Source organism: Dyella acidiphila (assembly GCF_014863405.1).
GTDB lineage: Bacteria > Pseudomonadota > Gammaproteobacteria > Xanthomonadales > Rhodanobacteraceae > Dyella_B > Dyella_B acidiphila.
Window position 1 is genome coordinate 115,132 of sequence record NZ_JACZZA010000007.1, and the last position, 56,611, is coordinate 171,742.

General features: G+C 63.9%; 55 protein-coding genes and 1 tRNA gene (2 of these 56 running past the window's edge). 18 read left to right on the forward strand and 38 right to left on the reverse strand.

Going from position 1 to position 56,611, the window contains the following annotated elements:
• The 3 genes from smc to IGX34_RS12510 all read right to left on the reverse strand — a co-directional run.
• A protein-coding gene (smc, locus tag IGX34_RS12500) for a chromosome segregation protein SMC (RefSeq protein WP_192556055.1) crosses the window boundary here: on the reverse strand, window positions 1-154 show its start. 3,356 nt of this gene lie to the left of the window's left edge; 154 of the gene's 3,510 nt are visible here — the first part of the coding sequence; its start codon is at window positions 152-154; its stop codon lies off the left edge, out of view.
• Window positions 155-287: 133 nt separating this feature from the next.
• Window positions 288-548: a BolA family protein gene (locus tag IGX34_RS12505; protein WP_192556056.1), complete on the reverse strand. Its 261-nt coding sequence runs from the start codon at window positions 546-548 to the stop codon at window positions 288-290.
• A complete protein-coding gene (locus IGX34_RS12510) occupies window positions 545-847 on the reverse strand; it encodes a YciI family protein (protein WP_192556176.1) in 303 nt (100 codons plus the stop codon). Before IGX34_RS12510 ends, IGX34_RS12505 begins: the two co-directional genes overlap by 4 nt.
• 131 nt (window positions 848-978) lie before the next feature.
• Between IGX34_RS12510 and yidC the strand changes: the two genes are divergently transcribed.
• The 7 genes from yidC (at window position 979) to IGX34_RS12545 (ending at window position 5,563) form a co-directional block, all read left to right on the forward strand.
• Window positions 979-1,635: a membrane protein insertase YidC gene (yidC, locus tag IGX34_RS12515; protein WP_192556057.1), complete on the forward strand. Its 657-nt coding sequence runs from the start codon at window positions 979-981 to the stop codon at window positions 1,633-1,635.
• Between the two features lie 234 nt (window positions 1,636-1,869).
• Window positions 1,870-2,190 carry a hypothetical protein gene (locus tag IGX34_RS12520; RefSeq protein WP_192556058.1) on the forward strand — a complete coding sequence of 107 codons (321 nt, stop codon included), beginning with the start codon at window positions 1,870-1,872 and terminating at the stop codon, window positions 2,188-2,190.
• 4 nt (window positions 2,191-2,194) lie between these two features.
• Window positions 2,195-2,569: a GntR family transcriptional regulator gene (locus IGX34_RS12525; RefSeq protein ID WP_192556059.1), complete on the forward strand. Its 375-nt coding sequence runs from the start codon at window positions 2,195-2,197 to the stop codon at window positions 2,567-2,569.
• Window positions 2,566-3,423 carry an ABC transporter ATP-binding protein gene (locus IGX34_RS12530; RefSeq protein WP_192556060.1) on the forward strand — a complete coding sequence of 286 codons (858 nt, stop codon included), beginning with the start codon at window positions 2,566-2,568 and terminating at the stop codon, window positions 3,421-3,423. The genes IGX34_RS12525 and IGX34_RS12530 overlap by 4 nt, the downstream gene beginning before the upstream one ends.
• Window positions 3,420-4,391, forward strand: a complete 972-nt coding sequence (locus IGX34_RS12535) for an ABC-2 transporter permease (RefSeq protein WP_192556061.1) — start codon at window positions 3,420-3,422, stop codon at window positions 4,389-4,391. Before IGX34_RS12530 ends, IGX34_RS12535 begins: the two co-directional genes overlap by 4 nt.
• 49 nt (window positions 4,392-4,440) lie before the next feature.
• A complete protein-coding gene (locus IGX34_RS12540) occupies window positions 4,441-4,965 on the forward strand; it encodes a hypothetical protein (protein ID WP_192556062.1) in 525 nt (174 codons plus the stop codon).
• 34 nt (window positions 4,966-4,999) lie between these two features.
• Window positions 5,000-5,563, forward strand: a complete 564-nt coding sequence (locus IGX34_RS12545; protein WP_192556063.1) for a YggN family protein — start codon at window positions 5,000-5,002, stop codon at window positions 5,561-5,563.
• Between the two features lie 200 nt (window positions 5,564-5,763).
• On the opposite strand, the gene IGX34_RS12550 is transcribed toward IGX34_RS12545, so the two are convergent.
• Window positions 5,764-7,161, reverse strand: a complete 1,398-nt coding sequence (locus tag IGX34_RS12550; protein WP_192556064.1) for a class II fumarate hydratase — start codon at window positions 7,159-7,161, stop codon at window positions 5,764-5,766.
• A 159-nt stretch (window positions 7,162-7,320) separates the two neighbouring features.
• Between IGX34_RS12550 and purB the strand changes: the two genes are divergently transcribed.
• Together purB and IGX34_RS12560 are read left to right on the forward strand one after the other, a co-directional pair.
• The gene (gene purB / locus IGX34_RS12555) at window positions 7,321-8,688 is read left to right on the forward strand and encodes an adenylosuccinate lyase (RefSeq protein ID WP_192556065.1); all 1,368 of its coding nucleotides are present in this window, start codon (window positions 7,321-7,323) and stop codon (window positions 8,686-8,688) included.
• A gap of 67 nt (window positions 8,689-8,755) precedes the next feature.
• Window positions 8,756-9,505, forward strand: a complete 750-nt coding sequence (locus IGX34_RS12560) for a sulfite exporter TauE/SafE family protein (RefSeq protein WP_192556066.1) — start codon at window positions 8,756-8,758, stop codon at window positions 9,503-9,505.
• A 17-nt stretch (window positions 9,506-9,522) separates the two neighbouring features.
• Here the strand turns inward: IGX34_RS12560 and IGX34_RS12565 are convergent, their stop codons facing one another.
• Window positions 9,523-10,122: a hypothetical protein gene (locus tag IGX34_RS12565; RefSeq protein WP_192556067.1), complete on the reverse strand. Its 600-nt coding sequence runs from the start codon at window positions 10,120-10,122 to the stop codon at window positions 9,523-9,525.
• Between the two features lie 136 nt (window positions 10,123-10,258).
• Between IGX34_RS12565 and IGX34_RS12570 the strand changes: the two genes are divergently transcribed.
• From IGX34_RS12570 to pilH, 8 genes are all read left to right on the forward strand, one after another.
• The gene (locus IGX34_RS12570) at window positions 10,259-11,470 is read left to right on the forward strand and encodes a cupin domain-containing protein (RefSeq protein WP_192556068.1); all 1,212 of its coding nucleotides are present in this window, start codon (window positions 10,259-10,261) and stop codon (window positions 11,468-11,470) included.
• On the forward strand, window positions 11,467-11,976 hold the full coding sequence (locus IGX34_RS12575; RefSeq protein WP_192556069.1) for a DUF7931 domain-containing protein: 510 nt from the start codon (window positions 11,467-11,469) through the stop codon (window positions 11,974-11,976). Before IGX34_RS12570 ends, IGX34_RS12575 begins: the two co-directional genes overlap by 4 nt.
• A gap of 226 nt (window positions 11,977-12,202) precedes the next feature.
• Complete coding sequence (locus tag IGX34_RS12580) at window positions 12,203-15,052, forward strand: 2-oxoglutarate dehydrogenase E1 component (RefSeq protein ID WP_192556070.1); 2,850 nt, start codon at window positions 12,203-12,205, stop codon at window positions 15,050-15,052.
• Between the two features lie 19 nt (window positions 15,053-15,071).
• Window positions 15,072-16,265: a 2-oxoglutarate dehydrogenase complex dihydrolipoyllysine-residue succinyltransferase gene (gene odhB / locus IGX34_RS12585; RefSeq protein WP_192556071.1), complete on the forward strand. Its 1,194-nt coding sequence runs from the start codon at window positions 15,072-15,074 to the stop codon at window positions 16,263-16,265.
• A 110-nt stretch (window positions 16,266-16,375) separates the two neighbouring features.
• Window positions 16,376-17,800 (forward strand): dihydrolipoyl dehydrogenase, encoded by a 1,425-nt coding sequence (gene lpdA, locus IGX34_RS12590; protein ID WP_192556072.1) that lies wholly within the window; start codon window positions 16,376-16,378, stop codon window positions 17,798-17,800.
• Window positions 17,801-17,933: 133 nt separating this feature from the next.
• Window positions 17,934-18,530, forward strand: a complete 597-nt coding sequence (locus IGX34_RS12595; RefSeq protein ID WP_192556073.1) for an LOG family protein — start codon at window positions 17,934-17,936, stop codon at window positions 18,528-18,530.
• Window positions 18,531-18,544: 14 nt separating this feature from the next.
• Entirely contained in the window at window positions 18,545-19,546 is a 1,002-nt protein-coding gene (locus IGX34_RS12600; protein ID WP_192556074.1) for a YhdH/YhfP family quinone oxidoreductase, read from the forward strand.
• A 163-nt stretch (window positions 19,547-19,709) separates the two neighbouring features.
• Window positions 19,710-20,075: a twitching motility response regulator PilH gene (pilH, locus tag IGX34_RS12605; protein ID WP_192556075.1), complete on the forward strand. Its 366-nt coding sequence runs from the start codon at window positions 19,710-19,712 to the stop codon at window positions 20,073-20,075.
• A gap of 70 nt (window positions 20,076-20,145) precedes the next feature.
• Here the strand turns inward: pilH and IGX34_RS12610 are convergent, their stop codons facing one another.
• The gene (locus IGX34_RS12610; RefSeq protein ID WP_192556076.1) at window positions 20,146-21,048 is read right to left on the reverse strand and encodes a DnaJ C-terminal domain-containing protein; all 903 of its coding nucleotides are present in this window, start codon (window positions 21,046-21,048) and stop codon (window positions 20,146-20,148) included.
• A gap of 96 nt (window positions 21,049-21,144) precedes the next feature.
• A complete protein-coding gene (locus IGX34_RS12615) occupies window positions 21,145-21,597 on the reverse strand; it encodes an Hsp20/alpha crystallin family protein (RefSeq protein ID WP_192556077.1) in 453 nt (150 codons plus the stop codon).
• 136 nt (window positions 21,598-21,733) lie between these two features.
• Here IGX34_RS12615 and IGX34_RS12620 point away from each other — a divergent pair, with 136 nt between their 5' ends.
• On the forward strand, window positions 21,734-22,222 hold the full coding sequence (locus IGX34_RS12620) for a peroxiredoxin (RefSeq protein WP_192556078.1): 489 nt from the start codon (window positions 21,734-21,736) through the stop codon (window positions 22,220-22,222).
• Between the two features lie 65 nt (window positions 22,223-22,287).
• Here the strand turns inward: IGX34_RS12620 and gyrA are convergent, their stop codons facing one another.
• From gyrA to mltG, 31 genes are all read right to left on the reverse strand, one after another.
• A complete protein-coding gene (gene gyrA, locus IGX34_RS12625) occupies window positions 22,288-24,903 on the reverse strand; it encodes a DNA gyrase subunit A (RefSeq protein ID WP_192556079.1) in 2,616 nt (871 codons plus the stop codon).
• A gap of 138 nt (window positions 24,904-25,041) precedes the next feature.
• Entirely contained in the window at window positions 25,042-25,452 is a 411-nt protein-coding gene (locus IGX34_RS12630) for a GtrA family protein (RefSeq protein ID WP_192556080.1), read from the reverse strand.
• On the reverse strand, window positions 25,449-26,468 hold the full coding sequence (gene mtnA / locus IGX34_RS12635; RefSeq protein ID WP_192556081.1) for an S-methyl-5-thioribose-1-phosphate isomerase: 1,020 nt from the start codon (window positions 26,466-26,468) through the stop codon (window positions 25,449-25,451). Before mtnA ends, IGX34_RS12630 begins: the two co-directional genes overlap by 4 nt.
• Before the next feature lie 115 nt (window positions 26,469-26,583).
• Window positions 26,584-27,651, reverse strand: coding sequence for a class III poly(R)-hydroxyalkanoic acid synthase subunit PhaC (locus tag IGX34_RS12640; RefSeq protein ID WP_192556082.1), 1,068 nt, complete (start codon window positions 27,649-27,651; stop codon window positions 26,584-26,586).
• Window positions 27,652-27,660: 9 nt separating this feature from the next.
• The gene (locus IGX34_RS12645; RefSeq protein ID WP_192556083.1) at window positions 27,661-28,692 is read right to left on the reverse strand and encodes a poly(R)-hydroxyalkanoic acid synthase subunit PhaE; all 1,032 of its coding nucleotides are present in this window, start codon (window positions 28,690-28,692) and stop codon (window positions 27,661-27,663) included.
• A 110-nt stretch (window positions 28,693-28,802) separates the two neighbouring features.
• On the reverse strand, window positions 28,803-30,908 hold the full coding sequence (gene pnp, locus IGX34_RS12650) for a polyribonucleotide nucleotidyltransferase (protein ID WP_192556084.1): 2,106 nt from the start codon (window positions 30,906-30,908) through the stop codon (window positions 28,803-28,805).
• A 19-nt stretch (window positions 30,909-30,927) separates the two neighbouring features.
• Window positions 30,928-31,197: a 30S ribosomal protein S15 gene (gene rpsO, locus IGX34_RS12655; RefSeq protein WP_192556085.1), complete on the reverse strand. Its 270-nt coding sequence runs from the start codon at window positions 31,195-31,197 to the stop codon at window positions 30,928-30,930.
• 154 nt (window positions 31,198-31,351) lie between these two features.
• Window positions 31,352-32,293 carry a tRNA pseudouridine(55) synthase TruB gene (truB, locus tag IGX34_RS12660; RefSeq protein WP_192556086.1) on the reverse strand — a complete coding sequence of 314 codons (942 nt, stop codon included), beginning with the start codon at window positions 32,291-32,293 and terminating at the stop codon, window positions 31,352-31,354.
• Between the two features lie 100 nt (window positions 32,294-32,393).
• Complete coding sequence (gene rbfA, locus IGX34_RS12665) at window positions 32,394-32,765, reverse strand: 30S ribosome-binding factor RbfA (protein ID WP_192556087.1); 372 nt, start codon at window positions 32,763-32,765, stop codon at window positions 32,394-32,396.
• 157 nt (window positions 32,766-32,922) lie between these two features.
• The gene (gene infB, locus IGX34_RS12670; RefSeq protein ID WP_192556088.1) at window positions 32,923-35,724 is read right to left on the reverse strand and encodes a translation initiation factor IF-2; all 2,802 of its coding nucleotides are present in this window, start codon (window positions 35,722-35,724) and stop codon (window positions 32,923-32,925) included.
• A gap of 127 nt (window positions 35,725-35,851) precedes the next feature.
• Window positions 35,852-37,357, reverse strand: a complete 1,506-nt coding sequence (gene nusA, locus IGX34_RS12675) for a transcription termination factor NusA (protein ID WP_192556089.1) — start codon at window positions 37,355-37,357, stop codon at window positions 35,852-35,854.
• Window positions 37,358-37,415: 58 nt separating this feature from the next.
• Window positions 37,416-37,928 (reverse strand): ribosome maturation factor RimP, encoded by a 513-nt coding sequence (locus IGX34_RS12680; RefSeq protein ID WP_192556090.1) that lies wholly within the window; start codon window positions 37,926-37,928, stop codon window positions 37,416-37,418.
• A 188-nt stretch (window positions 37,929-38,116) separates the two neighbouring features.
• Window positions 38,117-38,193 (reverse strand) — tRNA-Met (locus IGX34_RS12685).
• An 87-nt stretch (window positions 38,194-38,280) separates the two neighbouring features.
• A complete protein-coding gene (gene nuoN, locus IGX34_RS12690) occupies window positions 38,281-39,723 on the reverse strand; it encodes an NADH-quinone oxidoreductase subunit NuoN (RefSeq protein WP_192556091.1) in 1,443 nt (480 codons plus the stop codon).
• Window positions 39,724-39,735: 12 nt separating this feature from the next.
• A complete protein-coding gene (locus IGX34_RS12695; protein ID WP_192556092.1) occupies window positions 39,736-41,244 on the reverse strand; it encodes an NADH-quinone oxidoreductase subunit M in 1,509 nt (502 codons plus the stop codon).
• A 14-nt stretch (window positions 41,245-41,258) separates the two neighbouring features.
• The gene (nuoL, locus tag IGX34_RS12700) at window positions 41,259-43,301 is read right to left on the reverse strand and encodes an NADH-quinone oxidoreductase subunit L (protein WP_192556093.1); all 2,043 of its coding nucleotides are present in this window, start codon (window positions 43,299-43,301) and stop codon (window positions 41,259-41,261) included.
• A gap of 5 nt (window positions 43,302-43,306) precedes the next feature.
• Entirely contained in the window at window positions 43,307-43,612 is a 306-nt protein-coding gene (nuoK, locus tag IGX34_RS12705; RefSeq protein WP_115476769.1) for an NADH-quinone oxidoreductase subunit NuoK, read from the reverse strand.
• The gene (locus tag IGX34_RS12710) at window positions 43,609-44,262 is read right to left on the reverse strand and encodes an NADH-quinone oxidoreductase subunit J (protein WP_192556094.1); all 654 of its coding nucleotides are present in this window, start codon (window positions 44,260-44,262) and stop codon (window positions 43,609-43,611) included. The genes nuoK and IGX34_RS12710 overlap by 4 nt, the downstream gene beginning before the upstream one ends.
• A 12-nt stretch (window positions 44,263-44,274) precedes the next feature.
• The gene (nuoI, locus tag IGX34_RS12715) at window positions 44,275-44,766 is read right to left on the reverse strand and encodes an NADH-quinone oxidoreductase subunit NuoI (RefSeq protein WP_192556095.1); all 492 of its coding nucleotides are present in this window, start codon (window positions 44,764-44,766) and stop codon (window positions 44,275-44,277) included.
• A gap of 8 nt (window positions 44,767-44,774) precedes the next feature.
• A complete protein-coding gene (gene nuoH, locus IGX34_RS12720; RefSeq protein WP_192556096.1) occupies window positions 44,775-45,803 on the reverse strand; it encodes an NADH-quinone oxidoreductase subunit NuoH in 1,029 nt (342 codons plus the stop codon).
• A gap of 3 nt (window positions 45,804-45,806) precedes the next feature.
• Window positions 45,807-48,131 (reverse strand): NADH-quinone oxidoreductase subunit NuoG, encoded by a 2,325-nt coding sequence (gene nuoG / locus IGX34_RS12725; RefSeq protein ID WP_192556097.1) that lies wholly within the window; start codon window positions 48,129-48,131, stop codon window positions 45,807-45,809.
• Complete coding sequence (gene nuoF / locus IGX34_RS12730; RefSeq protein WP_192556098.1) at window positions 48,128-49,453, reverse strand: NADH-quinone oxidoreductase subunit NuoF; 1,326 nt, start codon at window positions 49,451-49,453, stop codon at window positions 48,128-48,130. Before nuoF ends, nuoG begins: the two co-directional genes overlap by 4 nt.
• A 10-nt stretch (window positions 49,454-49,463) precedes the next feature.
• Window positions 49,464-49,991: an NADH-quinone oxidoreductase subunit NuoE gene (gene nuoE, locus IGX34_RS12735; protein WP_192556099.1), complete on the reverse strand. Its 528-nt coding sequence runs from the start codon at window positions 49,989-49,991 to the stop codon at window positions 49,464-49,466.
• Between the two features lie 18 nt (window positions 49,992-50,009).
• Window positions 50,010-51,269, reverse strand: coding sequence for an NADH-quinone oxidoreductase subunit D (locus IGX34_RS12740; RefSeq protein WP_192556100.1), 1,260 nt, complete (start codon window positions 51,267-51,269; stop codon window positions 50,010-50,012).
• Between the two features lie 2 nt (window positions 51,270-51,271).
• Window positions 51,272-52,000 carry an NADH-quinone oxidoreductase subunit C gene (locus IGX34_RS12745; protein ID WP_192556101.1) on the reverse strand — a complete coding sequence of 243 codons (729 nt, stop codon included), beginning with the start codon at window positions 51,998-52,000 and terminating at the stop codon, window positions 51,272-51,274.
• A gap of 11 nt (window positions 52,001-52,011) precedes the next feature.
• The gene (locus IGX34_RS12750) at window positions 52,012-52,569 is read right to left on the reverse strand and encodes a NuoB/complex I 20 kDa subunit family protein (protein WP_192556102.1); all 558 of its coding nucleotides are present in this window, start codon (window positions 52,567-52,569) and stop codon (window positions 52,012-52,014) included.
• Window positions 52,560-52,916 carry an NADH-quinone oxidoreductase subunit A gene (locus tag IGX34_RS12755; RefSeq protein ID WP_192556103.1) on the reverse strand — a complete coding sequence of 119 codons (357 nt, stop codon included), beginning with the start codon at window positions 52,914-52,916 and terminating at the stop codon, window positions 52,560-52,562. The genes IGX34_RS12750 and IGX34_RS12755 overlap by 10 nt, the downstream gene beginning before the upstream one ends.
• Window positions 52,917-53,245: 329 nt before the next feature.
• Window positions 53,246-53,599 (reverse strand): PilZ domain-containing protein, encoded by a 354-nt coding sequence (locus tag IGX34_RS12760; protein ID WP_192556104.1) that lies wholly within the window; start codon window positions 53,597-53,599, stop codon window positions 53,246-53,248.
• A gap of 101 nt (window positions 53,600-53,700) precedes the next feature.
• Window positions 53,701-54,621: a PIG-L deacetylase family protein gene (locus IGX34_RS12765; RefSeq protein ID WP_192556105.1), complete on the reverse strand. Its 921-nt coding sequence runs from the start codon at window positions 54,619-54,621 to the stop codon at window positions 53,701-53,703.
• Window positions 54,621-55,556: a DNA polymerase III subunit delta' gene (gene holB, locus IGX34_RS12770; protein WP_192556106.1), complete on the reverse strand. Its 936-nt coding sequence runs from the start codon at window positions 55,554-55,556 to the stop codon at window positions 54,621-54,623. The genes IGX34_RS12765 and holB overlap by 1 nt, the downstream gene beginning before the upstream one ends.
• Before the next feature lie 58 nt (window positions 55,557-55,614).
• Window positions 55,615-56,611 carry the 3' portion of an endolytic transglycosylase MltG gene (gene mltG / locus IGX34_RS12775; protein ID WP_192556107.1) on the reverse strand. It continues 44 nt past the right edge of the window, so the window shows 997 of its 1,041 coding nt (coding positions 45-1,041); its start codon lies beyond the right edge, outside the window — the gene reads right to left on this strand; the stop codon is at window positions 55,615-55,617.

Here is a 56,611-nt window from a genome sequence, read left to right on the forward strand (position 1 = left end):
CGCTCTCGCCCATCACCCAGCGAATGGCATCGATGATGTTGGATTTGCCGCAGCCGTTCGGCCCCACCACACCGGTCATATTGGTGGGCAGATGCAGGGTGGTCGGATCGACGAAGGATTTGAACCCGGCGAGTTTGATCGTGGTTAGGCGCATGCAGATCAGCAGCTCAGAAAGGGATGGCCCGCGATGGCAGGCGACGGGTCACTGTGCCAAACGTAGGACAGCGCCGCAATGCATGGACGGCATTGACCGGCGTGGCGAACGTGGCTCAAGTGATTGATTTGGCTCAACCCGGCGCCTTGGCGTCGATGGAAAGGGCGTGGATGCCGTTATCCATCAGCTCGCCCAGGGCGGCGTAGACCAGCCGGTGCCGCTTGATCGGCAGGGCGCCGGCAAATTCGGCGCTGACGATGCGCACGTGGAAATGGCCCTTGCCCTCGTTGGCGTGGCCGGCGTGCTTGTAGCCTTCGTCGAGCACCTCGAGTTCGACCGGATGCAGGGCCTCGGCGAGGCGCTTGCGGATCTCCTCGACCATCGCTGCCGTCATGCCGGCAGCACCTTGCGGAACGGCTTCACGCTGACGTTGGCGTAGACATCGGCCTCCACGTAGGGATCGGCCTTGGCCCACTGCTCGGCCTCGGCCAGCGACGCGAACTGGGCCACGATCAGGCTGCCGGTGAAGCCGGCCGGGCCGGGCTGCTCGGCATCGATGGCCGGGAAAGGGCCGGCCAGCAACAACCGGCCCTGCCCTTGCAGGGCTTCCAGCCGGGCCAGGTGCGCGCCACGCGCCGCCATGCGGCGATCGAGCGAATCGGGTTGATCGGTGCCAATGATGGCGTACCACATCGTCATGTCGTGCTCCCGGATGGCAATCGGCGATTTTAGCCGACTGCGCCGCTACGCAGGCGATGATCTTGAATCGCCATCGCACAGGCCCATGTCGCCGGAACACAACATGATGCAAGGGGAACGCTGCCATGTGGTCGATGTTCGTGAACGGATTGTCGGGGCTGCTGACGCAACTGGCGCAGTGGCTGGACGGTAGTTACGGCCTGGCTATCCTGATCATGGCGATGGTGGTGCGGCTGCTGTTGCTGCCCATCACCTTGCATGCCGCGGAGCAGGCCTGGCATCGCCAGAACGCCTTGCAGAAGCTCAAACCCGAGCTTGAACGCCTGCGCGAGCGCCACGCCAAGGATCCCGCGGCTTATGCCAGCGCGCTGCAGGGCGTCTACAAGCAGCATGGCATTGGCGGCGGTCTGGGCAGCGGCATGCTTGCGGCGATCGTGCAGGCACCGCTTGGAGCCGGCATCTATGCGGCGGTCCGCCAGGGCGTAAGCGGCGCCGGCAGCTTTCTGTGGATCGGCAAGCTGGCCCGTCCCGATCTGTGGCTGGCCCTGCTCGCCACCCTGCTGACCTGTGTGGCGATGTGGCTGCAGCCGTCGATGTCGGAGCAGGCGCGGACCCTGCTGCACTGGCTGCCGGTGGCACTGGTGTTCCTGGTGACCTGGCATCTGAGTGCCGGCCTCGGTCTTTACTGGGCCGGCGCCGGAACCGTCGGCGTACTGCAATCGGCCCTGCTGCGCCGGCGCATTGCCCGCAGCCGCCGCCATCCCGCCCCGCCCCGGCGATAAGCCCTCCTCTCCCGCCTGATACCTGTCAGAAGCGATGCCTGACAGCCGCCGCTGCCGGCCCATGACACCGGCGGCGCAGGCTATTGCAGGGCCGGAAACCGCGTCCGAATGCGGTTCCTGGCTTCCGGCCGGCATCTAGGCCATCAGTCATAGCCACTTCATTGTTGACAGTTTCCGGCATGGTGTTATAGTTCACTACAACACCGGTCCACGACATCACTAAGGAGAGCCGTCATGAAAGCACCGAACCCGATCGCCATCACCGCCGCGGTTCTGTTTACCGCAGTCAGCCTGGTCGCCCTGAGCCCGAACACCCCCCGGGCACCCGCCGCCGAGATCAATGGCCTGAAGGTCATCGAGCTGGCGCCGGTCCAGGTGCGCCCCACCGCGGAAGACGAACGCGCCGCCGCCCTGCTCACCACCGCCAGCCTGACCCTGGTCAACGCGCCGGTCGCACAGACCACCGAAAGCGCCGCCAGCCTGCTCAGTGCACAACTGGCCATGCCCTACTATTCGTTTGGCTCCACCAAGATCGCCGGCATCAGCAAGGAATAAATCCATGTCCATCACCTGGAACGACAGCGTCCCGATCTATCGCCAGCTCCGCGAACGCGTAGTGGCGATGATCCTGGACGGCGCCTTGAACGAGGGCGACCCGCTGCCGTCAGTGCGCCAGGTAGCGGCGGATTTCCAAATCAATCCGCTCACCGTGTCCAAGGCGTACCAGGAACTGGTCGACGATCAACTTGTGGAAAAAAGGAGGGGGCTGGGCATGTTTGTCACCGATGGAGCACGCGAGGCGCTGCTCAAGTCAGAACGCGAGCGGTTCCTGCGCGAGGAATGGCCGGCGCTGTATGCCCGCCTGCAGCGCCTGGGCCTGGATCTGAAAACACTGCTGCGCGAAGCGCCGCAGGATTCGGAGAACCACTCATGAATGCCGTCGTCACCGCCAGCGGCCTGAGCAAGCACTACAACAATACGCTTGCGCTGGATAACGTCAGCTTCACCATCCAGCCCGGCCGCATCGTCGGACTGATCGGCCCGAACGGTGCCGGCAAGACCACGGTGCTGAAGGCCATCCTGGGGCTGACCGATTTCCAGGGCCAGTTGAACGTACTTGGCCTGGATCCGCGCACCCAGCGCGACAAGCTGATGGAACAGATGTGCTTTATCGCCGACGTCGCCGTGCTGCCGCGCTGGCTGCGGGTACGCGAAGCGGTCGACTTCGTCGCCAACGTGCATCCGCGCTTCAACCGCGCCAAGTGCGAGGCGTTCCTGGCCCGCACCAAGCTCACGCCCGACCAGCGCGTGCGGCAGATGTCCAAGGGCATGATCGTGCAGTTGCACCTGGCGCTGGTGATGGCCATCGACGCCCGCGTGCTGGTGCTGGACGAACCCACGCTGGGCCTGGACATCCTCTACCGCAAGCAGTTCTACCAGAGCCTGCTGGAAGAGTATTTCGACGACAACAAGACGATCATCGTCACCACGCACCAGGTGGAAGAGATCGAGCACATCCTCACTGACCTGATGTTCATCCGCGATGGCAAGATCGTGCTGGATACCGACATGGAAGCGGTCGGCGAACGCTTCGCCGAAGTGATGGTGAGCGCCGACATGGCCGCCACGGCGCGCCAACTCAATCCATTGGACGAACGCCAGGTGTTCGGCAAGAGCATCTTTCTGTTCGACGGCGTCGATCACGCTCGGCTGCAGGCGCTCGGCGAAATACGCCGCCCGTCGGTCAGCGATCTGTTCGTCGCCACCATGAAGGGGACCTACGCATGAAAACCGTGTACTGGTTGATCAAGCGCGAATTCTGGGAGCACCGCGGCGGCTTTTTCTGGGCACCGGTGATTACCAGCGGCGTATTTTTGCTGCTTAACCTGATGGGCATCGTGGTGGCGGAAGTCACCGGGGCGCGCAACAACTTTTTCGGCGCCTTCGGCTCCAGCGACAGCATGAAGCTGAGCGATATGGTCCACTCGCTCGATGCGCACCAGATGGATTTGGTTGGCCAGGGACTGGATGTCGCCATGATGTCGGCCAGTTTCCTGATCAGCGTGGTGTTCTGCTTCGTAGTGTTTTTCTACTGCCTGGGCGCGCTGTATGACGACCGCCGCGACCGCAGCATTCTGTTCTGGAAGTCGCTGCCGATTTCGAACACGCAGACGGTGCTGTCCAAAGTCATCGCCGCGTCGGTAGCCGCACCGTTCATCGCCATCGTATGCGGCGTGCTCACGGGTTTTGCGATGCTGCTGCTGTTCGCCATCACGCTGTCCTTGCATGGTGTTGGCGTGTGGTCGCTGCTGACCCTGGCGCATCCGTTCCACGTGATCGGCTTCATGCTCGGCTCGCTGCCGGTGTATATGTTGTGGTCGCTGCCCACGGTTGGCTGGCTGATGCTGTGCTCGTCCTGGGCCAGGAGCAAGCCGTTCCTGTGGGCGGTGGTGATCCCGGTGGCGGTAGGTGTGGTGCTGGGCTGGTTCCATCTGCTGGGCGTGCTCGAGCTGAGGGCCGACTGGTATTGGCGCGAAGTACTGGTCCGCGTGCTGTTCAGTGTCTTCCCCGGCGGCTGGCTGCAGAACGCAGAGCTGGTGCATATCGACCACGATCCGCACGCAGTCATCGATTTCCTCAGCCTGTCCAACTCCTACAGCGTGCTGGCCAAGCCCAATATCTGGATCGGCGCCGCCGTCGGCGTGGCCATGCTGGCCGGGGCGACCTGGTTCCGCCGCTGGCGCGACGACAGCTGACGCGACACACTCGCCGCCTGGCACACATGATCGGATAGGGGAATACATCATGAAGTACTGCCGCACTGCCCTGCTGTTTGCACTTTGCGTTGCCGCCAGCGGCTGCAACGTTCCGCAGACCACCATGGCCAATGGCGCTGTTACATACGGCAACGACCTGGTCAGCCTGCATATAAAGGACGCGCCCGACGCGGTGATCAATGCCTCGGGCGACCTGCAGGTCGGCGACAAGGTGGTCAGCGTCGACGCTGCGCAACGGGGCCTGCTGATGCTGTATTACCAGAACGTGCACGACGTCAATCACACCGGCCGCGAGATGGGCAAGATCGGCGCCAAGATGGGTGGCAGGGCGTTGAAGGACAAGATGCAGGGCAAGTCGGAAGCCGAGCAGGACAAAGACGCCCAGGCCGGCAGCGATCAGATCAAGACGCTGGCGCAGAAAATGTGCCAGGACGAAGCGAACATCAAGGCGGTGCAGGATCAGCTCGGTGCGCAGCTGGCCGACTTCAAGCCTTACGCCGGCATCTTCGACCAGCATGAAGTAAAGAGCTGCGCCGACGACGACAAGGATTAACCCGCTCTTTCAGGGATAAGCAGAGAGTCTCGCCATGAATCATGCACGCCTGTTCGGAACTTTAGCCTTATGCGGCCTGCTTGCGGCCTGCAATCACGACAGCGGCCATTCGATCGATTTCGGTGCTGGCATCCACCTTTTCCACGGCAGCATCCGCACCGGTGATGGCCAGATCACGCTGCGCGCATCCCACGCGCCAGATGCCATCATCGATGCCGATGGCGATCTGCGGATCGACCAGCAGGCGGTAACGGTCGACCCGGCGGTGCGTGAATTGCTGAAGTCGTATTACCAGCACGCGATGACGGTAGAAACCGACGGCATCGACACCGGCAAGGCCGGCGCCGCCGTCGGCAAGCAAGCGCTGCAAAGCGTGGTCAGCAGCTTGTCCGGCGGCAATTCAGGGCAAATCAAACAGCAGGTCGAAGCCAAGGCCCAGCAGGTGAAACTGGCCGCGCTGAAACTCTGCAACGATCTGGGCGGCATCCAGAGCGCCCAGGATCAGCTGGTCACGCAACTTCCGGCCTTCCAGCCCTATGGACATATCGTCAGCAACGACGACGTCAACGACTGCAAGAACGGCATCCACGTTAACTAAGTGGGGCGTTTGAACGCTTCGACATGGTCGCTGCTGCTGCGTTATCCGTCACCCCCAAAACCGTCATCCCGGCGAAGGCCGGGACCCAGCTCACCACATAAAGCCACTAGGTCCCGGCCTTCGCCGGGATGACGGTTTTAGGCTTGCAGCGGGATGATGGCGAGGTTAGCTGCGGTTGGTGTCGGTAGTGCAGCAACGCCTCAACCGCCGCCACCGCCGCCATGAATCCCACCCTTGGTCAGCGCGCGCGGATCAAGCAGCTTCTTCAGCGCGTCCTTCGATAAACCCGACTGCTCCAGGGCCACATCCATGATCGGGCGCTGTTCCTTGTAAGCCTGCTTGGCGATCTTCGCGCCCTTCTCGTAGCCGATCACCGGATTCAGGGCGGTAACCAAGATCGGATTCATCGCCAGCGCCTGGTCCACCCGCGCGGTGTTGACGCGGAAGCCGGCAATTGCCTTGTCGGCCAGCAGGCGCGACACATTGGCCAAAATATGGATCGACTGCAGCAGGTTGTAGGCAATCAGCGGCAGCATCACATTGAGTTGGAAATTGCCCGACTGTCCCGCCACGGTAATCGCCGCATCGTTGCCGATCACCTGCGCCGCCACCATCGCCGTGGCTTCGGGAATCACCGGATTGACCTTGCCGGGCATGATCGACGAGCCCGGCTGCAGTGCCGGCAATTCGATTTCGCCGATGCCGGCCAGCGGACCGGAGTTCATCCAGCGCAGGTCGTTGGCGATCTTCATCAAGCCCACCGCCAGCGCCTTGAGCTGGCCGGAAAGTTCGACCGCCGCATCCTGCGCGGCCATGCCTTCGAAATAATTGGCGGCCGAGTCGAAGCGCACACCGGTAAGCTTTTTCAACTCGCGCGCCACGCTGGCGCCGAACTTCGGATCGGCGTTGATACCGGTGCCTACTGCTGTGCCGCCCAGGGGCAACTGGCGCATGCGCCGCAGGCTGTCCTGGATGCGCTCGATCGCCGATTCGATCTGCGCCGACCAGCCGGACAGCTCCTGCCCGAACGTCACCGGCATCGCATCCATCAAGTGCGTGCGCCCGGTCTTGGGCACATTGCGCAGCTCGCGCGCCCGGCGATCGATGCTGCGCTTGAGATGCTTGAGCGCCGGCAGCAGCTGTTCGTGCGCCGTCAAAGTCGCGCTGACGTGGATGGTGGTGGGAATCACGTCATTGGAGCTCTGCCCGTAATTGACGTGATCGTTCGGATGGATCTTGGCGCCCGCCTTGGCGGCGAGGTGCGCAATCACCTCATTGGCATTCATATTGGTGCTGGTCCCCGAGCCGGTCTGGAATACGTCGATCGGGAACTGGGCGTCGAACTCTCCCTCGGCCACCGCGAGCGCGGCCTTGCGGATCGCGCTCGCCTGGGTCTTTTTCAAATGCCCAAGGGCAAGGTTGGCGTCGGCGGCGGCAGCCTTGATCAGGCCCAGCGCACGGATGAAGGCGCGCGGCAAATGCAGGCCAGAGATGGGAAAATTATCGATCGCGCGCTGGGTCTGCGCGCCATAGAGGGCATCGGCGGGCACCTTCAATTCGCCCATGCTGTCGTGCTCGATCCGGAAACCGCTGCTCATGGCTGTGCCTCGTGCTGGGGAAAACGCGTGGGAATGTCAGCTCAGATGCGGAGCCGGCGCGTACATCACAAGGCCGCTCTGCCGGCCGACTATAGGCCCGCCGACGCAAACCGCGCAGCAATGTAAAATGCCGGGTTCTGATCCCCCGGAAGCTGCCCGATGTCCACCCACGCCCTTACCGCCCTGTCCCCGCTGGACGGCCGATACGCCAGCAAGACCGAGGCGCTGCGCCCCATCTTCAGCGAGTTCGGCCTGATGCACCGGCGCGTGCACGTGGAAATCGAATGGCTGCTGGCCCTGGCCGCCGAGGCCGGCATCGCCGAGCTGCCGCCCTTCACACCGGCGCAGATCGCCACGCTGAAGGCGATCGCCTCCGATTTCAGCGTCGAGGACGGCACCCGCATCAAGGCCATCGAGGCCACCACCAATCACGATGTGAAAGCGGTGGAATATTTCATCAAGGAACGCATCGGCAACGATGAAACGCTGGCCCAGGCCAAGGAGTTCGTGCATTTCGCCTGCACCAGCGAAGACATCAACAACCTCTCCTATGCGCTGATGCTGCGCGATGCGCGCGCCGATGTGCTGCTGCCGTGGCTGGACAAGATCGGCGGCACGCTGCGGCAGCTGGCGCATGCCAATGCCGAACTGCCGATGCTGTCGCGCACGCACGGCCAGACCGCCTCGCCCAGCACGCTGGGCAAGGAACTGGCCAATGTGATCGCGCGCCTGGAACGCCAGCGCAAGCAGCTGGCCGCGCTGGAAGTGCCGGGCAAGATCAATGGCGCGGTCGGCAATTACAACGCGCATGCGATCGCCTATCCGGAAGTGGACTGGCGCGCGTTTTCGCAGCGCTTCGTCACCAGCCTGGGCCTGGACTACAACCCGTACACCACCCAGATCGAGCCGCATGACGGGGGCGCGGAATATTGCGATGCCATCCGCCGCGCCAACACCATCCTGATCGATCTGGCGCGCGACGTGTGGGGTTACATCTCGCTGGGCTACTTCAAGCAGGCCTTGAAGGCGGGCGAAGTGGGTTCCTCCACCATGCCGCACAAGGTGAATCCGATCGACTTCGAAAACGCCGAAGGCAATTTCGGCCTTGCCAATGCCCTGCTCGGCCATTTCGCCGAGAAGCTGCCGATCAGTCGCTGGCAGCGCGATCTCACCGATTCCACCGTGCTGCGTGCGCTGGGCACCGCCTTCGGTCACACGCTGGTGGCGCTGGAATCGCTACAGAAGGGTTTGGGCAAGCTCAATGTGAATGCCGATCGCCTCGCCGCCGACCTCGACGCCAGCTGGGAAGTGCTGGCCGAAGCGGTGCAGACGGTGATGCGCCGCTATGGCCTGCCCGAGCCTTACGAGCAGTTGAAGGCGCTGACGCGCGGCCAGGGCATCACACGCGATTCGATGCGGCAGTTCATCGACGGCCTGGCGTTGCCGGCGCAAGCCAAGCAGCGTTTGCTCGAACTCACGCCAGGTACGTATACGGGCCTTGCGGCCGACCTGGCCAAGGCGATCTGATCGGCTGAACCGGACAAAGCAGTGCGGCATTTGTCATGATGCCCACTGCCTCGTTCGAACGAGCCTCATGTCGCCGCTTTCCGAATTTTTCATTTTCACCGGCATCGGTGCGCTGGCCCAGTTGGTGGACGGCGCGCTGGGCATGGCATACGGCGTAACCTCGGCCGGCATGTTGCTGGGCATGGGCATGCCGCCGGCACTGGCCAGCGCCAGCGTGCATTACGCAGAGACCTTCACCTGCGGCGCATCCGGCCTCAGCCATTGGTGGGCCGGCAATGTGCAGAAGCGCCTGTTCTGGGTGCTGGCGATTCCCGGCGTGATCGGCGCGGTGATCGGCGCCACCTTGCTGGCACATCTGCCGCCGGCATGGATCCGCTATTTCCTTACGCCGTACCTGCTGTTCATGGGCCTGTTCCTGCTGTTTCGCAGCACTCGCCGCAAAGAGCGGCGGGAGGATGTGCCGCGCGGCACCGGCGTGCTCGGCTTTATCGCGGGGCTGCTCGACGCGGCCGGCGGCGGCGGCTGGAGCGCGCTCACCGTCACCACCATGGTGGCGCGCGGGCAGGAACCGCGCATGGTGATCGGCAGCGTGCACCTGGCCAAATGCATTGTGAGCCTTGCCGCCAGCATCACCTTTCTGCTCAGCATCGGCGAAAGCAAATTGCATGTGGTACTGGGCCTGATCCTGGGCGGCGTGATCGCGGCGCCGTTCGGCGCATGGCTGGTACGCCGGCTGCCGGCGCGCGTCACCACGCTGATGGCCGGCCTCACCGTGCTGGCGCTGGGCCTGTACAACTTCTACCGGCTGCTACGCTGAGCCGGTGCGGGCAGGTCTCAGCGCGTCAGATCGCAGATCCAGTTCACTTCCCAGTTGCGGCCACCATCGGCGGAAAACGACTGCTCCATATGCGCCGCATGTGGCGAAACGTTCTGCCACATCCAGCGCACCAGCACCACGCGCCCGTTCCAGCTGATGCGGTTGTAGAACTCGCCGCGGTTGCCGTGAAACTCGCCCACCACCGGCGCGGCCGGATCGAGCTCGCCGTTGTCGGCATCGAAACCGTAGATGATCCACTGGTGCGTGTGCGGGTTGTACATGCGCAGGGTCTGTGCGCGCAGATGCTGGGTCTTGTCGGTGCTGGTCACCTCGAACTGCTCGACATTGGCGTTGGTATCGAACAGTTTGTGGTGATTGGAAATACCGTCGTATTCCACCCAGTCGTGCGCGCCGACCAGGCGATCCGGCAGGCGTCGCACATGCGCCTTCCAGTCGCCGATCAGGAAATCGAAATCGTGGGCGCCGTCGCGTTGCGGGCCGGTCATCACGGCATTGGGATCGGCCGTGCTGTCACTGGCCGCCGCGATGCCGGTCAGGCACAGCAGTCCGACGATCAGTGCTACGAGGAACTTCGGTGCAGCGTTTCGCGCAGCCATGCTCTCCTCCCGTGGTCGCCCGGCACAGGGCGTGGCACAGAATCGGTCGCCACCTTCGGCGAGACATGTGCCGGATGGGCTGCATCGATCGGTCCCCGGCGCTTATCGGCGGACGGATTGCCTACAATGCCACCCCATGACTCTCGCCTCCTCCTCCCGCAAGCCGCTGCCGATCGAAGTGCGCGGTACCTCCAGGCTGCCGCTGGGCATGACCGCCGCCCAGTTTCTGCGCGACTACTGGCAGAAGCGCCCGCTGCTGATCCGCAATGCCTTCGCCGATTTTCAATCGCCGGTTGCGCCGGAAGACCTCGCCGGCCTGGCCTGCGAGGAAAACGCGCTGTCGCGCCTGATCCAGCACGATGAAGCGCGCGAACGCTGGCGCGTGAAATCCGGGCCCCTGAGCGAAGGCGATTTCGCCAAGACCGGCGATGCGAACTGGACCCTGCTGGTGCAGGACGTCGACAAGTGGGACATGGATGTCGCCGCCCTGCTCGATCATTTCAGCTTCCTGCCGAGCTGGCGCGTGGACGACGTGATGATCTCCTACGCCGAGCCGGGCGGCGGCGTGGGTGCGCACGTCGATCAATACGATGTGTTCCTGCTGCAAGGCCTCGGCCAGCGCCATTGGGCGATCAGCACCGATCCGCAGGCGCCGAGGGATTTCCGCGACGATGTGGAGCTCAAGCAGCTCAAGCAATTCGAACCCACCCACGAATGGCTGCTGGAACCGGGCGACATGCTGTACCTGCCGCCTGGCGTTCCGCACGATGGCGTGGCGTTCGGCGGTCCCTGCATGACGTACTCGGTCGGCATGCGCGCGCCCTCGCAGGGCGAACTGGTGGGCGATCTGGCCGACTATCTGGCCGAACACTTGTCCGAAGACCAGCGCTACACCGATCCCGACCTGGCGCCTGCCCGGCGCCCGGGCGAAATCGACAAGGCCGCCCTGCAGCGAGCCCGCCAGGCAGTGCCGCTCGCCGCCGGCCTGGACGACGCCAGCCTGGCCGACTGGTTCGGCCGCTTCATCACTCGCTACCGCAGTGCGCAGACGCCGCTGGCTCCGGCCAAGCCGGTCACCGAGGCTGCCCTGCTGAAACAACTGGCCGGCGGCGCCTCCTTGTTGCGCCATCCGTGGTCGCGCCTGGCCTGGACGCAACAGCGCGCGCATTGCACGCTGTTCGCCAATGGCCAGGCCTATCCGGCCACCGCCGAACTGGCCGCCCGGCTATGCGGGCAACGCATTCTCGAGCTGCCCCGGCCGCCAGCCGGCGTCGAACGCGACCTGCTGCTCGCGCTGGTCAACGACGGCCACCTGATTGCGCGCAAATTGCGCGGGCGGCGCGCATGAATGCGGCGGCGCTGCCGGAGACTGGCGCCGTCGCCGTGGACGGCGGCGAGCAAGTGGCATCCGCACGGCTGCAGGTGCTTGCCGCTGTTCGCTACAAACTGGCCATCCACCTACCGGTTCTGACCGCCGATGTGCTGGGCGAGGCCGCCGAGCTCGGCGAGCTGCGCCGCATCGCCACCACCGGGCGCGGGGCGGAAATCCGCCTGCTGCTCGGCGATCCGCTGGCGGCCCTGCGCATGGGCCATCGCCTGATCGACCTGGCGCAGCGCCTGCCCAGCGTGTTCCAGATCCGTGCCCCGGCCGAGGAAGACACCGCCGAATCCATCGACACCAGCGCCTGGCTGCTCAACGACACCCAGGGCTATCTGTTCCTGCCCGACGCCGCACGTCCGCTGGGACGTGCCGCCCTGCACGACGGTCCCGGGCAGGCGCCGCTGTTGCTGCAATTCGAGCAGATTTGGCAGCGTGCCGTGCCGGCGACCCAACTGCAGCCACTGGGCTTGTAAACCCGCCGCTGAACAGCAGCGCCTGCGGGATGCTCCGGCGATCGGCGGCAAACCCTTGCTGCAACAGCATTCGTACTTGTCCACCAGCGGCAGGCAGCTTGACAAAAGTTGCCGGTCAACTTGCCGCGTCGCAGCAGCCCCAGGCTATAATTAACAGGATTTTTCGCCAGCGAAACCGCCACCCACGGGCGGGTCGCTGAGGACTCCCTTCCCTGCCGGTGGTGACGTGAGCACAAACTTGATCCGCGAGTTTTCCGAATCCTCGCAACTCGCAGGCGGCAACGCCGATTATGTTGAATCCTTGTATGAAACCTGGCTGGCCGATCCCGAATCGGTGCCTGCCGAGTGGAATACGTACTTCAAGTCTTTCAAGGGCCGCGAGTCTGGGGATGTGCCCCATTCCGCGGCCATTGCGCGTATAGAGGCTGCGCAGAAGCAGCGTCCGGGCAACGGCGCCACGGTAATGCCGGGGAGCGACGAGCACGCGCGCAAGCAGGCCGGCGTGCTGCGCCTGCTCACCGCCTACCGTTCGCGCGGCCACCTCGCCGCAGACCTCGATCCGCTCGGCCTGGCGCTGAAGATGGAAGCGCCGGACCTGGGCCTGGCCTTCCACGGCCTGACCGACGCCGACCTCGACACCGAATTCGACTGCGGCAACTTTGCCGGCGGCGGCCAGCGCATGAAGCTGCGCGAGCTGTTCTCGCGCCTCAAGCGCGTGTACACCAATACGGTCGGCACGGAGTTCATGCACATCTCCGACCACACGCAGCGCAACTGGATCTACTCGCGCCTGGAGCAGGCCAACGGCTCCGCCGCCCTGGACAAGGCCGGCAAGCAGCGCGTGCTCGACGGCCTCACCGCGGCCGAAGGTCTGGAGCGCTACCTGCATACCAAGTATGTCGGCCAGAAGCGCTTCTCGCTGGAAGGCGGCGACAGCCTGATCCCGATGATGGACGACGTAGTCCGCGCCGCGGGCGACAACGGCATCAAGGACCTGGTCATCGGCATGGCCCATCGCGGCCGCCTCAACGTGCTGGTGAACATCCTCGGCAAGCCGCCGAAGACCCTGTTCAACGAATTCGAAGGCAAGTTCGAGCACGCCGCCGAGGACGACCCGGCCCACTCCGGCGACGTGAAGTACCACATGGGCTTCTCCGCCGACGTGCGCACGCCCAAGGGCGGCGTGCACGTGGCGCTGGCGTTCAACCCCTCGCATCTGGAAATCGTCAATCCGGTGGTGGCCGGTTCGGTGCATGCGCGCCAGATCCGCCGCCGCGACCATGAGCGCACCCAGTCGCTGGCCGTGCTGATCCATGGCGACGCCGCGCTGGCCGGCCAGGGCGTGAACATGGAACTGTTCAACATGTCGCAGGCCCGCGGTTTCCGCATCGGCGGCACCCTGCACATCGTGGTGAACAACCAGGTGGGCTTCACCACCTCCAACCCGCAGGACGCCCGCTCCACCCTGTACTGCACCGACCTGGCCAAGATGGTCAACGCGCCGGTGTTCCATGTGAACGGCGACGACCCGGAAGCGGTGATCCAGGTCACCCGCCTGGCTTACGAATTCCGCAAGCAGTTCCGCAAAGATGTCGTGATCGACCTGGTCTGCTACCGCCGCCACGGTCACAACGAAGCCGACGAGCCGGCCGCCACCCAGCCGGTGATGTACCAGATCATCCGCAAGCGTCCCACCGCGCGCGACCTCTACGCGCAGCAGCTGGTGAAGGAAGGCATGCTCGCCGACGGCGATGCGCAGAAGCAGTTCGACGCTTACCGCGACCGCCTGGAAACCGGCGCGTCGATGACCGACCTGCACCCGTCGCTGACCAAGGACGTGGAAGTGGACTGGAGCCAGTTCATCGGCAAGAAATTGTCCACCCCGGCCAACACCGGCGTGGCCAAGGCCAAGCTGGTCGAACTGGCCAACCGCATCCTGGATCTGCCCAGCGATCTCACCCTGCAGTCGCGCGTTTCCAAGATCTACGACGACCGCCGCAAGATGGCCAGCGGCGAACAGTCGGGCGACTGGGGCTTTGCCGAAAACCTGGCCTACGCCACCTTGATCGACGAAGGCTACAACCTGCGCATGGTCGGCCAGGACTCGGGCCGCGGCACCTTCTTCCATCGCCATGCCGTGCTGCATGACCAGAAGGACGGCCACACCTTCATGCCACTGGCCACGCTGCGCGGCGACGCCACGGTCGAAGTGATCGACTCGCTGCTCAGCGAAGAAGCGGTGATGGCCTTCGAATACGGCCACGCCACTACCGATCCGCATACGCTCAACATCTGGGAAGGCCAGTTCGGCGACTTCGCCAACGGCGCGCAGGTGGTGATCGACCAGTTCATCAGCTCCGGCGAAGCCAAGTGGGATCGCCTGTGTGGGCTGGCGCTGTATCTGCCGCACGGCTACGAAGGCCAGGGTCCGGAGCACTCCTCCGCGCGCCTGGAGCGCTTCCTGCAGCTGTGCGCGCTGGAAAACATGCAGGTCTGCGTGCCCACCACGCCGGCGCAGGATTTCCACATGATCCGCCGCCAGATGCTGCGCCCGGTGCGCAAGCCGCTGATCGTGATGACGCCCAAGTCGCTGCTGCGCCACAAACTGGCGGTGTCGACGCTGGACGACCTGGCCAACGGCAGCTTCCAGCTGGTGATCGGCGAGCATCGCGAGCTGCAGGCCAAGAAGGTCAAGCGCATGGTGCTGTGCGCAGGCAAGGTTTATTACGACCTGCTCGAAGAGGCCGAAAAGCGCGGTGTCAACGATGTGGCCGTGGTGCGCGTGGAGCAGTTGTATCCGTTCCCGCGCCCGGAGGTGATGGCCGAGCTGGAGAAATATCCTTCCGCCAAGGAAGTGGTGTGGTGCCAGGAAGAGCCGATGAACCAGGGCGCCTGGTTCCAGATCCGCCACCACCTGCAGGCCTGCGTCGGCAGCAAGCAGAGCCTCTCGTACGCCGGCCGCGCCCGCTCGCCGGCACCGGCAGCAGGCCACCTCAACGATCACCTCGCCGAACAGGCGGCACTGGTTGAACAGGCGCTGGTCGCGCCGATCGGCCCGGATCACTCAGCAGAATAACCACAGGATCACCCATACCATGTCCACCGAAGTCAAAGTCCCCGTTCTGCCCGAGTCCGTCTCCGACGCCACCATCGCCACCTGGCACAAGAAAGCCGGTGAAGCGGTGAAGCGCGACGAGAACCTGGTCGACCTGGAAACCGACAAGGTCGTGCTGGAAGTGCCGGCCCCGGTCGACGGCGTGCTGAAGGAAATCAAGTTCCAGACCGGCGACACCGTCAACAGCCAGCAGGTGATCGCTGTGATCGAGGAAGGCGCAGCCGCGCCGGCCCCGGCTCCCGCCGCCGCTGCGCCCGCTCCCGCTCCGGCTGCCGCCGCACCGAAGGCTGCCGCGGCCGGCACCGCCGACCTGTCCCCGGCCGGCCTGCGCGTGGCCACCGAGCAGAACATCGACGCCTCCAAGGTTGCCGGCACCGGCCGCGACGGCCGCGTCACCAAGGAAGACCTGGTCAACTACGGCAAGGGCGGCGCTCCCGCCGCTGCAGCGCCGGCCGTGGCGCCGACGCCGGGTTCGCGTCCGGAAGAGCGCGTGCCGATGACGCGCATCCGCACGCGCATCGCCGAGCGCCTGATGCAGTCGAAGAATTCGATCGCGATGCTCACCTCGTTCAACGAAGTGAACCTTGCCGAAGTCAGCAAGATGCGCAAGACGCTGGGCGAACAGTTCGAAAAGGCCAACGGCGTGAAGCTGGGCTTCATGAGCTTCTTCGTGAAGGCCGCCACCGAAGCGCTCAAGCGCCATCCGATCATCAATGCCTCGGTCGACGGCAACGACATCATCTATCACGGCTACCAGGACATCTCGATCGCCGTGTCCACCGACAAGGGCCTGGTAACGCCGGTGCTGCGCGACGCGCAGAACATGAGCTTCGCCGATATCGAAAAAGGCATCGTCAACTACGCCAAGAAGGCGCGCGAAGGCAAGCTCGGCCTGGATGATCTGCAGGGCGGCACCTTCACCATCACCAACGGCGGCACCTTCGGTTCGCTGCTGTCCACTCCGATCGTGAACCCGCCGCAGAGCGCGATCCTGGGCATGCACACCATCAAGGAGCGTGCAATCGTCGAGAACGGCCAGGTGATTGCCGCGCCGATGATGTACCTGGCGATCAGCTACGACCACCGCATCATCGACGGCAAGGACGCGGTGCTGTTCCTGGTCGATATCAAGAACCAGCTGGAAAATCCGCAGCGCATGCTGCTGGGCATGTAATCGCCCGGCGCTGACGGCGGCGTGCAGCGCACGCCGCCGTCGCCGCAGCCCTTTCGAAATCCCTCGTGCGCCGCCATATACGGCGCTCCGCTCCCCAGGAAACGCGAATCATGAGCGACAAATTCGACGTCATCGTCATCGGCGCCGGCCCTGCCGGATATGTGGCCGCCATCCGCGCCGCGCAGCTCGGCCTGAAGACCGCCTGCGTGGATGCCTTCGTCGGCAAGGACGGCAAGCAGGCGCTCGGCGGTACCTGCCTCAACGTGGGCTGCATCCCGTCCAAGGCGCTGCTCGATTCCTCCAAGCAGTACTTCAACCTTGCGCACAACCTGCCGGCGCACGGCATCAGCGTCGAGAACGCCAAGGTGGACATGGCCACCTTCATCGGCCGCAAAGACAAGATCGTCAAGCAGTTCACCGGCGGCATCGGCCAGTTGTTCAAGGCCAACAAGGTCACGCCGTTCTTCGGCAAGGGCAAGCTGCTGAAAGGCAACAACGTCGAGATCACCGGCAATGACGGCAGCAAGCAGACCATCAGCGCCACCAACGTGATCCTGGCTTCGGGCTCGGTGCCGATCGAGCTGCCGTTCGCCAAGTTCGACGGCAAGTACATCATCGACAACGCCGGTGCGCTGGACATCAACGAAGTGCCCAAGCGCCTGGGTGTGATCGGTGCCGGCGTGATCGGCCTGGAACTGGGCAGCGTGTGGAACCGCCTGGGCGCCGAGGTGACCATCCTCGAAGCGCTGCCGGACTTCCTCGCGGTGGCCGACCAGGACGTGGCCAAGATCGCCAAGAAGGAATTCGAGAAGCAGGGCCTGGCCATCAAGCTCGGCGCCAAGCTGACCAAGGCCGAGGTGAAAAAGAACGAAGTCGCGCTCACCTATGAAGACAAGGACGGCGCCCACGAACTCACCGTCGACAAGCTGCTGGTGGCCGTGGGCCGCCGCGCCTACACCGACGGCCTGCTGGCCGGCGATACCGGCGTGAAGCTGGACGAGCGCGGCCGCATCGTGGTCGACGAGCACAACCACACCGGCGTCGATGGCGTGTGGGCGATCGGCGACGCCGTGCGTGGCCCGATGCTCGCGCACAAGGGTTCCGAAGAAGGCGTGGCGGTGGCCGAGTGGATCGCCGGCAAGGCCGGTCACATCAATCTCGACACCGTGCCGTGGGTGATCTACACCGAACCGGAAATCGCCTGGGCCGGCAAGACCGAGAAAGAACTGAAGGACGCCGGCATTCCGTACAAGATCGGCACCTTCCCGTTCGCCGCCATCGGCCGCGCCGTGGCGATGAACGAGGCGATCGGCCAGGTGAAGGTGCTCGCCCATGCCGAAACCGACCGCCTGCTCGGCGTGCACATGGTCGGCCCGGGCGTGTCCGAGCTGATCGCCGAAGCGGTGGTGGCGATGGAGTTCAAGGGCTCCGCCGAAGACCTGGCACGCATCGTCCACGCCCATCCGACGCTGTCGGAAGCCGTGCACGAAGCGGCGCTGTCGGTCGACAAGCGCGCGATCCACAAGGGCAACTAAGCTTCATGCCTGCATGATCAACAGCCCGCTCGTGGCGACATGGGCGGGCTTGTTGTTTTCGGCCCCCGAAAACAACACATCAATAACGCGCTCTTCTTAGCTCTACCCCTTACGCCCCCACCGAGCCCACCCCATGCCCCAACCCACCGCCCTCTGCGTCTACTGCGGCTCCAGCTCCGGCAAACACCCCCAATACGTGGAAAGCGCACGCGCCTTCGGCACCGAACTGGCCCGCCGCGGCATCACGCTGGTCTACGGCGGCGGCAAAGTCGGCCTGATGGGTACCGTGGCCGATGCCGTGCTGGCAGCCGGCGGCAAGGTGGTCGGCGTGATCCCGCGCCAGCTGGTCGAGCGCGAAGTGGCGCATCCCGGCCTGAGCGAGATGCACGTGGTGGAAACCATGCATCAGCGCAAGACGCGCATGTTCGAGCTTTCCGATGCCTTCGTCGCCCTGCCCGGCGGCTTCGGCACCATGGACGAAATGTTCGAGATGCTCACCTGGGCCCAGCTCGGGCTGCATCAGTATCCCTGTGCGTTTCTCAATGTACGCGGCTACTACTCGCATCTGCGCACGATGATGGATCACATGGTCGACGAAGCCTTCGTGCGCACCGAGCAACGGGCCAGCATCTGGTTCGGCGACGACATGCAGCAGATGTTCGACTGGATGGCCCAATACCAGGGCGGCTATACACCCAAGTGGATCGATAGCCGCAGCGTCGAAGCCTGAGCGAGCGCACAGCCATGATCTCTACCGATTTCCGCGCCTTCCGTATCCACAACGATGCCGCCGGTTACCGTGGCGGCATCGAAACCATCGGCACCGATGCGCTCAGCGCGGGCGAAGTGCTGGTGAAAGTGGCCTATTCCTCGGTGAACTACAAAGATGCGCTGGCTGGTACCGGCAAGGGCAAGATCCTGCGCCAGTACCCGCTCAACGGCGGCATCGACGCCGCCGGCATCGTGGCGGCCTCCACCGATCCGCGCTTCAAGGAGGGCGATGCGGTGCTGTGTACCGGCAGCGGCCTGTCCGAAACGCGCGATGGCGGCTACGGCGAATACATCCGCCTGGCGGCGCAGTGGGCCGTGCATCTGCCAGAGGGACTGAGCCTGCGCGAAAGCATGATCCTGGGCACCGCCGGCTTCACCGCCGCGCTGGCCCTGCTGCGCATGGAAGACAATCGCCAGACCCCGGCGCTCGGCCCGATCGCAGTCACCGGCGCCAGCGGCGGCGTGGGCATGCTGGCCATCGATATCTTCAGCCGCGCCGGCTATCAGGTCCACGCGATCAGCGGCAAGACTGGCGAATTCGAATTCCTGCGCGGCATCGGCGCGGCCGAATGCATCGACCGCCACCAGCTCACCTTCAGCGGCAAGCCGATGGATTCGGCACGCTTCGGCGGCGCGCTCGACAATGTCGGCGGCGCCATGCTCGCCGGCCTGCTGCCATTGATCGTGCCGTACGGCAATGCCGCCGTCTGCGGCAATGCCGGCGGCGTCGACCTGGACAGCACCGTACTGCCGTTCATCATCCGCGGCGTCAGCCTGCTTGGCATTGCCTCGGCCGGCACCGCCCGCGACCAGCGCGATCAGGTGTGGCAACATCTGGCCAGCGACTGGAAGCCTCGTCACCTGGATCGAATTGCCACCCGGGAAGTGACGCTGGAGCAGTTGCCCGAGGTGTTCGAACGGATGCTCGCAGGCGATTCATTCGGCCGTACCATTGTGCGCATCGGCAACGTTTGACGCGGCCAAGCGCGTTTAAACTTGGACGCAAGCTGCCGCCTATGGAAAGGCTGCTGCAGGTCAGGCGCGGCAAGTACCTGATCCGGCTGACGGGGTTGGTGCAGGAAAGCACTTCCCCAACATCCTGTTAGAATTGACGAAACAACAAGGGGATTTCCACCTTATGGCACGCATCCTGATTGTCGACGATTCGCCGTCGCAGCTGCTCGGTATCAAGCGCATTGTCGAAAAGCTCGGCCATGAGACAGTGACTGCCGAAGACGGTGCCGCCGGCGTCGAAGCCGCCAAGCGCGAAAAGCCCGATCTGATCCTGATGGACGTGGTCATGCCGAACCTCAACGGTTTCCAGGCCACCCGCACCATCAGCAAGGATCCGGACACCGCCACCATCCCGATCGTGCTGGTGACCACCAAGGATCAGGAGACCGACAAGGTCTGGGGCATCCGTCAGGGCGCCAAGGCCTACGTCACCAAGCCGATCAAAGAAGAGGAACTGGTGGCGGTACTGAAAGAACTGCTGCCCGCCTGACAGCGGCCGGGCCGCCCAAGCAAAACGGCGCCTTGCGGCGCCGTTTGCATGTCCGGCCACAGGAACAAGTTCAGCTGCGCGGGTCGTAGTGGGCGAACTGGGAACGCAGGGCCTCGTAAGCGCCGCGCTGGGCCTCGTTTTCGGCCAGCGGCACGCGGATCGAGATTTCCACCAGTTGATCCCCCGGCGTGGCACCCGGCATTCCGCGCCCCTTGAGGCGCAGCTTGCGTCCGGACTGGGATCCAGCCGGAATCCGCAAGTCCACCGCGCCGGCCAATGTAGGCACCGGCACCGTGGCGCCCAGCGCCGCTTCCCAGGGACTGATCGGCAGCACGTGCAGCACGTTGCGCCCATCCAGCTTGAAGCGTGCGTCCTCGCGGATACCCACTTCCAGCAACAGATCGCCGCTCGGCCCACCCGCACCGCCCGGCTGGCCCTGGCCGCTCAGGCGGATGACCTTGCCCGGCTGGATCCCGGCGGGGATCTTCACTTCCAGCAGCCGCTCCTTGCCGCTGCCGTCGTCCAGGCTCAGGCGCGTACGGCCACCGTCGAAGGCGGTCTGCAGATCGATTTCCACGTGCGCCTGCACATCGCGGCCCCGCCGAGGGCGCGGTGCACCCTGCCTCGCGCCGCCGCCGGCACGGCCGAACAGGCTTTCGAAAAAGTCGCTGAAATCGCCCTCACCCGCTTCTCCGAAGTCATAGCCCTGGCCCTGCCCCCAGTTCGGCGGCGGCCGGAACTGCTCGCCGGGGCGGTAGCCGCCCGCACGCAGCTGGTCGTAGGCACGGCGCTTTTCAGTATCGCGCAGCACTTCATTGGCTTCGTTGATCGCCTTGAATTTGTCCTCGGCGCCGGCGTCTTTGTTCTTGTCCGGATGATATTTGCGCGCCAGCTTGCGATAAGCCGACTTGATATCGGCCTCGCTGGCATCGGGCTTCACGCCCAAGGTGTCGTAATAATCTTTGAATTCCACTGCCACTCCCCGGCATCAATCGGCACAACACAAGCAGCCCGCCACGGATCATCGTCCGTGGCGGGCCAACTCCGCAACATCAAACAATCTGCGGTGTTATTGCGCGGTGTTGATGGTGATACGGCGCGGTGCGGTTTGCGCCTTCTTGGGAATCACGATTTCCAGCACGCCATGCTTGCCGTTGGCGCTGATGTTGTCGGCGTCGGCACTATCGGGCAGCGTAAAGCGACGATGGAAGTTGCCATGGGCACGCTCCACGCGCGTGTAGCGGCTGTTCTGCTCGCTCTTTTCCACGCTGCGCTCGCCCTTGATCGAAAGCATGCCCTTTTCCATGCTGATTTCGATCGAAGCAGGATCGACACCGGGGACATCCACGAAAATCAGGAAGCGCTGATCCTCTTCCTTGATATCGACGCGCGGCGCCCAGCGCGAGCCGGCGAGCTGGGAAGCATCGGCCTCCTCATGCAGGAAAAAGCGATCCAGCGCGTGGCGAATATCGGACGGAAGAGCACCGTTGGTGCCCCAGATGGCGTTGCGGCTCAGAGCCATGGTTGTTACCTCGAAGTGGTTGCGGTGCATTCACCGCTTGACAGCTAGATAGTTCCGCGGCCGCTCATTTCAAGGCGACAAGCGTCCCCTGCCGCATTAGCATGCCTGCCGTTGCCTTACTTTCAGCGAGTAGCCCATGACCATCCAGATTGGACAGCCCCTGCCCGATATCGAGATCACCGTCGTCGAGACCGGAGCGGAAGTCCAGCGCAGTTCCACCGCAGCGCTCTTTGCGGAGGGCAAATCGGTGCTGTTTGCGGTGCCGGGCGCGTTTACGCCGACCTGTTCGGAACGCCATATGCCGGGCTATGTAAAACACTTCCACGAGTTCCAGGCGCGCGGCATCAAGCTGTATTGCATGGCCGTCAACGATGCTTATGTGATGCAGGCATGGGCCGCATCGCAGCAGGTGCCACCTGGCTTCAAGCTGCTGGCCGATGGGAACGGCGCCTTCACCAGCGCGCTGGGTCTGCAGATGGACGGCACGGCTTATGGCATGGGCATGCGTGCACGCCGTTTTGCGCTGTACGCGGAAAACGGCGTAGTGAAGCTGCTCAATTTGGAGAGCCCCGGCGAGCTGCGCGTCACCACCGCCGAAACGATGCTTGCTGCCGTCGACGCCTGATCGCCGGCACTGCAAAAAACAAAGCCCCGGCAGGCCGGGGCTTTGTTGTCATCCACGCGAGGTGATTACTCGGCGCTGGGCGGCGTTTCTGCCACCGCATCGCCCGGCTGCTCCGGCGGTGTCTGGCCATCGACGGGCTCGGCTTCCTCGCCGTTGCTGTCGTCCGCGTCCAGGCGCACCACGCTGACCAGCGTTTCCTCCGTCGGCAGGCGGATCAAGGTCACGCCCTGCGTATTGCGGCCAAGCTGCGAGATCTCGGTAACACGCGTACGTACCAGGGTGCCCTGGTTGGAGATCAGCATCACTTCATGCGCCTCGGTTACCTGCGCCGCCGCCACCAGGGAGCCGTTGCGCTCGGAGCACTGAATGCCGATCACGCCTTGCGTACCGCGTCCCTTCTTCGGGAACTCATCGAGCTGGGTGCGCTTGCCGTAGCCGCGTTCGGTTGCGGTAAGAACGTCGCCTTCCGACGCCACAATCAGCGATACCACCTTGGCCTCGTCGGCGAGCTTCATGCCGCGCACGCCGGTAGCGGTACGGCCCATCGAGCGCACTTCGCCTTCATCGAAACGCACGACCTTGCCGTTGGAGGCAAACAGCAGCACGTCGCTATTGCCATCGGTGAGTTCAACCCCGACCAGCGCATCGCCTTCGTCGAGGTTGATCGCGATCTTGCCCTTCTGCAGCTGGAACGCGAATTCCGTCAGCGGCGTCTTCTTGACCGTGCCCTGCGCGGTGGCGAAGAACACGAAGCGGTCTTCGCTGTATTCGTGCACCGGCAACACCGCCTGCACCTTTTCGCCCTCGCCCAGCGGCAACAGGTTCACCATCGGCTTGCCGCGAGCATTCGGACCAGCCTCGGGCATCTGATACACCTTCAGCCAATACACGCGGCCGGTGCTGGTGAACGTAAGCAGCGTGTCGTGCGTGTTGACCACCCACAACTGCTCGACGAAATCCTCTTCCTTCAGTGCCGATGCCGAACGGCCCTTACCGCCGCGGCGCTGCGCGCGATAGATGTTGGCCGGCTGCCGCTTCACATAGCCGGCATGCGACAGCGTAACGACCACGTCTTCCGGCGCGATCAGGTCCAGCACGTTGAGATCTTCCTGCGAATGCTGGATCTCGGTGCGGCGTGCATCGCCGAATTCGGCCTTGACCACTTCCAGCTCTTCGCGAATCACCGCCAGCAGGCGCGCCGGATCTTCCAGGATCTGGATCAGGCCGCGGATGGTTTCCAGGATTTCGCGATATTCGTCGGAAAGCTTTTCCTGCTCCAGGCCGGTAAGGCGGTGCAGGCGCATGGCCAGGATTTCCTGCGCCTGCGTATCGGAAAGCTGATAACCCTCGCTCTTGAGGCCATCGCGCGGATCCATGTCCTCCGGACGCGATGCATCCGCGCCCGCGGCCGACAACATGGCGCCGACCATGCCCGGCTCCCACTTGCGCGCCAGCATGCGCTCGCGCGCTTCCTGCGGCGACGCCGAGGTCTTGATCAGCTCGATCATCTCGTCGATGTTGGCGAGCGCAACCGTCAGGCCTTCCAGGATGTGCGCACGGGCACGGGCCTTGCGCAATTCGAAAATCGTGCGGCGCGTGACCACCTCGCGGCGATGGCGGACAAACGCCTCGAGGATTTCCTTCAGATTGAGCGTGCGCGGCTGGCCATCGACCAGCGCCACCATGTTGATGCCGAAGGTGACCTGCAACTGAGTCTGCTGGAACAGGTTGTTCAGCACGACATCGGCCATCGCGTCGCGGCGGATCTCGATCACGATGCGCATGCCGTCCTTGTCGGACTCGTCACGCAGCTCGGAAATGCCTTCCAGGCGCTTTTCCTTGACCAGCTCGGCGATCTTTTCGATCAACCGCGCCTTGTTCACCTGATACGGCAGCTCGTGGACGAGGATCGTCTCGCGGCCGTTGGATTCGGTTTCGATCTCGGTGCGCGCACGCACCAGGATGCGGCCGCGGCCGGTGCGATAGGCTTCGACGATGCCGGCGGCGCCGTTGATGATGCCGGCGGTGGGGAAATCCGGGCCGGGCACGTGCTGCATCAGTTCGTCGATGCTGAGCGCCGGCTCGTCGATCAGCGCGATCGTCGCGGCGATCACTTCGCTGAGGTTGTGCGGCGGCACGTTGGTGGCCATGCCCACCGCGATACCGGCCGAACCGTTCACCAGCAAGTTCGGCACGCGGGTGGGCAGCACCAGCGGCTCGTGTTCGCTTTCGTCGTAGTTGGGGCCGAAATCGACGGTTTCCTTGTCGATGTCCGCCATCAGTTCGTGCGTGAGGCGCGCCATGCGCACCTCGGTGTATCGCATGGCGGCGGCGTTGTCGCCGTCGACCGAACCGAAGTTGCCCTGGCCGTCGACCAGCATGTAGCGCAGCGAGAACGGCTGCGCCATGCGCACGATGGCGTCGTAGACCGACGCATCGCCGTGTGGGTGGTATTTACCGATCACGTCACCGACGACGCGGGCGGATTTCTTGTACGGCTTGTTCCAGGCGTTGCTCAGCTCGTTCATCGCAAACAGCACGCGGCGATGGACCGGCTTCAAGCCATCACGAACGTCCGGGAGGGCGCGTCCCACGATCACGCTCATGGCGTAATCGAGGTAGCTCTGGCGCATTTCGTCTTCGATATTGACGCGGATGACTTCTTTGGCGAGCTCTGCCATCAATCGGCTTCCCTGGTGACAAAATAAAAGCCCCGGAGCAGGCGCTTCGTGCGCTTGCTCGCAAGGTCAGGCGGTAGCTTGGAAGTGTACCACAAAGAGATGTGAAAAGGGCCGATTTAGGCCTTTTCAATCAATAGGTTACGAGTGCGTTTTGGCGCGTCTGAAAAGCAGCGTCCGGGCGCTCACGAAATTGACGAAGGCGGCAAAAAAAGAGCCCACCGCTACGGCCAGCACCGGCCATTTATGCCAGGCCGGAAACTCGAACAGACAGGCCGCATACGCGCCATAGTTGACCGCCGCGCCGCCGCCCATCAGGGCCATCCAGTGCAGCCATTCGGCACCCAGCGAGCGGCCGCTCTGGCGCGTGGCAAAGGTATGGCTGCGGTTCCACCACCAGGTTACGGTGGCCGCGATCAGGAACGAAACCACGCGTCCCGCATAGGGATTGACGTGCGCGAAGGTGACCAGCAATTGCACAATGCCGGCATCGACAATGAAGCCAATCGCTCCGCCCACGGCGAACAACATGACTTCATGCTTCAATCTCATGCGGAAAACACCGCTCGCATGCGTTCGGTGGTGGGATGCTCGATCACGCCACGCTCGGTGACGATGGCATCGATCAACGCCGCCGGCGTCACGTCGAACACCGGATTCCAGGCCTGTGCGCCCTCCACCACCGTGCGGCGGCCGGCCACGCTGAGCAGCTCGGCAGCGTCGCGCAGTTCGATCTCGATGTCGTCGCCCGAGGCGGTGGCCATGTCGACGGTGGACGACGGCGCCACCACCATGAACTTCACGCCGTGATGGCGCGCAGCGATCGCCAGCTGATACGTGCCGATCTTGTTGGCGGTGTCGCCGTTGGCGGCGATGCGGTCGGCACCGACGATTACCCATTTCACCGCGCCGCCCTTCATCAGGTGCGATGCGGCGGAGTCGGCGATCAGCTGGGCGGGAATGCCGTCGCGCACCAGCTCCCACATGGTCAGGCGGGCGCCCTGCTGCCAGGGCCGGCTTTCGCCGGCATACACGTGCAGGATGCGGCCGTTGGCGACACCGGCGCGTATCACGCCCAGTGCGGTGCCATAGCCGGAGGTGGCCAGCGAGCCGGTATTGCAATGGGTCATCACGCTCGAACCGGGGGCGATCAGCGCCGCACCCAGTTCACCCATGTGGCGGTTGGCGGCCAGATCCTCGTCCTGGATCGCCTGCGCTTCACGCTCCAGCGCAGCGGTATCTGCGCCTGCCGCAATCCGCGCTTTCATACGGTCCAAGGCCCACATCAGATTCACCGCCGTGGGACGGGCAGCACGCAAATGTGCAAGCGCCTGCTCCAACGGTTCGCCCTGCTGTGCAGCCAGCACGACGCCCCATGCCGCGGCGATGCCGATGGCCGGCGCGCCGCGCACGGCAAGATCTCTGATCGCCTGGAACACGGCGGCCGAATCGCGGCAATCGAGCCATTGCTCCTCGGCCGGCAGCAGGCGCTGGTCCAGCAGGCGCAGATGGTCGCCGTGCCATTGCACAGCGCGGATGGTGTCGTGGGTTTGCGAGGCGTTAGTCATCGCCCAATTCTATCAGGCGCCGCCGACCGGACGTAGGCTGGGTTGGCGCAGCGTTGCCCGGCGATCTTTCTGCGTGGCGATATTGTTGGGTTACGCTGCGCTAACCCAACCTACCCTACGTGCGGTCGCGTAGCCATTGGTGGATAGCCGGCGCCACTTCGCGCTGCGCGCGTCCGGATACGTAGATGCCGATATGGCCGCCCTTGAAGGCGAACTCGGTGTAGTCGGTGGAGCTGACGTGGCGCCCAAGCGGCCGCGATGCATCCGGCGGCACCAGGTGATCCTGGGTCGCGTAGATGTTGAGGATAGGCTGGGAAATCATGCCGAGGTCGACCGGCTGCCGCCCGATCTGCAGATCGCCCTTGATCAGCTTGTTCTGCTGGAAGAATTCCTTGATGAACTGACGGAATGCTTCGCCGGCCTGGTCGGGCGAATCGAAAATCCAGCGCTCCATGCGCAGGAAGTTTTTCAACTCCACCGGGTTATCCAGAATGTCGACCATGCTCACGTACTTCTGCTGATTCAGGCGCAACGGCTTGAGCATCAGGTACACCCAGTTCATCAGCTCGGCCGGGATATTGCCCATCGTGTCGACGAACAGATCCACGTCCATGCTCTGCACCCAGTGCGAGAGCATGTTGTCGGGCGTGCGGAAATCCACCGGCGTCACCATGGTGACCAGGTTCTTCACCTTCTCCGGATGCATCGCGGTGTAGCACAGCGAGAACGTGCCGCCCTGGCAAATGCCGAGCAGGTTGATCGCATTCAGGCCGTGGCGCTTGCAGATGGCATCCACACAGCGATCGAGATAGCCGTTGAGATAATCGTCCAGCGTGAGCCAGCGATCGGCACCGTCCGGATAACCCCAGTCGATCAGATAGACGTCTTCGCCCTGCGCCAGCAAGTTGCGCACCAGCGAGCGGTCATCCTGCAGGTCGGTCATCCACACCGTGTTGACCAGCGCATACACGATCAGCGTAGGCACTTTGGCAGTGGGCGTGTTGCTGCCCTTCATATGCCAGAGCGTGAGCTTGTCTTCGCTGTAGACCGCTTCGCGCGGCGTATTGGCGTAATCCTGTTCGCCGAGCCCGCGCAGGTTCTGCATGCCGGCCGCCAGCTTGCGCTGGAACGTAGCCATTTCATTGAAAGCCTGCTGCGGGTCGAAGGGCAACGGTGTCGACATGATCAATCCTTACTTGCGCTTGCCGGAAGCGGAACCCGCGGTCTTGGCCCGCGTGGATGCCTTGCCGTCATCGGCATCGGTTTTGCGCGTAATGGGGCGCACCTTGGCGGTCGCCTTGCTGGCGGCCAGCTCGCGTTTCAGTTCAGCGATTTCAGCCTGCAGGGCGTCGACTTCGCTGGCATCGGCCTGCGATTCGCGCTGCTTGCGCGCCTGCAAATCACGGCGCAGCTGCTGCACCCGCTGACCAAGGCTATCCACTTCGCTGCGCGTGGGCATGCCCAGTTCGCGGCACATCTGTTCGGTTTGCTGCTGCTGCAGCTTACGCACGCGCATCTGCGCATTGGCGAGCGCGCCGAACACTTCGCGATAGTCATCCGATAGCGCCATTTCGGCGTAGGCGTCTTCCATGGCATCGATCCACAGGTCGTACAACGCCTTCATGGACTCGGGCTGTTTGCCCGGTTCTGCGCCCTGCCCCAGTTTTTCCTGCAGGCGCGCAATGCCCTTGCTGTTCACCTGCTGCAGCAAGGCCTGATAGCGCGCGCTGACTTGCAGATAGTCGTTGATGGCCGCGGTGAGCGCCTGTTGATCCAGCTGCATCTCGCGCGTGATGCCGAAGGTCGGCCAAGATCCTTGCAGATTGCTGCCCATGTTGCCGGCGAGGCCCATCTGCCCGGCGCGCTGCATCGCCTGCAGCCAGGATTGCCACTGGTGATCGAAACCAAACGCAGAAGCGCTGTCGATGCCGGCAACCGTCTGTGCAAACGGCTGGTTGAACGCCGCGAGAAAGGGCTGCATGGGCATCGACTGCTGCCACATGGTGGCCGCCTGCCCTGCACCGGCGGCCTGCTGCAGCCAGCTGCCATAAGCCTTGAGGCTGGCCAGGCTGCGGCTCAGCAAATCGTCGTTCGCGCCGCCCATGGGAGGGGTTCCGAACGAACCCATCGCGCCCGGTTGCTGCATAGAGCGCATCCACGCGTCCCAGGATTGCTGCGCGAAGGCCTGATAGTCCTTCAGAAAATCGTTCATCTGATCCGACATGCCTGCATCCTCGATGCCAAGACGCGATCGTACCAAATACCGTATTTCAAAAATGAAAACGCCCAGCTGCGAGGCCGGGCGTTTTCTTTTGCATCAGGTGGCGAAGAAACTCAGGCGCTGGCGCCTTCGTCCTCGGCAACGGCCTTCATGGACAGGCGGATACGGCCCTGCTTGTCCACTTCCAGCACCTTCACCTTCACGATGTCGCCTTCCTTGAGCTTGTCGGAAACCTTCTCGACGCGCTCGTTGGAGATCTGCGACACGTGCACCAGGCCGTCCTTGCCCGGCAGGATCGTCACGAAAGCGCCGAAGTCCATCAGCTTGGCAACCTTGCCTTCGTAGATGCGGCCCGGCTCGACGTCCGAGACGATCTGGTCGATGCGCTTCTTGGCCTCTTCGGCCGCCAGGCGGTTGACCGAGGCGATCACCACGGTGCCATCGTCGCTGATGTCGATGGTGGTACCGGTTTCTTCGGTGATGGAACGGATGGTGGCGCCACCCTTGCCGATCACTTCGCGGATCTTGTCCGGATGGATCTTGACGGTGAGCAGGCGCGGTGCGTATTCGCTCATTTCCGAACGCGGCGTGCTGATCACCTTGGCCATTTCGCCCAGGATGTGCAGACGACCGCGCTTGGCCTGCTCCAGCGCCAGCTTCATGATCTCTTCGGTGATGCCTTCGATCTTGATGTCCATCTGCAGCGCGGACACGCCATCGGCGCTACCGGCTACCTTGAAGTCCATGTCGCCGAGGTGATCTTCGTCGCCCAGGATGTCGGACAGCACCACGAAGTCGCCGCCTTCCTTCACCAGGCCCATGGCGATACCCGCCACCGGAGCCTTCAGCGGCACGCCGGCGTCCATCATGGCCAGCGAGGAACCGCACACCGAAGCCATCGAGGAAGAACCGTTCGACTCGGTGATTTCGGACACCACGCGCAGCACGTACGGGAATTCTTCGATGCTCGGCTTCACTGCCTGCACACCGCGCTTGGCGAGACGGCCGTGGCCGATTTCGCGACGCTTCGGCGCGCCGAAGCGACCGGTTTCACCGACCGAGAACGGCGGGAAGTTGTAGTGGAACAGGAAGGTGTCCTTCGACTCGCCTTCCGGCGCATCGATGATCTGCGCATCGCGCGTGGTGCCGAGGGTGGCCACCACCAGCGCCTGCGTTTCGCCGCGGGTGAACAGCGCCGAACCGTGGGTACGCGGCAGCACGCCGACGCGCACGGAGATCGGGCGGATGTCGTCCAGCTTGCGGCCGTCGATGCGGACCTTGGTCTTCAGCACGCCGTCGCGCATGGTGCGGTATTCGATTTCCGCAAAAGCGTTGCTGATGTCCAGATCGGACCAGCCGTGCGAGGCGGCGGTTTCGGCGATGCCGGTCTTGATGTCGCCCTTCAGCGCGGAGATCGCGTCGCGACGCTCCAGCTTGTCGCGGATCTGGAACGCCTTTTCCAGGCGGTCGCCGAGGATGCTCTGGATGCTGTTGAACAGGGCATCGTTGCGCACCGGGGCCGACCAGGTGAACGGCTTGCGGCCGGCTTCAGCGACGAATTCGTTGATCGCCTTGACCACGGCCTGCAGCTGCTGGTGGCCGAACACCACCGCGCCCAGCATCACTTCTTCGCTGAGCAGCTTGGCTTCGGATTCCACCATCAGCACCGCATTGGCGGTACCGGCCACGACCAGGTCGAGCTCGGAGGTCTTCAGCTCGGTGGCGGTCGGGTTGAGCAGGTACTTGCCGCCGGCATAGCCGACGCGCGCTGCGCCGATCGGGCCCTTGAACGGGATACCGGCCAGGGTCAGCGCAGCGGAGGCGCCGATCATCGCGGCGATATCACCGTCGACTTCCGGATTCAACGAAACGACCTGTGCGATGACCTGCACTTCGTTCTTGAATTCTTCCGGGAACAGCGGGCGCACCGGGCGATCGATCAGACGCGAGGTGAGCGTTTCCTTCTCGGTCGGACGGCCTTCGCGTTTGAAGAAGCCGCCCGGGATGCGGCCGGCGGAGTAGAACTTCTCCACGTAGTCGACGGTGAGCGGGAAGAAATCCTGCCCATCCTTCGCCTTGGAAGCCGCCACCACGGAAACCAGCACCACGGTGCCGCCCATGCTGACCATGACGGCGCCCGAAGCCTGGCGGGCGATTTCGCCCGTCTCCAGTGTGACTTCGTGATTACCGTACTGGAATGACTTGGTTACTTTCGCCACTTGGTTTGTCCTCGTCCGATCAGCGGCGCAGGCCGAGGCGTTCGATCAGGCTCTGATAGCGCGACAGGTCGCTGCTTTTCAGATAACCGAGCAGACGCTTGCGCTGGTTGACCAGCTTGAGCAGGCCACGACGCGAGTGGTGATCCTGCTTGTGGGTCTTGAAATGATCGGTAAGGTGCTCGATGCGGGCGGAAAGCAGGGCAACCTGCACTTCCGGCGAACCGGTGTCGTTCGGCTTGCGGCCGAAGTCAGCAATGATCTTGCCGGACTGTTCTGCAGTGAGGGACATGTTTATCTCTTCCTATAAAAACGGGAGCGGAACTTGCGCAACATCACCACCCGATGAGGTTGCGCAAGCTCCGACAGGTTGAACGAAAGTACTGAATCAAGTGGGTTATTGTACCGAGCGAAAGCCTGTTGCAACAAGACCATAACGTGAATTGTCAGGTCCCGGCGGGCGAAACGGGCAAGTTGAAACCGCGCAGAATACGCACTCTGCCCTGCTCGTCCCGGTCCACCAGGGCCAGCAGGCGCCCGTCGCTGGCAAAGGCCGCCGATCGTTCGGCAGGCGCCGTCTGCGGCCATGGAATCTGCCGTCCCTGTGAGACGGCATGGCTGTCCGGCTCGCCGAAATGCAGCGCCGGCAAGTCGGCCAGACCCGCCGCCATCGGCAAAATCACGCCGTTCAGGGCCTCGTCGCCCGCTCCAGCCGCCTCGCGCAGCTGCTCCAAGGTGACCATGACCGGCTGCCGGAACGGATCGACCCAGGTGCGCCGCAGCGCGGTCAGATGCGCCCCGCATCCCAGCAATTCGCCCAGGTCGACCGCCAGGCTGCGGATATAGGTGCCCGAGCCGCATTCGACCAGCAGGCTGAGCGTGTCATGGTTGCGGGAAATCAGTTCCAGCCGGTCGATCTCGACTTCGCGCGGCGGCGCCTGCACGGACTCGCCGCGGCGCGCCTTGAGATAGAGCGGCTCGCCGTCCTGCTTCAGCGCCGAATACACCGGCGGCACCTGAACAATGCGGCCCCGGAAGCGCGCCAGCGCGGCCTCGATCGCGGCATCGTCCAGTAGCGGCACCGGTCGCTGGGCAACGACCTCGCCCTCGCGGTCCGCCGTGGTGGTGGTGGTGCCGAGCCGGCATTCGGCCAGATAGGCCTTGCGTGCGCCCAGCAGGCTGCCGGCGATCTTGGTGGCCTCGCCGAAGCACAGCGGCAGCAGGCCGGTGGCCAGCGGATCCAGTGCGCCGGTATGGCCGCCCTTGGCGGCACGCAGGATGGCGATCGCCATCTGCAGCGCCTTGTTCGAGCTCATGCCCAGCGGTTTGTCGAGCAACAGGATGCCGTGCAGATCACGGGCACCGGTGCGATGGCGGCGGCGACTCATAAGAACCGGATGACTGAACGGTTGGCACGGGGCTTTCGCCCTGCGGCAGGCAGGCGGAATGCGCCAAGACGGCCCTGGCACGCGCCCTGGCGAAACACCATCAATCTTCCTGCTTGTCCGCGTCCGGCAAGGGGTTTTCGCGCAGCAGCTGATCGATGCGGTCGCCCTTGTCCATGGAGTCGTCGTACTTGAAGCGCAGCTCCGGTACCCGGCGCAGGCGCATGCTGCGCGACAGCGTGCGGCGGAATTCCATCGCCAGCTCGTTGAGCGCCTTAACCACTTCCTTCGATTGCCCCGGCAACAGCGCGGTGACCCATACCGTGGCCCAGTCCAGATCGCGGGTGACTTCCACGTCCGACACACTGCACGAGGGCAGGCCATGATCGCGTACGGCGGTATGCACCAGGATCCCGAGTTCGCGGCGCAGTTCGGCGCCGACACGGTCGGTGCGTTTGAAGTCGCGTGATGGCATGGAAAGACTCCTTACCCCTGGATTGCGCGGGGTCGACGGCAAACGACGAAGCTTGTGGTCCGTCAGATTACGACAGTGAAAAAGCCCGGGCAAAACCTGCCCGGGCTTGGGTTCTGCGGAGCGGGCGTAGCAAGACCCGCGCTCCTTGCTGCTCGATTTACAGGGTGCGGGCCACTTCGATGCGCTCGAAGCACTCGATCTGGTCGCCCACCTTCACATCGTTGTACTGCTTCACGGCGATACCGCATTCCATGCCGTTGCGCACTTCGTCGACCAGGTCCTTGAAGCGGCGCAGCGATTCCAGCTCGCCCTGGAAGACCACGGTGTTGTTGCGCAGCACGCGGATCGGCTTGCTGCGCTTGACCATGCCTTCGGTGACCATGCAGCCGGCGACCGCGCCGAACTTGGAGCTGCGGAACACATCGCGCACCTGGGCCACGCCGATGATCTCTTCGCGCACTTCCACGCCCAGCAGACCCGAAGCGGCCTGCTTCACCTGGTCGATCACGTCATAGATGATCGAGAAGTAGCGCACGTCGAGGCCGGCGGTATCGATCACCTTGCGCGCCGATGCATCCGCACGCACGTTGAAGCCGATGATCAGCGCCTTGGAGGCGGCGGCGAGGGTCGCGTCGGATTCGGTGATGCCACCGACGCCGGAGGCAATCACGTTCACCTTCACGTTCTCGTTGCCGATCGCGCTCAGCGATTCGCGCAAAGCTTCCACCGAACCCTGCACATCGGCCTTGACCAGGATGTTGAGCGTTTGCTGCTGCTCGCTCTGGCCCATCTGCGCCATGATGTCTTCGAGACGGTTGGCCTTGCTGACCAGGCGCGTTTCGCGACGCTTCTGCTGACGCTCCTGCGCCACCTGGCGGGCCAGGCGCTCGTCGGCGACGGCGACGAAATCGTCACCCGCTTCCGGTACGCCGGACAAGCCCAGTACCTGCACCGGAATCGACGGACCGGCTTCCTGCACGGTCTTGCCGGTTTCGTCCACCAGCGCGCGCATGCGGCCGTATTCGATACCGCACACCACGAAATCGCCGCGCTTGAGCGTGCCCTGCTGCACCAGCACCGTAGCCACCGGGCCGCGGCCGCGATCCAGGCTGGATTCGATCACCACGCCCGAGGCGGGGCCGTCCTGCACCGCGCTCAGTTCCATCACCTCGGCCTGCACCAGGATCGCGTCGAGCAGGTCGTCGATGCCCATGCCGGTCTTGGCCGACACCGGCACGAACGGCGTATCGCCGCCCCACTCTTCCGGAATCACTTCCAGGTTGCCCAGGCCCTGCTTGACGTTGTCGGGGTTGGCATCCGACTTGTCCATCTTGTTCAGCGCGACGATCAGCGGCACCTTGGCAGCGCGTGCATGCTGCACGGCTTCCTGGGTCTGCGGCATCACGCCGTCATCGGCGGCCACCACCAGCACCACGATGTCGGTGGACTGCGCACCGCGCGCACGCATCGAGGTAAACGCGGCGTGGCCAGGAGTATCGAGGAAGGTGATCACGCCCTTGGGCGTGGTCACGTGATACGCGCCGATGTGCTGGGTAATGCCGCCCGCTTCGCCCGCTGCGACCTTGGCGCGGCGGATGTAGTCGAGCAGCGAGGTCTTGCCGTGGTCGACGTGGCCCATGATGGTCACCACCGGCGGACGCGAGGAGCGCTCGCCGTCGAGCTCGGCATTCTGGGTGTGCGCGGCCAGCGCGGCTTCGGCGCCCTGGTCGCTGGCTTCCACCGGCTTGTGGCCGAGCTCTTCCACCACCAGCACGGCGGTGTCGAGATCGATGGTCTGGTTGATGGTAGCCATGACGCCCATCTTGAACAGCGCCTTGACCACCTCCGAACCCTTGACCGCCATCTTCTGCGCCAGCTCGGCCACGACGTTGGCATCGCCCACGACCACTTCGCGCACCACCGGAGCGGTGGGACGCGAGAAGCCATGCGCACCGCCGACCGAGGCCGATACGCCGCCACGGCTAGCTTCGCGCACATTGCCGCCCTTGCCGGGCTTGCCGCGCTTGTTGGAACGGCGCGCGCGATCGGCTTCGGACAGATGCAGTTCACCGGCAGCGAAACGCTTGCCGCCGGGCGTATCGTCGCGGTCACGGCCGCCAGCACCATGCCGCGGCTTGTTGCGGTCGGCGCTGGCCGGCGCGGGCGCCGGGGCGGGCGCGGGTGCCGGCGCAGGTGCTGCAACCGGCTTCTTTTCGCGCTTGCGCGGTTCGTGGATGCGCGGAAGGATCATGCCCAGCGAATGCTGGTCGATGCGCTGCACGGGTGCCGCCGGCTGTTCCGGCGTGCCCTTGGTTTCGGGCTGCACCGGCTCGTCGGCCTGCACCTGCGCGGGTGCGGCCTGCTCGACCTGCTGCACATGCTCCACCGCAGCGGCGGCGGCGGCAGCTTCGGCTTCCGCAGCGGCTTCGGCTTCGCGGCGCGCGTGTTCGGCCTCGGCTTCGCGGCGGGCATCTTCTTCAGCGCGCTCGCGCGCTTCTTCCTGGCGCCGGCGTTCGGCATCCAGGCGCTCGTGTTCTTCATGCTCGCGCTGCTGCTGCGATTCCTGCAGCTTGCGCAGGGCATCTTCGCGCGTGGGCTCCGTGCTGGCTTCCTCGGCGATCACGCTGCGCTTGACGTAGGTGCGCTTGGCGCGCACTTCCACGTTGACCGTCTTGGCGCTGCTCTGCGCGCCGCGGCCGCCTGGCGTGGCCACCTTCAGCTCGCTGATCTTGCGGCGCTTGAGGGTGATCTGCCGCGGCGAAGAATCTTCCGCTTCGGGAGCAACATCGGACTTGCCATGCGTGCGACGCAGGAAGCCCAGCAGCTTCACCTTTTCGGTGCTGCTGATGACTTGCTCCGGATCGGAGAATTTCATGCCCGCCTCGCCAAGCTGCGTCAGCAGCCTGTCGACCGGCATGCCCAAAACCTGGGCGAGTTGTTTGATCGTGACATCCGACATCGTGTTCTTTCTCCGCCGTTCCCGCGCTTATCGTCCGTGCAAAGCCTCTTTGCACGGTCACCTCCGTCCCTGGTGGAGATCCCGAGGGATCTCCCGGCACGCCCATCCAGGGCGTGGCCGCCCGCGGTTAGCCGCCCTTCTCCAGCTTCGCAATCATCGGCGCGCGTGCGGCCATGATGAGTGCTGCAGCACGGTCTTCGTCCATGCCTTCGATATCGATCAGGTCGTCGACCGCAAGATCGGCCAGATCGTCCACCGTCACCACGCCGCGCTCGGCCAGCGTGTAGGCGGTGGATTCGTCCATGCCCTTCAGTTCGAGCAGCTCCTGCGACGGCTGGTGCTCGTCGAGGTTTTCCTCCACCGCCAGGGCCTCGGTCAGCAGCGAATCGCGGGCGCGGGCGCGAAGCTCTTCGACGATGTCTTCGTCGAAGCCTTCGATGGCCAGCAATTCGGCGCTCGGCACGTAGGCAATTTCCTCGACGCTGGAGAAACCTTCCTGCACGAGGATGTTGGCGATTTCCTGGTCCACTTCCAGCTTGTCCATGAACAGCTGGCGGGCCGATTCCTGCTCGGCCTCGCTCTTGGCGGCGACTTGGTCCTGGGTCATCACGTTGAGCTGCCAGCCGGTGAGCTTGCTGGCCAGGCGCACGTTCTGGCCGCCGCGGCCGATCGCCTGCGACAGCTTGTCTTCGGCTACCGCGATGTCCATCGAGTGCTTGTCTTCATCCATGATGATGGACTGCACTTCGGCCGGCGCCATCGCGTTGATCACATACTGGGCCTGGTTGTCATGCCACAGGATGATGTCCACGCGCTCGCCGTTGAGCTCGTTCGACACTGCCTGCACGCGCGAACCGCGCATGCCGATGCAGGCGCCGATCGGATCGGTGCGGCTGTCGTGCGCCACTACGGCGATCTTGGCGCGGTCGCCCGGATCGCGTGCGCAGCCCTTGATCTCGACCAGGCCCTGGCCCACTTCCGGCACTTCGAGCTTGAACAGCTCGATCATGAATTCCGGCGCGGCGCGCGACACGAACAGCTGCGGGCCGCGCACTTCGGAGCGCACTTCCTGCAGATAGCCGCGCACGCGGTCGCCGACGCGGTGCGATTCGCGCGGAATGGTCTTGTCGCGCGGAATGAACGCCTCGGCGTTGCCGCCCAGGTCGAGATAGATGTTGCCGCGCTCGACGCGCTTGACGATGCCGGTCACCAGCTCGCCCACGCGATCCTTGAACGCATCCACCACCTGCTGGCGCTCGGCTTCGCGTACGCGCTGCACGATCACCTGCTTGGCGGCCTGCGCCGCAATGCGGCCGAATTCGGCGTTTTCGATCTGCTGCTCGATGTAGTCGCCGATGACGGAATCGGCACGCTCGTCGACCGCGTCCATCAGGCGCAGCTGGCGGAACGGGGATTCCATCTCGCCGTCGTCGGCGATCACTTCCCAGCGGCGGAAGGTTTCATAGTCGCCGGAGTTGCGATCGATCGAGACGCGGATATCCGGGTCTTCATCCGGGTAGCGCTTTTTGGCAGCGGACGCCAAGGCGGCTTCCATGGCCTGGAAAATCACGTCTCGCGGCACGCCCTTTTCATTGGCGACCGCATCAACTACCAGCAAAAGTTCTTTGCTCATTGCAACCACTCCGTGAACGCCGTCCGGCATCCCATCGACAGATTGACCAGTTCAATACTCATTTCTTCTTGGCCGGCTTGCGGCCGCCGGGCTTGGGCTGCGGCATATAACCGAGCGCGGCCCAGTCGGGCACGATGCGCGCGCTTTCCACCGCGTCGTGCTCGAACTGAAATACTTTGCCTTCGGCTTCCAGCGCGATGAGGCTGCCTTCCACCGACGCCACCTTGCCGCGCAGACGGCGGCGGCCTTCGAGCGGCGCCTTCAGCAAGATCTTTACTTCCTGACCGGCCACCTTGGCGAACTGGGCGGCGGTAAACAGCGGCCGGTCGATACCGGGCGAGGAAACTTCCAGTACGTAGTGTCCGGGGATCGGATCTTCAACGTCGAGCAGCGCCGAAAGCTCGCGGCTGGCCGCTTCGCAATCGTCGAGCGTCACCTCGCGCCCTTCCGCATCCAGATACACGCGCAACGTACTCTGCCCCTGCGAAGGGCTGAATTCCACGCCAAGGCATTCCAGCTGCAAATCAGCCAAAACCTCGGAGAAACGTTGTGCGATTGCTTGGGTGTCCATGTCGTCCGTTTAACCGTCAGAAACAAAAAATGGGCTCAAGCGGCCCATTCCCTTATCTCGCCGATGTCCCGACTCGTCCAGGCTCTTTCTCCGCGCCGACCCGGCCTATTATTGCCCGATCCGCACAGCCGCATCCTTGCGCCCAACAAAAAAGCCTCACTAGGAGGCTTTCTTGTCCAAGAAAGATCTGGTAGCGGGGGCAGGATTCGAACCTGCGACCTTCGGGTTATGAGCCCGACGAGCTGCCAGACTGCTCCACCCCGCATCAGAGTCCGAGAATTCTAGCGACATGGCCGAATTCTTGCAAGCCTAAAATCGCTATTTCTCACTCCGCCTAAGCGGAATGCACACCTCAACCCACAAATGCCTGCTTGCACCAGCCCAGCAGCGGGCCCCAGTACACGCCCAGCACCAGCAACACCAGCGCATTCAGCGACAACGCAATGCGCAGCGTGAAATCAGGCTGCAGACGCACTTCGGTGCCTTCCACCGGCTTGTCGAAATACATCACCTTCACGACATGCAGGTAGTAGTACAGGCCGATGATGGCGAACACCGCACCGACGATGGCCAGCCACATCATGCCGGCGTGAATGGCCGCCTGCAGCACCAGCAACTTGGCGAAGAAGCCAAACAGCGGCGGCACGCCGGCGAGCGAGAACATGCACAGCAGCATCATGAACGCCATCCACGGCGAACGCTGATTCAGGCCCTTGAAGTCGTCGATTTCCTCGCATTCGAAACCGGCGCGGCTCAGCGCAAGAATCACGCCGAAGGCAGCCGTCGACATCAGCGCATAGCTGATCGCGTAGAACATCGCCGAGGAATAGCCTTCCGGACCGGCGTTGACCAGGCCCAACAGCAGATAGCCCATGTGCGAGATGGTCGAATAGGCCAGCAGGCGCTTCAGATTGGTCTGCACGATGGCGACCAGGTTGCCGATCGCCAGCGACAGCACCGCCAGCGCTGCCAGCATCGGCTGCCAATGCTGCACGTAGCCGCCCATGCCGATCGCCAGCAAACGGAAGGCCATGCCGAACGCCGCCAGCTTGGGCGCCGAACCGATGAACACGGTCACCGCGGTGGGAGCACCCTGATACACATCCGGGATCCACATGTGGAACGGCGCGGCACCCAGCTTGAACGCGATGCCGATGATCATGAAGATCAGGCCGAACACCAGCAGATGCGGCATCGAGCTGTGCGGAATCGCATCGTGCAGCTGCACCAGGTCCAGCGTGCCGGTGGCGCCGTAGACCATCGATATGCCGTACAGCAGCATGCCCGAGGCCAGTGCGCCCAGCACGAAGTACTTGATCGCCGCTTCGGAAGAGAGCTTCGAATCGCGGTTCAACGCCACCAGCGCGTAGGACGACAGCGTCAGCAGCTCCAGGCCCAGGTAGACCATGATCAGGTTGCCGGCCGAGACCAGCAGCATCACGCCGATTACCGCAAAGATCATCAGCGTGTAGAACTCGCCGACGAGCAGCTTGCGATCGCTCAGGTAGGGCCTGGCGTAGATGAATACCAGGATGGTGCACAGCAAGGCGAATACCTTGAGGATCTCTGCCACGCCATCGCGGATGAACATGCCGTTGAAGGCGGTGACGGTACCGGCGGGCTGATGCGCCACGACCAGGTAGATACCGGCGATCAGCACGAAGATCGAGGCCCAGTGCAGCGTGACGCCGCGCTGGTTGGCCGGCAGGAAGGCATCCGCAAGCAAGAGTACGCACGCCGCGGCGACCAGATAGAACTCCGGCACCATGATGAGAATGTCGTTAAAAGTCGGCATGGTCGCTCTCGATCAAACCTTATGGATGGCCAGCAGCTGGACCAGCTGCGTCACCGAGCTGTCCATCAGATGGGTCAGCGGTTCCGGCCAGACGCCGATGATCAGCACCAGCGCGGCGAACGCGCCAAGCACGAGGGTCTCGCGCCCGTTGATGTCCTTCATCTCGGCCACGTGGGAATTGGTCACCTCACCCCACAGCACGCGCTTCACCAGCCACAGCGTGTAGGCCGCGCCGATGATCAGGGTGAAGGCGGCGAACAGCGCGATCCACGGATTGGCGCTGAAGCTGGCCAGGATCACCATGAACTCGCCCACGAAGCCGCTGGTGCCCGGCAGGCCGCAGTTGGCCATGGCGAACAACACGTAGAAGAAGCCGAACCACGGCATCACATTGATCACGCCGCCGTAATCCTTGATCAGGCGGGTGTGCATGCGGTCATACAGCACGCCGATGCAGGAGAACATGGCGCCCGACACGAAGCCGTGCGAAATCATCTGCACCATCGCGCCCTGCATGCCCAGGCGGGCCGCATCGGTATTGCCCTGCTCGCGCACCAGCATGAAGGCGATGAAGATGCCCAGGGTGACGAAGCCCATGTGCGCCACGGACGAATACGCCACCAGCTTCTTCATGTCTTCCTGCACCAGCGCCACGTAGCCGATGTAGACCACGGCGATCAGGCTGAGCAGGATCACCAGCCAGGCGAAGTGCGCGGAGGCGTCCGGCACGATCGGCAAGCTGAAACGCAGGAAACCGTAGCCGCCGATCTTCAGCATCACCGCGGCCAGCACCACCGAACCGCCGGTAGGCGCTTCCACGTGGGCGTCCGGCAGCCATGTGTGCACCGGCACCATCGGCACCTTCACCGCAAAGGCAATCAGGAAGGCGAAGAACAACCAGCTCTGCTCCTGCAGGGTCAGCGGCAGCGTCGCCAGCGTGTGCAGATCGAAGGTACCGGCCTTGAGATACAGGTAGATCAGGCCGATCAACATGAAGATCGAGCCCATGAAGGTATAGATGAAGAACTTCAGGGTCGCATAGACGCGGCGCGGACCACCCCAGATCCCGATGAGGATGAACATCGGGATCAGCATCGCCTCGAAGAACACATAGAACAGCAAGGCGTCGGTGGCGCAAAACACGCCGATCATCAGGCCTTCCAGCACCAGCATGGCGGCCATGTACTGGTGCGGCTTGTCCTGGATCACTTCCCAGGCGCCGATGATCACCAGGATGCCGACAAAGGTGGTCAGCAGGATCAGTGCGACCGAAATGCCGTCCACGGCCAATGCGTAATGCACATTGAGCGCGGCGATCCACACATGGCTTTCGGCCAACTGCATGCCGCCTGTATCCCCGTTGTACTGCGGGATCAGGAACAGGCTGACGGCAAAGGTGAGGATGGCCACCAGCAAGGACAGCCAACGCGCCAGATTGGGCCGATCGGAACCGGCCAACAGGACAGGCACGGCGCCTGCGACGGGCAGCCAGATCAGCAGGCTGAGCAGATGATTGAACATGGAGCTCGCTTCCCTTATTGCCTGACCAGCAAGTACCCACCCATAAGCAGGATGAGGCCGAGGATCATCGCAAACGCGTAGTGATACAGATAACCGGATTGGAGACGACGCACACCGGAGGCGATGCGCTGGATCGTGCTGGCGGAACCGTCGATCAGCACGCCGTCGATCACCGCAGCGTCGCCGCCCTTCCAGAACATGCGGCCCAGTGCCACGCCACCGCGCGCGAAGACTGCGAAATAGATGTTGTCAACCCAGTACTTGCGATCGAGGATCACCCAGATCGGCTTAAGCGCGGTCTTGATCTTGTCGGCCACGGACGGGTTGAACAGATAGATGTAGGTGGTGATCAGGAAAGCCACCAGCACCAGGATGAAGGGCAGCTGGGCGAAACCATGCAGCGCCATCGCCAGTGAGCCATCGAATTCCTTGCCGATTTCGCCGAGCACGTTATTGGCTTCGCTCACATGCACCGCACCGCCGAACCAATTGCCGAATAGCATCGGTTGCACGGTGAAGAAGCCGACCAGCAGCGACGGAATGGCGAGCAGGATCAGCGGCAGCGTCACCACCCACGGCGATTCCTTCGGCGCGTGATGCAGCACGCCCGGCTCATGATGGCCGTGGTCGTCATGATGATCGTCATGGCCGTGCGCATCGTGATGGCCGTGATGCTCGACCACCTTGAAGCGTTCCTTGCCATGGAAGGTCATGTACATCTGGCGGAAGGTATAGGTCGCCGTAACGAAAGCGCCGACCACCACGCAGAAGTAGGCATAACCCGAACCCCAGCGATGCGATTCGTGCACCGCATCGATGATCGAGTCCTTGGAATAGAAGCCGGAGAAGAACGGCACGCCGCACAGCGCCAGCGAACCGACCCACATGGTGATCCAGGTGATCGGCATGTACTTGCGCAGGCCACCCATATAGCGCATGTCCTGCTCATGGTGCATGGCGATGATCACCGAGCCGGCACCGAGGAACAGCAGCGCCTTGAAGAAGGCATGCGTCATCAGGTGGAACACCGCGCCGGCATACGCCGACACGCCCAGCGCCACCGTCATGTAGCCCAGCTGCGACAGCGTCGAATACGCCACCACGCGCTTGATGTCGTTCTGCACGATGCCGATCAGGCCGGTGAACAACGCACCGGTGGCGCCGATCACCAGCACGAAGCTCAGCGCACTCTCCGACAGTTCATACAGCGGCGACATGCGCGCCACCATGAAGATGCCGGCGGTCACCATCGTCGCGGCGTGGATCAGCGCGGAGATCGGGGTGGGGCCTTCCATCGAATCAGGCAGCCACACGTGCAGCGGCACCTGTGCCGACTTGCCCATGGCGCCGATGAACAGCAGGATGCAGATCACCGTGGCCGCATCCCAGTGAACGTTCTGGGTAATGGCCAGGGTCTTGCCGGCCAGAGTCGGCGCCGCGGCGAACGCCGTGGCGTAGTCCAGGGTGCCCAGGAAGTACAGGATCGCGCCGATCCCCAGCAGGAAACCGAAGTCGCCCACGCGGTTGACCAGGAAGGCCTTGAGGTTGGCGAAGATCGCCGTCGGGCGCTTGTACCAGAAGCCGATCAGCAGGTACGACACCAGGCCCACCGCTTCCCAGCCGAAGAACAGCTGCACGAAGTTGTTGCTCATCACGAGCATCAGCATCGAGAAGGTGAACAGCGAGATGTAGCTGAAGAAGCGCTGGTAGCCGTCGTCGTCCGCCATGTAGCCGATGGTGTAGACATGCACCAGCAGCGACACGAAGGTAACCACCACCATCATCATCGCGGTGAGGCGGTCGATCAGGAAGCCCACGCTGGCGGTGTACTTGCCGATCTCGAACCAGGTGTAGAGGTTGTGGTTGTATACCGGCGCACCGCCCGCGGTGATCTGGTACAGCACGTAGAACGACAGGCCGCAGGAAATCAGCAGGCCCAGAATGGTGACGCTATGCGCACCCACGCGGCCGATCTGCTTGCCGAGGAAGCCTGCGAGCAGGCATCCCACCAGCGGTGCCAGTGCGATGGTCAACAGTATGGAGGAGGAAAGTTCCATGGTGCTCAGCCCTTCATGCTGTCGATTTCGGCGACGTTGACCGTGCTGCGGTTACGGAACAGCAAGACCAGGATCGCCAGGCCGATCGCGGATTCCGCGGCAGCCACGGTAAGGATGAAGAAAACGAAGACCTGCCCTGCCACGTCGTGATTGAAGCGCGAGAAGGCCACGAAATTGATGTTCACCGCCAGCAGCATCAGTTCGATCGCCATCAGCAGCACGATGACGTTCTTGCGGTTGATGAACAGCCCCGCCACCGAGATGCAGAACAGGATCGCGCCAAGCACGATGTAATGAGAAAGCGTAATCATGGCTTGGTCTCCTGGGCCGGCGCAGGCTGGCTATCGGCTGGCCGCTCCGCTGCCATCTTCACGATGCGCACGCGGTCGCGCGCATTGACCGCCACCTGCTCGCTGGCTTGCTGGTGACGCACGCCGGTGCGCTGGCGCAAGGTCAGAGCAACCGCCGCCACCACGCCCACGGTAAGAATCAGCGCGGCCACTTCGAACGGCAGCAGGTACTGGGTGTAAAGCGCCTGGCCCAGCCATGCCGTATTGGACACGCCGGCGGCGGTGGCCGGATTCTGACCCATGGTCTGCGCGTTCATTGCCCGCACGCCGATCAGGCAGAGCATTTCCACCAGCATCACCACGGCCACGATCAGGCCAACCGGCAGATATTTCATGAAGCCCTCGCGCAGTTGCTCCTGGTCGATGTCCAGCATCATCACCACGAACAGGAACAGCACCATCACCGCGCCCACGTAAACCACGATCAGCGCAATGGCGAGGAATTCGGCTTCGGCCAGCAGCCACAGGCAGGCGGTGCTGAAGAAGGTGAGCACCAGCGCCAGCACGGCATGCACCGAGTTGCGCAGTGTGACCACCGACAGCGCCGCCAGCACCGTCACCGCGGCGAAGGCGTAGAAGCAAACGAGTTGGAACACTTGTGGATCGATCATGATGTCCCGTCCTCAGCGATAGGCCGCGTCTTGCGCACGCGCCGCGGCGATGTCGGCCTCGAAGCGGTCGCCGATGGCGAGCAGCTGAGGCTTGGTCACCACGTTCTCGCCGCGATGTTCGAAGTGGTATTCGTGCACGTGCGTCTCGACGATCGAGTCCACCGGGCAGCTTTCTTCGCAGAAGCCGCAGTAGATGCACTTGAACAAGTCGATGTCGTAGCGCGTGGTGCGGCGCTGGCCGTCGCCGGCGCGCGGCGCCGAGTCGATGGTGATGGCCAGCGCGGGGCACACCGCCTCGCACAGCTTGCACGCGATGCAACGCTCTTCGCCGTTGGCGTAACGACGCAGCGCATGCAGCCCGCGGAAGCGGTTGGATTTGGGGATGTGCTCCATCGGGTAGCGCATCGTGTACTTCGGACTGACCATGTACTTGCCGGTCAGCACCATGCCCTTGAGCAATTCGAGCAGGAGCAGGCTCTTGAAATAATTGGTAATGCTAGACATGGCTTTCTTTAGCCCCCCGTGCCGATGTGAACCCAGCCGTAGTACTTCATGCAGCCGGCGACAAACACCCACACGATGGCGATGGGAATGAACACCTTCCAGCCCAGGCGCATGATCTGGTCATAGCGATAGCGCGGGAAGGTGGCACGGAACCACAGGAACAGGAAGGCGAAGAAGAACGCCTTCGCCAGCAGCCAGATGAAGCTGGCATGGCCAAGCACCGGCACGCTTTCCGGGAACGGGCTGAGCCAGCCGCCCATGAACAGGATCGAAGCCAGGAAGGCGACCAGGATCATGTTGGCGTATTCGGCCAGGAAGAACAGCGCGAAAGCGGCGCCCGAATACTCCACGTGGAAGCCGGCGACGATTTCCGATTCACCTTCCGCCACGTCGAACGGCGCGCGGTTCGTTTCGGCCACGCCGGAGACGAAATACACCACGAACACCGGCAGCAGCGGCCACATGAACCAGTCCAGCAGGCCCTTGTGGCCCGACTGCGCCATGACGATGTCGGTGAGATTGAGGCTGCCCGCCAGCACCAGCACGCAGACCAGGCACAGGCCCATGGCCAGTTCGTAGGAGATCACCTGCGCCGCCGAACGCATCGCACCGAGCAGGGCATAGCGCGAGTTCGAGGCCCAGCCGGCCAGGATGATGCCGTACACACCCAGCGAGGTCATCGCCAGCAGATAGAGCAGACCGGCGTTGGCATTGGAGACGGCAAAGCGCGCGCCGAACGGCACCACCGCCCACGCCGCCAACGCGGGAATCAGGGCCAGCATCGGTGCCAGGTAGTACAGGAACTTGTTGGCGCTGGTCGGCAGGATCACTTCCTTGCAGATCAGCTTCACCACGTCGGCGAAGGCCTGCAGCAAGCCCAGCGGTCCGACCTGGTTGGGCCCCATGCGCACGTGCATCCAGCCCAGCACCTTGCGTTCCCAATACACGTACAACGCCACCGTCAGGGTCAGCGGAATGATGACCGCCAGGACCAGCAGTATGGGAATGAGTAGCTGATGAAGAATCTGGTCGCCCATGATTTACGCCTTGCTCAAGGTGATGGCCGCGCCGTAAGGCGGCAGCGTCGCGGTCTGGTCGTGGGCAGCCTCAATCCACACGGCGCCATCCGGCACGGAAGCATCGATCACCACCGGCAGCGTGACGTTGGCAACTTTGGCCTGGTCGCCCGCGCTCAGGCCGTGGCGCTGCGCTTCGGCCGCGTTCACGCGTGCAGCAGCGGCACGGTTGAGCGGATGCGCCTGCAACGCCGTGGCCCGGCGCAGCACCGCATCGCTGCGATAGATCGGCCAGGTGGCCAGGCGGCTGAGACCCTGCGCGGTTTTGCGCTCGGCCAGCTGCTGCGTTGCAGCCGGCTGACCTTCCGCAATGCCGCTGCGCAGGCCGGCGATATCGTCGAATTCAAAACCGGCCAGCTTCATCAGGCCGCCGAGTGCGCGCAGCACCTTCCAGCCGGGGCGCGTATCGCCCGGAGCCTTGGCGCCGGCTTCCACGCTCTGCGCGTATCCGTCGACATTGACCAGGGTGCCTTCGATTTCCGGCAGCAGGCCGATCGGCAGGATCACGTCGGCCACGTCGAGCAAGGCCGGGCTGGCAAACGCGGCGAAGGCCACGATGTGCTGGGTGCCGTGCAGTGCGTTGGTCACCACGGTGCCGTCGGCGAAGTCGTGCGGCAATTCCACGCCGTAGAGCACGTAGGCCTTGCGCGGCTGGGCCAGCATGCCCTGCACATTCAGGCCGCCGTTGCCCGGCAGCACGCCGACCTTGGCCAGGCCCAGCGCATTCGCGCCGCTGGGCAGTTCGTTGTAGGCGGCACCGGTCGCTTCGGCGATGAAACGCGCGATGCTGCGCAGCCAGGAAGCCTGCGGATGCGTTATGGCCGCATCGCCCAGGATCACCACCGCATGACCGGACTTGAGTGCGGCGATCGCATCGGCGTCGCCCTGGTCGTTGGCCGCAGCGTTGATCGCATCGGCCAGTGCGGCAGGCGCGGTCGCACCGGCAGCCACCGCGGCCTTCGCCAGCGAGAGCAGCGCATCGACCAGCGCGTGCGGCGCAACGATCGCTTCACCGGCCAGCTTGTAATTGAACTGGAATTCCGCCGGATTGACGGCGTACACCTTGGCGCCCTTCTTCACCGCCTGATGCAGGCGATGGTTGAGCAGCGGCATTTCATAGCGCAGGTTGGAACCCACCAGCAGCGCCGCCTTCACCTTGTCGACGTCGGCCACCGGCATGCCGAACTGGCGTGCCACGGCGTTGTCGGCGAAATCGAGCTGGCGCAGGCGATGATCGATATGCGCACTGCCCAGGCCACGTGCCAGGCGAACCAGCAGATCGCCTTCTTCGTTGGTGGTGGACGGATGCACCAGCACGCCCAGGTCGTTGCCCTGCACGCTCTTCAGCGCTTCGGCGGCAACCGACAGTGCGTCTTCCCAGGTGGTGCCCTGCCACTGGCCGTTGCGCTTCACCTGCGGCGTGCGCACGCGATCGGTGGCGTACAGGCCCTGGTGGCTGTAACGGTCGCGGTCGGACAGCCAGCATTCGTTGATGGATTCGTTGTCGCGCGGCACCGTGCGCAGCACTTCGCCGCGGCGGCTGTGCAGCCACAGGTTCGAACCCAGCGCATCGTGATAGGCGATCGACGGCTTGGCGATCAGTTCCCAGGCGCGCGCCTTGAACTGGAACGGCTTGTTGGTCAGCGCGCCGACCGGGCAGACGTCGATGATGTTGCCCGACAGCTCGGTTTCCAGCGTTTTACCGATATACGTGCCGATCTGCAGGTTCTCGCCACGGCTCATGCCGCCGAGTTCGTAGGTGCCGGCGATCTCGCTGGTGAAGCGCACGCAGCGCGTGCACTGGATGCAGCGGGTCATTTCGGTGGCGACCAGCGAGCCGAGATTTTCGTCGGCGATGGTGCGCTTGCGTTCGGTATAGCGCGACACGCTGCGGCCGTAGCCGAGCGCCACGTCCTGCAGCTCGCATTCGCCGCCCTGATCGCAAATCGGGCAGTCGAGCGGATGGTTGATCAGCAGGAACTCCATCACGTCGCGCTGGAACTTCAGCGCCTTTTCGGTACGCGTGGTGACCTTCATGCCTTCGGCCACCGGCGTGGCGCAGGCCGGCTGCGGCTTGGGCATCGGACGGCCGCCCATTTCCACGTCGACCAGGCACATGCGGCAGTTGGCGGCGATGGGCAGCTTGCGGTGATAGCAGAAGCGCGGAATCGCGATGCCGATGGCGTCGGCCGCCTCGATGATCATCGCGCCCTTGCGGATCTGCGTGGGCTTGCCGTCGATCTCGATGTTCAGCAGATCCGGCGCGGTATTGGCTGGCTGCGCACTCATGCAGCAACTCCACGGAGGTTACCGGCAAGCTGGTCTTCGGTCATCGAGCGACCATGCTGCACGTAATATTCGAATTCATTCCAGAACTTGGCGAGGAAGCCCTGCACCGGCCACGCGGCGGCTTCGCCGAATGCGCAGATGGTGTGGCCCTCGATCTGGCCGGCGATCGCCTTCAGGCGATGCAGGTCGTCCTGGGTACCCTTGCCTTCCACGATGCGCGTCAGCACGCGGAACATCCAGCCGGTGCCTTCGCGACAGGGCGTGCACTGGCCGCAGGATTCGGCGTGATAGAACTGCGAGATGCGGTGGCAGGCCTTGACCATGCAGGTGGTCTCGTCCATCACGATCACGGCGCCGGAGCCCAGGCCCGACCCGGCCTTCTGCAGGCAGTCGTAGTCCATGGTGCTGGCCATCATTTCCTCGGCGTTGAGCACCTTCATGGAAGAGCCGCCGGGAATCACTGCCTTGAGCTTGTTGCCGTTGCGCACGCCACCGGCCAGTTCCAGCAGATCCTTGAACGAGGTGCCGAGACGGATCTCGAAATTGCCCGGATTGTTGACGTGGCCGGACACCGAGAAAATCTTCGGACCGCCGTTGTTCGGCTTGCCCAGGTTGAGGAACCAGTCCGCGCCGTTGCGCAGGATCGCCGGCACCGACGCATAGGTTTCGGTGTTGTTGATCGTGGTCGGCTTGCCGTACAGGCCGAAGTTGGCCGGGAACGGCGGCTTGAAGCGCGGCTGGCCCTTCTTGCCTTCCAGCGATTCCATCAGCGCGGTTTCTTCGCCGCAGATGTAGGCGCCGGCGCCGAGCGCGCCGTAGATATCGACATCAATACCGGTGCCCTGGATGTTCTTGCCGAGCAGCCCGGCCGCATACGCTTCCTTCAGCGCCTCTTCGAAATGCTCGAAGGGCTCGTGATGGAATTCGCCGCGCAGATAGTTGTAGGCCACCGTCGAGCCGGTCGCGTAGCACGCAATCGCCAAGCCTTCGATCACCGAATGCGGGTTGTAGCGCAGGATGTCGCGGTCCTTGGCGGTACCGGGCTCCGATTCGTCGGAATTGCAGAGGATGTACTTCTGCATGTTGCCCTTGGGCATGAAGGACCACTTCAGGCCGGTCGGGAAGCCTGCGCCGCCGCGGCCGCGCAGATTGCTGTTCTTGACGATCTCGACGATCGAGGCGGGATCGGGTTTCTCGGCGAGGATCTTCTTCCACGCCTTGTAGCCGTCCATCTGCTCATAGCTGTCCATCGCCCACGGCTTGTCGAAATGCAGCGTGGTGTAGACGACCTGGTGTTCCTGGGGTGCGGGTCCGACTGCCATTGCCCTGCCCTTATTTCAGACCGTCGAGAATCTCGTCGACCTTGTCGGTCGTGAGACGCTCGTGGTAGTGACCATTGACCGTCATCGCCGGCGCATATACGCAGGCAGCGATGCACTCTTCTTCTTTCTTCAGATACACGCGGCCGTCCGCGGTGCTCTCGCCGGCCTTGATGCCGAGCTTCTTCTCGCAGTAGCGCAGGATGTCCTCGCCACCGTTGAGCCAGCACGAGATGTTGGTGCAGACGGCGACGTTGTTGCGCCCGACCGGCTTGGTCTCCAGCATCGAGTAGAAGCTGGATACTTCGTAGGCCCACACCGCCGGCACATCGATGTACCTGGCCACCGCGGTGATCAGTTCATCGGTGAGGTAGCCGTGGTTCTGTTCCTGCGCCGCGAACAGCGCCTGGATCAGCGCCGAGCGCTTGCGATCCGGCGGGAACTTGCCCAGCCAGTGATCGATGTGATGACGGGTGTGCTCGCTGAGCACGACGAGCGGATCGACGTGCTTGACCTGCTCGTAATTACCGGTGACTTTCATAGATTCTTTCCTCCGGACTCAGCGATCGACTTCGCCGAACACGAGGTCATAGGTGCCGATCACCGCCACGGCGTCGGCCAGCATGTGGCCGCGCACGATGGCATCCATCGACGACAGGTGGGCGAAGCCCGGCGCGCGCAGGTGCACGCGGAACGGCTTGTTCGCGCCATCGGAAACCAGGTAGCAGCCGAACTCGCCCTTGGGCGCTTCCACCGCCGCATAGGTTTCGCCGGCCGGCACGCCGTAGCCTTCGGTGAAGAGCTTGAAGTGGTGGATCAGCGCTTCCATGTCTTCCTTCATGGCCTCGCGCTTGGGCGGCGCGACCTTGAAGTTTTCCACCATCACCGGGCCGGGATTGGCGCGCAGCCACTTCACGCACTGCTGGATGATGCGGTTGGACTGGCGCATCTCTTCGATACGGCACAGGTAGCGGTCGTAGCAATCGCCGCCCACGCCGACCGGGATGTCGAAATCCATCTCGGCGTACTTGGCATACGGCTGCTTCTTGCGCAGATCCCAGGCAATGCCCGAGCCGCGCAGCATCACGCCGGTCATGCCCCACTGCTGGGCCAGTTCCGGCGAGACCACGCCGATGCCGACGGTACGCTGCTTCCAGATACGGTTGTTGGTGAGCAGCTCTTCGTATTCATCCACCTTCTTGAAGAAGTCGGCGGTGAACGCGTCGAGATAATCGAGCATCGAACCTTCGCGCCAGGTGTTGAGGCGCTTCAGGTCGTTGCCCTTGTGCCAGGGCGACTCGCGGTACTGCGGCATCTTGCCGGGCAGATCGCGGTACACGCCGCCGGGACGGTAGTAGGTGGCATGCATGCGCGCGCCGGAGACTGCCTCGTAGCAGTCCATCAGCTCTTCGCGCTCGCGGAAGGCGTACAGGAACACCGCCATCGCGCCCAGGTCGAGCGCGTTGGAACCGACCCACATCAGATGATTCAGGATGCGGGTGATCTCGTCGAACATGGTGCGGATGTACTGCGCACGCTCCGGCGCCTGGATCCCCATCAGGGTCTCGATGGCGCGTACGTAGGCGTGCTCGTTGCACATCATCGACACGTAGTCGAGGCGATCCATGTAGCCGATCGATTGATTGAACGGCTTGGATTCGGCCAGCTTCTCGGTACCACGATGCAGCAGGCCGACATGCGGGTCGGCACGCACGACGGTTTCGCCGTCCATCTCCAGCACCAGGCGCAGCACGCCGTGCGCAGCAGGATGCTGCGGGCCGAAGTTCATCGTGTAATTGCGAATTTCTTGCGCGGACATGCTCAGTTCTCCCGCCAATGGTCGGCGGCTTCTGCCTTGGCCTGGATCAGGTCGGCGTCGTCGCGGATCACGCGCGGGACCAGCACGCGCGGTTCGATCGAAACAGGTTCATAGACCACGCGCTTCTGCTCGGTGTCGTAGCGCACTTCGACGTTGCCGATCAGCGGGAAGTCCTTGCGGAACGGATGGCCGACGAAACCGTAGTCGGTAAGGATGCGGCGCAGATCCGGATGGCCGTCGTAGATGATGCCGAACAGATCGAACGCCTCGCGCTCGAACCAGTTCAGGCCCGGCCAGGTGTGCACCAACGACGGCACTACCGGCAGGCTGTCGTCTTCGCAAAACACGCGCAGGCGCAGGCGCTGGTTGAGCTCGATCGACAACAGATGCACCACGGAGGCGAAACGGCGCGGGATGGATACCTCGCGCGGACGATCGGCCCAGTTGAAACGGCCGAGCGCCTCGCCTTCCACACCGCGCGAGAAGCCGGTGCTGGAGACGTCGGTGGTATCCCATTCGGTCTGGCCGTAGCCCAGGTAATCGACGCCGCAGAGGTCGACCGCTTCGGTGAAGCGCAGGCCGGGCTCATCGCGCAAAGCGGTGGCGACGGCCAGCAGGTTCGCAGCAGCCACTTCCGCAGTGGTCTGGCCGTGCGCGACGCTGACCTTCAGCAGATCGCCAAATCGCGCAGATAGGCGCTCGGCCAGCGAGTTCGTTTGTGTTTCGCTCATGACGACGCCTTTCAGGAACGCGCGATGGTGCTGGTACGACGGATCTTCTTTTGCAACTGCAAAATGCCGTGAATCAACGCCTCGGCGGTGGGCGGGCAGCCCGGCACATAGATGTCTACCGGGACGATGCGGTCGCAACCGCGCACCACGGAATACGAATAGTGGTAATAGCCGCCGCCGTTGGCGCAACTGCCCATCGAGATCACCCACTTGGGGTCGGGCATCTGGTCGTAGACCTTGCGCAGCGCCGGGGCCATCTTGTTGACCAGGGTGCCGGCTACGATCATCACGTCGGACTGGCGCGGGCTGGGACGGAACACTACGCCGTAGCGGTCCAGGTCCAGGCGCGCGGCGCCGGCATGCATCATTTCCACCGCGCAGCAGGCCAGGCCGAAGGTCATCGGCCACATCGAGCCGGTACGCGCCCAGTTCATCAGCGCGTCGACCGAGGTGGTGACCACGCCACGCTGGATCACGGGGTTGTCGCCGGCCGGACGCAGAATGTCGTCCACCACGTTCAACGGCTGCGGGTTGTGCATCACCCGGTCAATGGCGGAGATCACTCCCATTCCAGCGCTCCCTTCTTCCACACGTAGGCAAAGCCGATCACCAGCAGCAACAGGAACAAGCCCATTTCAATCAGCGCGGTGAGGCCGATCTGCTTGAACACCACCGCCCACGGAAACAGGAAGGCGATTTCGAGATCGAAAATGATGAAGAGAATGGCGAGGAGGTAATAGCGCACGTCGAACTGCATGCGCGCATCCTCGAAAGCCTCGAAGCCGCATTCGTACGGCGAGAGCTTTTCGGATTCGGGACGACGCGGGCCGACCAGCAGGCCCAGCGTGACGAGGACGATACCCATTCCAGCGGCGACCGCGATGAACAGGAGAACGGGCCAATATTCGGCAAGCACGGTTTAACTTACCTCCGCACCTCGGGGGTGCATCAGTGACCGTCGGGGCAAAACGGTCCGGAGTACGATTCAGCGGGCTGTCCAGCCCTGTACGCTGACGTGCAGAATGCAGGTGCTCGACGATCCACCGGGCGGGCCCAGGGATCGCGATATTGTATCAGCGCGCATGGGTGGGCCGACAAGCCTTAACGGACGCGGCACGGGATATTTATTGCAATTAGGTGCAATAAAAACGCCATTGCGGCATGTATTTGTCGACGAATTGATCAGCCCGGCCCCGCAAATAATCCCGTTTTGCCGCAGGTCCCGGGCACACCGTCACGGAACGGTTACATCGTCTGCGTCGCGCGTTCCGAACCGAGCGCGCCGGCCAGCAGGGATTCGATGCGGCTGCGGGCCGCTTCGCCATCGGAGGATTCGTTGAACTGCACGCCGATGCCGGCGGTGCGATTGCCCTGCGCGCCGATCGGCGTGATCCACACCACCTTGCCGGCCACCGAGAGGCGCTCGCTTTCGTCGATCAGGCTGATCAGCAGCACCACTTCGTCGCCCAGCGCATAGCGCTGCGCGGTGGGCGCAAACAGGCCGCCATGCTTCAGGAACGGCATGTACGCGTTGTACAGCGATGCCGTGTCCTTGAATTTCAGCGAGATGATGCCCTGGCGGGCGGCGACCGGGTTCATGCCTGCTCCTGTCGAGCGACGCTATGGGCAGTGTGGAACGACATCCTAACCAGCCGTCCGACTACGCGCAAAGAGATTTGCCGAAAAACCGGAACGCCCGCTCATACGGCGTGCCAGCCCCAGTGGTCGAAGATCCACGGCGACGGCCAGTCCAGATGCAGTTTGACGAACGCCGGGCCGGGCGGCTGCCGCCCCGGCGGCCAGCGAAACTGATAGCCGCCCCCCGCCGCACTCACGACGGCATCCGGCCAGCGAAAATCGACGGCGCCGGCAGGCGTGGCCGCCAGCAGGCGCAGCCAGGGCTGCAGCAGCACCGGCGGACGCCAGGGCAGACGTGCCGCGCCAGGCGCCCGCTCGACTTGCATATACCGCTCAGGACTAAGCGCGAGCCGACGCAAGCGGGCGCCACTCAGCCGCATCTGCGTCACGTGTTCGGCCAGCGCCTGCAGCTTGCGCTGCTGCTGACCGGGGGCCGCATCGACCAACACCGGATAGGCCGATGCGTCGGCATGGCCGTGCACCGGATAGGCGAACAGGGACGGCGGCCGGTCCAGGCCGGCCAGGGCCAGGCAGCAAAGCACATGGGCCGCGCCGTGATCCGGGTGACTGTCGCGCAGACCGGGACAACTGACCAGGTTCGGCTGGAAGCCCTGCATCACCGCCTGCACGGCAGCGATCGCCCGCGATCCCTCGTCGCGCAGCAGCGCAGTGAGGCCCATGTCGGGCCAGCCCATGGCGTGCAGCGCGGATGCCGGCAGGCCGAGCGCGGCGATCGCCTGCAGCACCTCGCCGCGCCGGCGGCCGCCCCAGCGGCGGCGCCCGGCCGCATCGATCCGCAGGCGGCGCTCGATATAGCGCTGCGGCCAGGGATTGTTGTCGCCATCGGTAAGCAGCAGCACCTGCACGGCGCCACCGGCCGCCAGCACACGCTGTATCAGTACGCCACAGCCCAGGGTTTCGTCGTCCGGATGCGGCGCCACGACCAGCAGACGGGTCTGCGCAGAAACGGACAAATCGGACATCAGCGCCAGCGCCCCAGCAACTCCAGCAGCAGCAGATCTCCGCGCAGCGGTCCGCGTAGCGCTTCGCGCGCGCGATTGGCGGCGTCGTACCAGGCGACCAGGTTTTCCATATCCAGGCCGCTGGCCAGCGGCCCCGTCTGGGCTGCCGCCCGCGCACGCATTTCATCGGCCACGGCCTGCGCGGCGAACCACAGCCGCTGCTCGGGCACGCTGTCGAGCCAGCGCTTGCCCATCTCCATGGCGCTGCCACGGCCGGCCGCCAGCGCCGCAAGATCCTTGCGTACCTCCTGGCGCTGGGCCAGCGCGCCCTCTTCCGACCAGATCCGGGCCAGGCCCGGATTGCCGCCGGCCGCGGCCAGGGCAGCCTGCGGCTCGCGCACGCCGACGTCCTGCAGCCAGGCCAGCGCCTCCGCCTCGGGCGGCAACTGGAAATCGATGCGCTGGCAGCGGCTGCGGATAGTGGCCGGCATACGCCAGGCTTCATCCGCCAGCAGGACCAGCATGGTCTGGCTGGCCGGTTCCTCCAGCGTCTTGAGCAGCGCGTTGGAGGCGGCCACGTTCATCGCATCGGCCGGATCGATGCTGGCGATCTGCCAGCCGCCGAACTGGCTGGCCTTGGCCAGGCGCGCAGACAGCTGGCGGATCTGGTCGACGACGATTTCGGAACGCTGCACACCGTCCTTGCGCAGGCCGTAGCTCAAGGCCACATAGTCCGGATGCGTGCCGGCCCGGAACAGCAGGCAGCTGCGGCAAGTGCCGCAGGCATCGCCATCGCTGGGCTGCTGGCACAACAGGCCGCGCACAAAGCGCTGCAGAAATTCACGCTTGCCCAGTCCACGCGGGCCGCACAGCAACAAGGCATGCGGCAAGGCATCGCGCTGGCGACGCGCCTGCAGGCGTGCCCAGTGTTCGGCGTGCCAGGAAGGGACACTCATGCGACGGCCTTTTTCATCGATCGCGCGACCCGTTGCTGCTGTCTGGCATCGCGCGGGTTCATTGGCAATGTTTCAGCTGATAGCAGGCGACGTTGCGATTCTGCTGTTCGAGCGTGGCGGCAAAGATATGCGTGCCGTCGCCGCGCGATACGAAGTACAACGCATCGCCGGGCGCAGGATGCAGCGCCGCTTCGATCGCCGGTTTGCCTGGCATGGCGATCGGCGTCGGCGGCAGGCCCAGGCGGGTATAGGTGTTGTACGGCGTATCGGTGGTCAGATCGCTTTTGTGGATATTGCCCGCATAGCTGGAGCCCATGCCGTAGATCACGGTGGGATCGGTCTGCAGCAGCATGTTCTTTTGCAGGCGGCGCACGAATACGCCGGCCACTTTGGATCGCTCGTCGGCGCGGCCGGTTTCCTTCTCGACGATCGAGGCCAGGATCAGCGCGTCATAGGGTTTGGTGAGCGGCAGATTGGGATCGCGCTGCGCCCACAATGCCGCCAGCGTCTTGTTCATGGCGTCGTGCGCACGGCGCAGCACGTCCAGGTCGCTATCGCCTTTTACATAGGCGTAGGTTTCCGGCAGGAACCAGCCTTCCGGCTTTTGGTCGGGCGCACCGAGCTTCTGCATGATGGCGGCGCTATCCATGCCGGCGGTGTCGTGCTTGAGCTTGTCGGCCTTGGCCAGCGCCTGCAGCACATCGCGGAAGGTCCAGCCGTCGACGATGGTGACATCGCGATGCATCACCTTGCCCTGCGCCATATTGCTCAGCAGCTGCTGCGGCGTAATGCCCGTCACCAGCGCGTATTCGCCGGCATGCAGCCGCCCTGCCACGCGCATGCGCTCGGCCAGCAGTCGCCAGTACAGCGGCGAGGAAGTGCTCAGCCCTTCGCTGCGCAATTGGTGGACGATGTCCTTGAAACTGGTGCCGCGCCCGATATCGATGCTTTCGCCGCTGGCCGTAACCCGCAACGGCGTGACGGCGAAGCGGGAAAAGTCGCGCCAGAGCCATGCGGCCACGCCAGCCAATGCCAGCACCAGGATCAACAGCAGC

Bases quoted from the DNA above. Each gene is read 5' to 3' on its own strand.
- truB (WP_192556086.1), bottom strand. From the start codon at position 32,293: ATGAGTCGCCGCCGCCATCGCACCGGTGCCCGTGATCTGCACGGCATC.
- IGX34_RS12510 (WP_192556176.1), bottom strand. From the start codon at position 847: ATGTGGTACGCCATCATTGGCACCGATCAACCCGATTCGCTCGATCGC.
- IGX34_RS12640 (WP_192556082.1), bottom strand. From the start codon at position 27,651: ATGTCGACACCGTTGCCCTTCGACCCGCAGCAGGCTTTCAATGAAATG.
- IGX34_RS12695 (WP_192556092.1), bottom strand. From the start codon at position 41,244: ATGTTCAATCATCTGCTCAGCCTGCTGATCTGGCTGCCCGTCGCAGGC.
- IGX34_RS12745 (WP_192556101.1), bottom strand. From the start codon at position 52,000: ATGAGCGAAACACAAACGAACTCGCTGGCCGAGCGCCTATCTGCGCGA.
- nuoN (WP_192556091.1), bottom strand. From the start codon at position 39,723: ATGCCGACTTTTAACGACATTCTCATCATGGTGCCGGAGTTCTATCTG.
- IGX34_RS12550 (WP_192556064.1), bottom strand. From the start codon at position 7,161: ATGAGCAGCGGTTTCCGGATCGAGCACGACAGCATGGGCGAATTGAAG.
- nuoE (WP_192556099.1), bottom strand. From the start codon at position 49,991: ATGAAAGTCACCGGTAATTACGAGCAGGTCAAGCACGTCGATCCGCTC.
- IGX34_RS12600 (WP_192556074.1), top strand. From the start codon at position 18,545: ATGATCTCTACCGATTTCCGCGCCTTCCGTATCCACAACGATGCCGCC.
- lpdA (WP_192556072.1), top strand. From the start codon at position 16,376: ATGAGCGACAAATTCGACGTCATCGTCATCGGCGCCGGCCCTGCCGGA.
- IGX34_RS12765 (WP_192556105.1), bottom strand. From the start codon at position 54,621: ATGTCCGATTTGTCCGTTTCTGCGCAGACCCGTCTGCTGGTCGTGGCG.
- IGX34_RS12545 (WP_192556063.1), top strand. From the start codon at position 5,000: ATGAATCATGCACGCCTGTTCGGAACTTTAGCCTTATGCGGCCTGCTT.
- nuoI (WP_192556095.1), bottom strand. From the start codon at position 44,766: ATGTCTAGCATTACCAATTATTTCAAGAGCCTGCTCCTGCTCGAATTG.
- IGX34_RS12740 (WP_192556100.1), bottom strand. From the start codon at position 51,269: ATGTCCGCGCAAGAAATTCGCAATTACACGATGAACTTCGGCCCGCAG.
- IGX34_RS12535 (WP_192556061.1), top strand. From the start codon at position 3,420: ATGAAAACCGTGTACTGGTTGATCAAGCGCGAATTCTGGGAGCACCGC.
- nuoK (WP_115476769.1), bottom strand. From the start codon at position 43,612: ATGATTACGCTTTCTCATTACATCGTGCTTGGCGCGATCCTGTTCTGC.
- IGX34_RS12560 (WP_192556066.1), top strand. From the start codon at position 8,756: ATGTCGCCGCTTTCCGAATTTTTCATTTTCACCGGCATCGGTGCGCTG.
- IGX34_RS12645 (WP_192556083.1), bottom strand. From the start codon at position 28,692: ATGTCGGATCAGATGAACGATTTTCTGAAGGACTATCAGGCCTTCGCG.
- IGX34_RS12615 (WP_192556077.1), bottom strand. From the start codon at position 21,597: ATGGCTCTGAGCCGCAACGCCATCTGGGGCACCAACGGTGCTCTTCCG.
- IGX34_RS12540 (WP_192556062.1), top strand. From the start codon at position 4,441: ATGAAGTACTGCCGCACTGCCCTGCTGTTTGCACTTTGCGTTGCCGCC.
- nuoG (WP_192556097.1), bottom strand. From the start codon at position 48,131: ATGAGTGCGCAGCCAGCCAATACCGCGCCGGATCTGCTGAACATCGAG.
- nuoF (WP_192556098.1), bottom strand. From the start codon at position 49,453: ATGGCAGTCGGACCCGCACCCCAGGAACACCAGGTCGTCTACACCACG.
- IGX34_RS12680 (WP_192556090.1), bottom strand. From the start codon at position 37,928: ATGGACACCCAAGCAATCGCACAACGTTTCTCCGAGGTTTTGGCTGAT.
- IGX34_RS12530 (WP_192556060.1), top strand. From the start codon at position 2,566: ATGAATGCCGTCGTCACCGCCAGCGGCCTGAGCAAGCACTACAACAAT.
- odhB (WP_192556071.1), top strand. From the start codon at position 15,072: ATGTCCACCGAAGTCAAAGTCCCCGTTCTGCCCGAGTCCGTCTCCGAC.
- IGX34_RS12620 (WP_192556078.1), top strand. From the start codon at position 21,734: ATGACCATCCAGATTGGACAGCCCCTGCCCGATATCGAGATCACCGTC.
- purB (WP_192556065.1), top strand. From the start codon at position 7,321: ATGTCCACCCACGCCCTTACCGCCCTGTCCCCGCTGGACGGCCGATAC.
- gyrA (WP_192556079.1), bottom strand. From the start codon at position 24,903: ATGGCAGAGCTCGCCAAAGAAGTCATCCGCGTCAATATCGAAGACGAA.
- infB (WP_192556088.1), bottom strand. From the start codon at position 35,724: ATGTCGGATGTCACGATCAAACAACTCGCCCAGGTTTTGGGCATGCCG.
- IGX34_RS12750 (WP_192556102.1), bottom strand. From the start codon at position 52,569: ATGGGAGTGATCTCCGCCATTGACCGGGTGATGCACAACCCGCAGCCG.
- mtnA (WP_192556081.1), bottom strand. From the start codon at position 26,468: ATGACTAACGCCTCGCAAACCCACGACACCATCCGCGCTGTGCAATGG.
- IGX34_RS12565 (WP_192556067.1), bottom strand. From the start codon at position 10,122: ATGGCTGCGCGAAACGCTGCACCGAAGTTCCTCGTAGCACTGATCGTC.
- yidC (WP_192556057.1), top strand. From the start codon at position 979: ATGTGGTCGATGTTCGTGAACGGATTGTCGGGGCTGCTGACGCAACTG.
- IGX34_RS12595 (WP_192556073.1), top strand. From the start codon at position 17,934: ATGCCCCAACCCACCGCCCTCTGCGTCTACTGCGGCTCCAGCTCCGGC.
- IGX34_RS12525 (WP_192556059.1), top strand. From the start codon at position 2,195: ATGTCCATCACCTGGAACGACAGCGTCCCGATCTATCGCCAGCTCCGC.
- IGX34_RS12570 (WP_192556068.1), top strand. From the start codon at position 10,259: ATGACTCTCGCCTCCTCCTCCCGCAAGCCGCTGCCGATCGAAGTGCGC.
- IGX34_RS12710 (WP_192556094.1), bottom strand. From the start codon at position 44,262: ATGATCGATCCACAAGTGTTCCAACTCGTTTGCTTCTACGCCTTCGCC.
- nusA (WP_192556089.1), bottom strand. From the start codon at position 37,357: ATGAGCAAAGAACTTTTGCTGGTAGTTGATGCGGTCGCCAATGAAAAG.
- nuoL (WP_192556093.1), bottom strand. From the start codon at position 43,301: ATGGAACTTTCCTCCTCCATACTGTTGACCATCGCACTGGCACCGCTG.
- IGX34_RS12505 (WP_192556056.1), bottom strand. From the start codon at position 548: ATGACGGCAGCGATGGTCGAGGAGATCCGCAAGCGCCTCGCCGAGGCC.
- rbfA (WP_192556087.1), bottom strand. From the start codon at position 32,765: ATGCCATCACGCGACTTCAAACGCACCGACCGTGTCGGCGCCGAACTG.
- IGX34_RS12760 (WP_192556104.1), bottom strand. From the start codon at position 53,599: ATGAACCCGGTCGCCGCCCGCCAGGGCATCATCTCGCTGAAATTCAAG.
- IGX34_RS12575 (WP_192556069.1), top strand. From the start codon at position 11,467: ATGAATGCGGCGGCGCTGCCGGAGACTGGCGCCGTCGCCGTGGACGGC.
- IGX34_RS12630 (WP_192556080.1), bottom strand. From the start codon at position 25,452: ATGAGATTGAAGCATGAAGTCATGTTGTTCGCCGTGGGCGGAGCGATT.
- IGX34_RS12520 (WP_192556058.1), top strand. From the start codon at position 1,870: ATGAAAGCACCGAACCCGATCGCCATCACCGCCGCGGTTCTGTTTACC.
- rpsO (WP_192556085.1), bottom strand. From the start codon at position 31,197: ATGTCCCTCACTGCAGAACAGTCCGGCAAGATCATTGCTGACTTCGGC.
- holB (WP_192556106.1), bottom strand. From the start codon at position 55,556: ATGAGTGTCCCTTCCTGGCACGCCGAACACTGGGCACGCCTGCAGGCG.
- nuoH (WP_192556096.1), bottom strand. From the start codon at position 45,803: ATGGGCGACCAGATTCTTCATCAGCTACTCATTCCCATACTGCTGGTC.
- pilH (WP_192556075.1), top strand. From the start codon at position 19,710: ATGGCACGCATCCTGATTGTCGACGATTCGCCGTCGCAGCTGCTCGGT.